Genomic DNA, 57,458 nt, shown 5'->3' on the forward strand with positions numbered 1-57,458 from the left:
GACGCTCGGCTTCGCCTCACTCCCCCTCCCCTTGATTGGAGGCACGTGACTCCAATCAACCCTCCCCGCCGGGGAGGGGAGACAAGTCACAGTGGCGCGTGGCGCTACGGGAATGCCCCCCTAAAGCAGCACCAACTGCGCAACTGGCGCAAAGCTGCGCCGATGCAGCGGGGTCGGCCCATGTGTCCGCAGCGCCGCGAGATGCTGCGCGCTGCCATAGCCCTTGTTGCTGGCCCAGCCATAATGGGGATGCCGCCCTGCCGCCTCCACCATCATCCGGTCCCGCGCTTCCTTGGCGAGGATGGAGGCCGCGGCGATCGACAGGCTCTTGGCATCGCCGCCGACGATCGCGCTCGACGCATACGACCAGTCCGGGCAGCGATTGCCATCGACCAGCACATGCGCACAATCCCGCCCCAACGCCGCGACCGCACGAGTCATCGCCAACATCGTCGCCCACAGGATATTGAGCCGGTCGATCTCCTCGACACTGGCCACCCCCAGCCCCCAGCACAGCGCCCGATCCTTGATCTCCACTTCCAGCGCCGCCCGCCGGGTCGCCGACAATTTCTTGCTATCGTCCAACCCCTGCGGACAATCCTCAACGCGCAGGATCACGGCGGCCGCCACCACCGGCCCCGCCAACGGCCCCCGCCCCGCTTCATCCACCCCGGCGACAAGGCCCGGATGGTGCAGGCTTTCATGCGCAAAATCAGGCATGGAAAGTGAACGGTGCCCCCATCGGCCCATGCCCACCGCCAAAGCCCGGCGCCAGCCTCAACGCCGCCCGCACATAGTCCCGCGCCTGCGTGATCGCGTCAGGCAAAGCCATCCCCTGCCCCAGTCCGGTCGCAATCGCACTGGCCATGGTGCAGCCGGTGCCATGGGTGTGCGGCGTATCGATCCGCGCATCGCTCCAGCTATTGGTAACCCCGTGGGGGCCGATCAGCCGGTCGGTGAGCATCGCCCCCTCACCATGCCCACCCTTGGCGAGGACATGGGTGCCAAATTGCGCGGCAATTGCCTCCCCGCCCAGCGCGACAAGTTCAGGAATATTGGGCGTGACCACAGTGGCGATCGCCATCAGCTTGTGGAAGGCCGCAATCGTATCCGCATCCGCCAGCAGCGACCCACTGGTCGCGACCATCACAGGATCAAAGACGATCGTCACGCCATCCAGCCCCGCGAGCCGCTCCGCCACCGCTATCGCCGTCTGCGCCGAGCCGATCATGCCGATCTTGACCGCATCGACGCCGATATCGCTGATACAGCTTTCCATCTGCGCCAGCACCATGTCGGTCGGGATCGGGTGGACGCCCTGCACCCCCAGCGTATTCTGCGCCGTAATCGCCGTGATCGCGGTCATGGCAAATCCACCCAGCAACGTCACCGTCTTGAGGTCCGCCTGAATCCCCGCGCCCCCGCCGCTGTCGGACCCGGCAATGATCAGGATGCGCGCCGGCGTCATGGCTTATGCCTGCGCACGGTGGCGGCAGGATTGGCGGCCAGCGCCTTGCCCGTTCGCGTCGGCCGGTCCATCAACTCGCCGCCGCAATTGGGGCAACGATCGTCCAGCGCCTCGGCGCAGGTCGCGCAAAAGGTGCATTCGAACGAACAGATGAAAGCGCCCGGCGTATCGGCGGCCAAGTCCGCGCCGCAGCGCTCGCAATCGGGGTGCATGTCCAGCATGGATCAGGCCGCCGCCTTCTCGACGGCCGCGCAGATGCGTTCCACCACGTCCTTGACCTGGTCCGCGCTGTCCCCTTCGGCCATCACCCGGATGACCGGCTCGGTCCCAGATGGGCGGATGACGAGGCGGCCCACACCGACCAACTCCGCCTCCGCCTGCGCGATCACGTGCTGCACATCCGCATGGTCCAGCGGCTTGCCCCCGGCAAAGCGCACATTTTTGAGCAATTGCGGCACCGGATCGAACTGGTGCAACATCTCGCTGGCGGGCCTGTCCGACCGGACCAGCGCGGCCAGCACCTGCAACGCCGCGACCGTGCCGTCGCCGGTGGTGGCATAGTCGGACAGGATCATATGGCCCGACTGTTCTCCGCCCAGGTTGAAGCCACCCTCTCGCATCCGCTCCAGCACATAACGGTCGCCGACCTTGGTGCGCTCCAGCCCGATGCCCTGTCCGGCCAGAAAGCGTTCAAGGCCCAGGTTCGACATCACCGTCGCCACCAGCCCGCCGCCGCGCAACGTGCCTTCGCGCGCGAAATTGGCCGCAATCAGCGCCATGATCTGGTCGCCATCGACGATCTGACCCTTTTCATCGACCACGATCAGCCTGTCCGCATCGCCATCCAGCGCAATGCCGATATCCGCACCCGACGAGACGACCGTTTCCTGACACAGCAAGGGCGATGTCGATCCGCAGCCATCGTTGATGTTCGTGCCGTTGGGGTTGACGCCGACCGCCACGACAGTCGCGCCGAGTTCCCAAAGCGCAGAAGGCGCGACCTGATAAGCGGCCCCATTGGCGCAATCGACCACGATCTTGAGGCCGTCGAGCCGCAGATCGGCCGGGAAGCTGGACTTGACCGCATGGATGTAGCGCCCGCGCGCATCCTCGACCCGGCGGGCACGACCGATATCCTTGGAGGGTGCGAGCGGAATCTCCTGCCCGATCAGCGCCTCGATCTTCAGTTCATCTTCATCCGACAATTTATAGCCGTCCGGCCCGAACAGCTTGATGCCATTGTCGAAATAGGGGTTGTGGCTGGCCGAGATCATGACGCCCAGGTCCGCCCGCATCGAATGGGCGAGCAGGGCGACGGCGGGCGTCGGGATCGGCCCGAACTGCACCACGTCCATGCCGACGGCCGTAAAACCCGCCACCAGCGCATTTTCCACCATATAGCCCGACAGCCGCGTATCCTTGCCGATCACGACGCGATGGCGATGGTCGCCGCGCAGAAAATGCGTTCCTGCCGCCATGCCGACCTTCATCGCCAGGTCAGGGGTCATGGGCCATTGGTTGGTGCGGCCGCGGATGCCATCGGTGCCGAAATATTGCCTGCTCACATATGTCTCTCATGCTTTGGGAATGACCCCAATAATTCCGTTCGTCCTGAGTAACCGCTGAGCGAAGTCGAAGCGGTGTATCGAAGGACATGTGCAGCGCGAGACCCTTCGATACGGGCCTTCGACTTCGCTCAGACCCTACTCAGGGCGAACGGAGGGGGAAAGAGCAATCTTTGATCGACTTTCTCGGTGGCGCGCGCCATCGGCGCAGGATAGAAAATTTCAACGCCATCGTCGATGCCATCTCCGCGGCCGTGTTCTTCAAGCTGCCGATGCTGGGCACGCAGATCGAACTGATCGTGCTCTACCTCGCGCTGCCGATGCTGTTCTTCACGCTATGGCTTGGCTTTCCCAACATCACCCAGGTCGGCCGCGCGATCCGCATCCTGCGCACCCAGCCTGACAAGGGCGAAGCGCAAGGCGATGTCAGCCAATGGGCAGCGCTCAGCACCGCGCTGTCGGGCACGATCGGCCTTGGCAATATTGCGGGTGTCGCCGTCGCGCTGACAATGGGCGGGCCGGGCGCGATCCTGTGGATGTTCGTCATCGGCTGGTTCGCGATGACGGTGAAGATGGCGGAGGTTACGCTCGGCCTCAAATATCGCGTGTTCGACGCCCAGGGCCATGTCCATGGCGGGCCGATGTATGTCCTCAAAGCGGTCGGTGCGGCGCGCGGTTGGCCCAAGGTCGGGCTGGCGCTGGGCGGTGCCTACGCCTTTTTCGCGCTGTTCGGGGCGATCCCGATGGTGCAGGTCAATCAGAGTTTCGCGCAGGTGAAGGTCGTCACAGGCCTGACCAACGGATGGGGTTATGGCATTTTCCTGGCCTGTGCCGTGGCGCTGGTGACGCTTGGCGGCGCGGCCTGGCTGGGCGAGGTGGCCAAACGGCTGACCCCGCTCAAAGTCGCGGTCTATCTGGTCGGGGTGTTCGCCATATTGGCGCTGCATCTGGGGGCAATCCCCGGTGCGCTGGCGCTCATCTGGGACGGGGCATGGACCGGCAATGCGGCGACCGGCGGCGCGGTGGGTGCCTTCGTCGCGGGCATGCGCCGCGCGGTGTTCGCCAGCGAGGCGGGCGTTGGCTCGGCGGTGATGGCGCACAGCCTCGCCCGCGCACGGCATCCCGTATCCGAAGGTCTGGTCGCGCTGCTGGAACCGCTGCTCGGCACGATGATCGTGTGCGGATTGGGCGGGCTCGCGCTGGTCGTGGCGGGCACATGGAATAGCGGGCTGGAGGGGATCGCGATCACCTCGGCCGCCTTCGCGCAGGTTTCGCCCTGGTTTCCCTGGCTGCTCGCAGTGGTGGTGTTCCTGTTCGCTTATTCGACGCTGGTAGCGTGGGGCTTCTATGGATTGCAGGCTTGGGGCTATCTGTTCGGCCATGGCGCGCGCGCGCAATGGACCTACAAGATCCTCTACGTCGTCGCCCTGCCACCTGCCGCCGCGATCGACCTTGGCCGGGTCGTAGGCATTGTGGATTCCAGCTTCTTTCTGATGGCCATTCCCAACGTCATCGCGCTGTATCTATGCGCGGGTGAACTGCGCCGTGACGTCAAAGCCTATCTGGCACAAAAAGAAAGCCCCGCCGGGTAAGGGCGGGGCTTCCTATATCCTTGTAAGCGGTAGCGTTAGCGTCAGACCTTGTCGCCGAACGCACCCTTGACCGAACCGGCTACATCCTGACCGGTGCCCTTGACCTGCTGGGCTTTGCCCTCGGCCTCCAGACGCTCATTGTCGGTCGCCTTGCCAACGGCTTCCTTGACGTTGCCGGCCAGCTTGTTGCCAGCGGCTTTCATCTTGTCGGTTGCTTCACCCATGTTCAGTCTCCTGTTGGTTGGTGTTGCCTATTCAACCAACCATCAGAATAAAGGTTTCCGTCAAATCGATCCCGTAATGAAATCGGGATAGTCGTTGCGATGATCACGCTTGATGCCGAACCGCGCATAGTCCGCGTCGATGCGGGGGTTGAGCCTGCGCGCGATAGCGATGTCCAAGTCGCCCTCCGCACCGCGACCGAGCCGATGCAGCACGATGCCACGCATGAAGCGGCTCTGCTCCTGCCCCGGCCCCTGATCGATCACGGCATTCAAATCCTGCAACGCATCCTGATGGCGCCCCATGCGGAACCACACCATGGCGCGACTATCCAGCGCAGCCACGGTGACCGTGCTAAGTTCGATCGCACGGGTGCAATCCTTGAGCGCGCTATCCAGCATGATGTCGCGCGTGCCCTTGATCCAGCAACGTTCGTTGAGCAGTGCCGTCAGGCCGGGCTTTTCCGCGATGTGCGCGTCGAGCAGTTCGACCGCCTTGGCTGCATCGCCATAAGTGCCCAACAGACTGGTCTTGAGGCGGCGATAGGCGTCGCGGGTTTCGCCGCCAATCGCGATCCGCTGATCCACCATCACCAGCGCCTCGTCCAGTTTGTCGCTTTCGGCAAGATAGGTGGCAACAGCATTGATCGCGCCAAAGGACGAGGGGTCGAGTTGGCGCGCCATCCTTGCATCCGCCAGCGCGCCGGGCACATCCCCCAGCTTGAACCGCCGGTCAGCGCGGCCGAGATAGAGATCGATATCCGGTTCGATGGAAATCGCCTTGTCGAGATCGGCCAACGCCTTCTTCCGGTCACCCACACCCCAACGAAAATTGGCGCGGCTGCTATAGCCCGATACTTCCTCCGGGTTGTCGGTGATCGCCTTGGCGAAAGCCTGCTCACCGGCTTTGACCTGTGGCCACTTTGCCACCACCTCATAAGGTGCATCCCAGTAGAAGGTCGGTTTGGCCGGTGCGATCAAGCGCGGGGCCAACGCCTGCGCCGTGGCAAGCCGATCGCGTTCGTCGGGCACCTGGACGGCCGAAATCTCGACCCCGGTCGAATCCATCCGCTCGTCCAGTTCGAGCAGCCCGTCGCGCAACTGGACGTTCCGCTTGATCGTGAAGCCCGCGATGGACTGGCTGACATTCTGGTCGCCTTCCAGCACATAGCCCTTGCCGCCATCGGGCAAGCGCAGTGTGAGCCGATAGCGCACCCCGGACGGCGGCGGCGTCGCCACCGGAATATCGATCCACGCCGGACGCCCGCGATCGGGCGCGAAGCTGATGTCGTTGACACCCCGACCAATGCCGCGGCGATAGCGATTATCCTCCAAGCGCCAGGGCGTCGTCGTGACGCCATGCGCCTTCAGCGTCGTGGTCGCCGTGGCGGCATCCATCGCCACGCTGACATCGCTGAACTGCGACTGACCCATTTGCCGCACGAAAAACCCACGCACCATATCGGCACGCTGCTTGGCATCGAGTTGCCCCAAGGCGACATTGATCATCGACGCCGCCGGACCGCGCAGCACCGCTACCGCATCGAAGACGCTGGGCAACCGGATGCTCCCGCTCTCGTCGGCCTCGATCGCGATGTCGATGATAGGCCGAGCGTTGGCGTGGGTCTGGATCGGCAACAGATCCGCGCCCGCCGTCCGCACCGGCAGCACCGTGCCGAAAGGCGGCGTATCGCTCAGATCATCGATCCGCGCACCGCTGCCCGTGCCGTCCATCCACAGCGTCTCGCCATCGATCGTCGCGCGCACCAGCACATGGTCGAACGCAGCGACGCTCGGCAAACGTTCCGGCACGAAATCGCCCATGGTGGAACTGGCCAGCACCGGCTCCGCCTCTATCCCGATGCCGCGAAGCAAAGTCAGCAGTAGCAGCGTCTTGGCCTTGCAATCGCCATAGCGCAGCGTCCAGGTCTGCGCCGGGGTCTGCGGCACATAATTGCCACCGTTCATGCCGATCGCCAGATAGCGGATACTATCCTGCACCAGTTGCAGCGCAGCGGCCGCCTTCGCACGCGGCGACCCGCTCAAGGCCTTGAGCTTGTCGAGTTCCGCGGCGAGCGGACTGCCCGCTGCGATCAGCCCTTCGGTCGCATAGAGCGGTGCCATCGTCTTGGAGACATCCGCCCAGGAGGCGAAGGTGGAGAGCTCGAACAAGGGCGGATGCCGATAGCGCAGCGGCGCATCCTCCGGCATCTCCGGCTGCTTGATCAGCGGCAGGGCGACGGTCAGTTCGTTGAACCCGCCCTTCTTCTGCTGCTTGACCACTGCATCCTTGGCCAGCAATTTCCACTTGGCCCCGCTGCGTTCATCCCATTGCACACGCAGCCGCCCCTGCCCCATCCGCAGCGGTGCCGCGAACAACGCCATCGCACCCTGGACGTGCCCCCCAAGCGCGTCATCCTTCATCGACGTCGTATAGCGCAGGCGGACGATATCGCCGACCTGCACCCCTTCGACCGCCAGCGTTGCGGTAAGGACGCCGGTAATCTGGCGCGCCTCCAGATTTTCTTCCCGGCGCAGCACGGCGAAGCGCTTGTCGCCTGCCAGCGCATCGATCACCTGGTCGCCGCGCAGGATCGATACTTCATGGATGATGAGGTCGCCCTTGTCGGGTGCCCATGGCAGGGTGAGCGAGGATAGCTGTGCCAGCGCCTCGGCCGACCCGGCGCGGGTCGCGACGTCCGCATAGCTCCACAGGCGGCCATCCTCGACACGTTGCTGACTGTCGAACAGCAGCATCATCGGCGGTTCGCCCTCGAAGCTCGACAGCGGCGGCACGCTGGCCTTCTCCACCCAAGCGGGTGCCGCCTGATAAAGCGGCGTTTCGCCCGCCAGAGCTGGCACGGCAACCATCATGCGATCGGCATCGCCATTCCCATCATCTGTCTCATAACCCCCCGAACATCCCCCGGCATCAGCCTGTCGATACGCAGGCTATTGCATCGGGGCGGGGCACTCAAGCGATCAGACGAAGCATGCGCACGAAAAAAGGGGCCGGAAAACCGGCCCCTTTCCTGAACTTGCAGTCGGTATCGACTTAGCGCTTCGAGAACTGGAAGCTCTTGCGCGCCTTCGCCTTGCCGTACTTCTTACGCTCGACGACGCGGCTGTCGCGGGTCAAGAAGCCTTCGGCCTTGACCGCGCTGCGCAGCGCAGGCTCGTACTTGGTCAGCGCCTGGGCGATGCCATGCTTGACTGCACCGGCCTGGCCGGACAGACCGCCGCCCTTGACGGTAGCGATCACGTCATACTGACCATTACGGTCGGTGACGCCGAAAGGCTGGTTGATGACCAGACGCAGGGTCGGACGCGCGAAATAGATTTCCTGGTCGCGGCCATTGACCGTGATCTTGCCGGTGCCGGGCTTTACCCAAACGCGGGCAACGGCATCCTTACGACGACCGGTCGCATAGGCGCGGCCCAGATTGTCGATTTCCTGCGCACGCAGCGGCATGGTGGGCGCTGCAGGCTCGACCGGAGCGGCAGGCGCTTCGGCTTCGACGTCAGCGGCCGGAGCAGCAGGCGTAGCGGCCGCTTCGGCAGCGACGGGCGCAGGTGCCGGAACGGCAGCCGCTTCGGCGGCGATCTGCGCGAGGTCGGACAGGGACTGGCGGTTATCGGACATTATGCACCCACCTTGTTCTTGCGGTTGCGCGACGCGAAGTCGAGCACTTCGGGGTTCTGGGCTTCATGGGGATGCTCGGCACCGGCGAAAACGCGCAGGTTGCGCATCTGCTGGCGGCCCAGCGGGCCACGGGGGATCATGCGCTCGATCGCCTTTTCAAGCACGCGCTCAGGAAAACGGCCTTCCAAAATCTTGGCAGGCGTGGTTTCCTTGATGCCGCCGGCATAGCCGGTGTGCTTGTAATAGATCTTGTCGGTCAGCTTCTTGCCAGTGAACTTCACCTTGCCCGCGTTGATGATGATGACATTGTCACCGCAATCGACATGGGGCGTGAAGCTGGTCTTGTGCTTGCCACGCAGGATATTTGCCACGGTCGAAGCGAGACGGCCAACGACGAGGCCTTCCGCGTCGATCAGGACCCACTTCTTATCAACCGTTGCCGGGCTTGCCGACTTGGTCGTCTTCATCAGCGCCTTCATGGTGCCAATACTCCAGAATGAATTAAAGAACCGCAGGCCGTTACCGACCCCCGGAAGTGGGGCGCTAATGACTGGGGAAGCCGTCCAAGTCAAGCGATATGGCGGCTTTCCTGACGGGTAAAATAATACCTGCGTCTAAATCGCGCTCAATCCGGCGTCCGCCAACCCCCGCCACAAGTGCAAGGCCTGCACGCTTTCCTTCACGTCATGGACCCGCACCATCTGCGCGCCGAGTTGCGCCGCACGGAACGCCAAAGCGATGGAACCGCCCAGGCGATCGGCAGCGGGGGCTTCGTTGGACAGCGCGCCGATCAGCCTTTTGCGGCTCCCCGCAAACAGCAACGGAACGCCCAGCGCCTGAAACGTCGCCAGGCCATTTACCAGCGCAAGATTGTCGGCCAGCGACTTACCAAAGCCGAGCCCTGGATCGACCATGATCCGATCGCGCGCGATGCCAGCCTCAAGGCAGGCCGCAATCCGCCCTTCGAGATGATCGAACACGTCCGCCACGACATCGCCATAGCCCGCAGGATTGTCATGGGGATCATCGCCGGCCGACGGCGCATGCATCAGGATAACCGGGCACCCTGCCCCGGCCACGACCGCCAGACTGCGCGGATCATGCGCCAGCGCGCTGACATCATTGACGATCTTCGCGCCCGCCGCCAACGCCGCCTCCATCACCGCCGCCTTGCGCGTGTCCACCGACACCGGCACGCCCGCCGCCGTCAGCCGCTCGATCACCGGAGCGATGCGGGCGATCTCATCGCCTTCCCACACCTTGTCCGCGCGCGGCCGGGTGGATTCGCCGCCCACATCGATCAACGCGGCACCCGACGCCGCCATCGCGAAACCGGCATCGGCCGCCGCCTGCGGATCGCCGACATGCTTGCCGCCGTCGGAAAAACTGTCGGGCGTGACGTTCAGGATCGCCATCACCTGCGGCGCATCGAAACGGATGGTGCGCTCGCCCAGCATCAGCGGCGCGCGCATCGCGGAGATATTGGCGGCCAACCTCTGCGCCCGCTCCGCCAGCCTATCGGGCAGGCTGGCGATCATATCGGCAAAGCCAGCCACCGGCACCATCACCCGCGCCACCCGGCCCCGCCCGCCAAAGGCGCTGACTTCATAGCCCTGGAACCAGATCAGCCCATTACCCATCCGCGCCACCGACCCGTCCGGCAGGCCGATCGGCGACGGCACGAACCATGTCGGCCGCAGGTACAGGCGCGCTTGGGGGGGGATAGTGGGTAGAGTCATCATTTATCCCGTTCGCCCTGAGCGAAGTCGAAGGGCTATGCTGAGCGGAGCGAAGCCGCTTCCCTTCGGTCAGCGGAGGGCTTCGACTTCGCTCAGCCCGAACGGATTTGCAAGGATCACGCTTAAGGCTCGTTCGCCAGCAAATAGGTCTGGCGCAACGTATCGATCGGCTTCAACCCACCCTCGGCCTCATGATGCCAGAAAGTCCAGCCATTGCAGCTCGGCGCATTCTGCAACGTCGCGCCGATCTTGTGGATCGACCCAGTGTCGCTCCCCACCGCCAGCGACCCATCGGCGCGCACCACCGCCTGCCAACGCCGCTTGGCATCGGTCAGGATCGCGCCGGGCTTCAAATAACCCGTTTCGACCAGCGTCCCGAACGCGACCTTGGGCTGCGACTGGGCGCTTTGCATGATGGTAAGCGCGGATTCATCCAATGGCAGCGCCGCCTCGATCCGCTCCAGCGCGACCTCGATATAGGATTCCTCCCGCTCAATGCCGATCCATTTGCGTCCCAGCCGCTTGGCCACCGCGCCAGTGGTGCCGGTCCCAAAGAAAGGATCAAGCACCACATCGCCCGGCTTGGTGCAGGACAGCATCACGCGATAGAGCAGAGACTCCGGCTTCTGCGTCGGATGCGCCTTGGTCCCGTTGCGCTTCAACCGCTCCTGCCCGCCGCAGATCGGCAGCACCCAGTCGGACCGCATCTGCAACTCGTCGTTGAGCGTCTTCATCGCCTTATAGTTGAACGTATATTTGGCGTCCTCACCCTGGCTCGCCCAGATCAGCGTCTCATGCGCGTTGGTAAAGCGCGTGCCCTTGAAATTGGGCATCGGGTTGGCCTTGCGCCAGATGATATCGTTGAGGATCCAGAAGCCTCATCCTGCAACGCCGTGCCGACGCGGAAGATGTTGTGATAGCTGCCGATCACCCAGATGCTGCCATTGGGCTTCAGGATGCGGCGGGCCTGTTTCAACCATGCCTTGGTGAAGCGGTCATAGGCGCCCAGCGTATCGAACTTGTCCCAATCATTATCGACCGCATCGACCCGCCCGCCTTCGGGCCGGAACAGGTCGCCACCCAGTTGCAGATTATAGGGCGGATCAGCAAAGATCATGTCGATGCAATTGTCGGGCAGCGCCGCCATCTGCGCGATGCAGTCACCCCGCAACAGGCAATCGGTCGCAATCTCGGCCGCCGCGACCTCTACCGGTGCGATCATCTTCTTCCGTCGCGCCGGTGCGACCCGCTCCATGACACCCATGCGTAAAAACCCCCGTTCGTCTTGAATGCCAGCGATGAGTCCTCGGGAGTCCGGCGTCAAGCCCGGCACCTTGGCCTGCCCGATGCGGAACGACACAGATGTCGGGGAGAACGAAGCGGGGAACCACAAGATATGGAGTCTGGCGAGTCGCGTGGGACTCAAGATAGGGCGGTGTGACTCAAAAGACTCACGCGCTTGTCCACCCAAAGTTTTTTTGGTTAACGGTCCGCAACTGCTCCCATCAGCGGGAATGGTTGACCGATTAATAACCTTAAGGTTATGGCTGGCCGATGACAGCTGAATTACACGAAGACCAGCGTGGCGCGACGATCGACGCCCAATTCAAGGCCTTGTCGGACGGCACCCGCCGCGCGCTGCTGGAATATCTCGTCCGCGAAGGCGAACAGAGCGTCCATGCGCTGACCGCGGTCGCGGGCGTATCCCAACCGATGGTATCGCGCCACCTGGGTAAGCTCAAACGCGCCAAGCTCGTGACGGCGCGCAAGGCTGGCCGCGAAACCTTCTACAGCGCCCGCGCCAAGGGACTGGCTCCGGTGGTGCAATGGATGGCGGTCTATGGCGCGCTCTGGTCGCAACGTTTCACCGCGCTGGAGGATATGGGGGCTTAGGAGCAGCAACATCTGCTCGAACAGCCCTTCTCTGTTCCCCGGCGCAAGCCGGGGAACAAGGGTCACCGAGACGCTTTGCCTCAAATCATCGCCATGCCGCCATTCACATGCAGCGTCTGGCCGTTGACATAGCCCGCCTCGCGGCTGGCGAGATACACCACGGCCGCGCCGATATCCGCGCCATCGCCCAGATCGCCGACCGGGATCTTCTGCAGGATCGCGCCCTTCTGCGCGTCGTTCAGCGCATCGGTCATCGCCGATCGGATGAAGCCCGGCGCGACGCAATTGACGGTGATGCCCCGGCTGGCCAGTTCCTGGCCCAGCGACTTGGACATGCCGATGACCCCGGCCTTCGACGCGCAATAGTTGGACTGACCGGGATTACCGGTGACCCCCACGACCGAGGTGATCGAAATGATGCGCCCAAAGCGCGCCTTCATCATCGGCTTCGCGACCGCGCGGCACAGGCGGAAGGCGGCTTCCAGATTGACCGAGATCACGGTCGACCATTCCTCATCCTTCATCCGCAGGATCAGATTGTCGCGCGTCACGCCGGCATTGTTGACCAATATGTCGAGCTTGCCGCCCAGCGCCTCGACCGCCTGCGGTACCAGCGCATCGACCGAAGCCGGGTCCGACAGGTTGCACACCAGCGTCTTGTGATCCCCGCCCAGTTCAGCCGCGAACGCCTTGAGCTTGTCTTCATTGCTGCCCGACAGCGCCAGCGTCGCGCCCTGCGCGGCCAGCGACCGGGCAATCTCGGACCCGATCCCGCCCGAAGCGCCCGTCACCAGCGCGGTCATTCCTGTGAGGTCAAACATGAAGATGGCCTTTCATACCATTCGCCCTCCTGTCATCGAAGGGCTGTTGTCATCTCGAAAAGTGGGACGGGTCTTTTGCGGACACCGCCCGGCAAAGAGTGAATCTTGTCAGAGCGCGCCCAGGGCCGCCTCGATATCGTCCATCGTCACGATGCTGCGCACCGTGGCGTCAGGGGCGATGCGCTTGATCATCGGGGTCAGCACCTTGCCGCCCACTTCCACAAACTCGGTAACGCCTGCGTCCCACATCGCCGCAACGGACTCGCGCCAGCGCACCCGGCCGGTCACCTGCTCGACCAGCCGCAACTTGATCTCGTCCGGCGCGGCGATCGGCGCGGCCAGCACATTGGCGTAAACCGGCAGCAGCGGGGCGACCAGCGCAACATCGGCCAAGGCCAGCGCCATGCGTCGGCGGCAGGCTGCATCAATTCGCAATGGAACGGCGCAGACACGGGCAGCAAGATGCCGCGCTTGATGCCATGCTCCTTCACCATCGCCACGGCGCGGTCGATCGCCGCTTTGTGGCCCGAAATCACGACCTGGCTTGGGTCATTGTCGTTGGCGACGGCGCAGACCTCGCCCTGCGCTGCCGCATCGGCCAAGGCCTGCGCCTTTTCGATGTCGGCGCCCAACAGCGCCGCCATGGCCCCTTCGCCCACCGGCACCGCCGCCTGCATCGCCTGCCCGCGCAGGCGCAAAAGCCGCGCGGTGGTGCCAGCGTCCAGCGCTTCGGCCGCGCACAGCGCGCTATATTCGCCCAGGCTGTGGCCCGCAACGAAATCGCCCTTCTGCGCGATCGAAAAGCCGCCCTCGCGCTGCATCACCCGCAGCGTGGCGATGGCATTGGCCATGATCGCCGGCTGCGCATTTTCGGTCAGGGTCAGTTGATCCTCCGGCCCCTGCGTCATCAGGCGGAAGAGATTGAAGGACAGCGCGTCGTCCACCTCCTGAAACAGTTCGCGCGCGACCGGACTGGCGTCGGCCAGTGCCTTGCCCATGCCGACCGACTGGCTGCCCTGACCCGGAAATACAAATGCGCGCATCATCCATCCTCTACCAATCGGCGAAAAAAAGTGCCGATATTCAATGCCGTTACACTTTGAGACATAAATGCCATTGAGACGTACATGACCCTGCGGCAGTCAGGGCGCGCACGCTTTCCCGCCAGATGCTCTGGCGCGTGGCGGCCCCTTTAACGATGACGGAGTGCAAGGAAAAGGTGCGATATCGCTTTGCAGGGATATGCGGGACGGCGCTCAGCCTGTCGGCATGCGCCGTCGGCCCGGACTATCGGCCACCGCAAGCCACCTCGCTGGGGGTGCCCGCCACCTATTATCAGGGTGCCGACCTTCAGGGCGTAGCGCCGACCGTCGGCGATTCCGAACTGGCCCAATGGTGGACCCGCCTCAATGATCCGACGCTATCGGCGCTGATCGATACGGCCGTCGCCAACAATCTGGACATCGTCCAGGCACAAGCCCGGCTGCGCCAAGCGCGCGAGAGCCTGGCGCAAACCAACGCCGCCTTCCTGCCGCAGCTCAATGCTTCGGGCAATGGCGGCAAAAATTACCGCAGCCAGGCAGGCGGCACCCGCGTCGATGACAGCGGCAACGTGATCAGCACGGGCGCAAGCAACTGGTCGAGCAGCTATTCCGCCAACACATCGGCCAGTTGGCAGATCGACCTGTTCGGCGAACTGTCCCGATCGGCCGAGGCCGCGCGGGCGGAACTGTCAGCGTCCGGCTACGACCTGGCGACGGTGCGGATGACGATCATTTCCGAGCTCGTCACCAACTATGTCCAGGCGCGGCTCGCGCAGGAACAATTGCGCATCGCCCGCGAAACGCAGCAGGTGCAGCAGGATAATTTCGACATAGCGGGCTGGCGCTTGCAGGCGGGCCTTGTCTCTTCGCTCGACGAGCAACAGGCTCGCGCGCAATTGGCGCAAACCCGCGCGTCCATTCCCCAGCAGGAGGCGAACCTGCGCGGCAGCCTCAACCGCATCGCGGTGCTGACGGGACAAGCGCCAGGTGAGACGACCCGCGCGCTGGAGACGCCTGCTCCCATCCCCACCGCCACACCGCAGATCGCCATCGGCATCCCGGCCGATACGCTGCGCCAGCGGCCCGACATTCGCAGCGCCGAACGGTCGCTGGCCGCCGCGACCGCGCGGATCGGCGTGGCGGAGGCGCAACTCTATCCCTCGCTTGGGATCAGCGGCAATCTCGGCACCACGTCCAACGCGTTCAGCGACCTGTTCAGCCTGATCACCGGCGGTGTCTTCGCCAACGTGTCGCAAGTCATCTTCGATGGCGGCCGCCTCGCCTCGCAGGTCCGATCGCAACGGGCCGCGACCGACGCCGCTTTCGCCGCCTACAAGCAGAGCGTGCTGACTGCGCTGGAGGATGTCGAGAATGCGATGGCCTCGCTCGCCAGCGCGCGGACGCGGCAGGCCGAATTCACCATCGCCTATGATGCGTCGAACAACGCCGCCCTGCTGGCGCGCAGCCAGTATCAGGCCGGCATCATCGACTTTCAGATTCTGTCGAATACCGAAACCACCCTTTTGAACGCCCGCAACAGCCTCGCTACCGCCCGTTCGGACGAAATTCTCGCCATCGCCCGGCTCTATGATGCGCTGGGCGGCGGTTGGCAGAGCATGGACAACCGCCCCATCGATGAGCAAAAATCATGAGCAATGACGTGACCACCGATCCGGCCCTCGACGAATTTCTGGGCGCCAAGCCCGCCAAGCCGTGGCGCAAATGGGCGATCCGGGGCGGCATCGGCGTCGCGCTGCTGATCGTCATATTGCTCGTGTCGCAATGTTTTTCCGGCGACGACAAACCCAATTACGCGACCCGCGAAGTGCGCAAGGGCGACCTAACCGTGGCGGTCTCCGCGACCGGCAACCTCAAGCCCGTCAATCAGGTCGATGTGGGCTCCGAACAATCGGGCAAGATCACCGCCGTCTATGTCGACGTCAATGACCGCGTCACGCGCGGCCAGCGGCTAGCCGAACTCGACACCCGTCGTCTGGTCGATTCCGTGAACCAGAACCGCTCGCAAGTCTCGGCCTCCCAGGCCAGCGTCGCGCAGGCACAGGCCCAGGTCGCGCTCGCCAAGGCAACGCTCGACCGCCAGCTCAACGTCTATCAATTGTCGGGCGGCAAGGTGCCCGCCAAAACGGAAATCGACACGGCCCGCGCCAATTATGAGGGCGCAGTAGCCAGCCTGCGATCGGCCCAGGCGCAGGTCGATGTGTCCCGCGCCCAGCTCTCGTCCGCCCAAACCAATCTGTCGATCGCGCAGATCGTCTCGCCGGTAACAGGCGTCGTCCTTTCACGCGATATCGAACCGGGCCAGACCGTCGCGGCCTCGTTCAATGCGCCGGTGCTGTTCACCATCGCCGAAGACCTGACCCAGATGGAGGTCGAGGTGTCGGTCGATGAAGCCGATGTCGGCCAGGTCAAGGATGGCCAGAGCGCGACCTTCGCGGTTGATGCTTTCCCCGGCCGCACTTTCCCCGCGACCGTGTCCCGCGTGAATGTCGGTTCGAACGCCAGCAGCACCTCTTCATCCTCTACCACCACGACCAGCACGACCGGCACCGTGGTCGCCTACACCGCCGTTCTTACGGTGAATAACGAAGATGAAACGCTGCGCCCCGGCATGACCGCGACCGCCGATATCGTGACGCAGGAATTGCGCGATGTGCTGCTCATCCCCAACAGCGCCCTGCGCTTCAAGCCCAGCGCCGGCGCGAAGGGCGGCGGCATCACCAGCGTCCTGCCCGGTCCCGGCCGGATGCGGCGCGGCGGCAATGCGCGCCAGGTCAATTTCGGCGCAGGCAGCAGCCAGACCGTCTATGTGCTGGGCGAAGACGGCAATCCCAAGGCGGTGCAAGTCACCATCGGCGCGAGCGACGGATCGCGCACGGCCATCACCGGCGGCGAGATCAAGGAAGGGATGCGCCTCATCACCGGTCAATTGGCTGCGGGCCAGGAAGCCCCGGCCGAAGACCAGCGCCCCGCTGCGACCGACGCCAAGGCCCCCGATCGCCAACGCAATCCAGCAACGGACGGCAGGCCCGCCAGCGTCGGCTCGCTCGGCAATTCAGGCGACAAGGCCCCCGAAACCGCCCCGGTCGCCTCCACCGAAACGCGCGGCACTGGCCGACCGAGCGGGACGTAAAGCGCATGGCGATCGAACCGATCATCTCGCTGCGCGGGGTCACCAAAGTCTATGGCGAAGGCCCGACCGCCTTTCAGGCCTTGAAGGGCATCGACCTCGACATCGAACAGGGGGATTTCGTCGCGGTGATGGGGCCGTCCGGCTCCGGCAAATCGACGACGATGAACATCCTGGGCTGCCTCGACGTGCCATCGGCGGGCACTTTCCTGTTCAAGGGGCACCATGTCGAAACGCTCGACCGCGACCAGCGCGCCTTGCTGCGCCGCCGCTATCTTGGTTTCGTGTTCCAGGGCTTCAACCTCCTGTCCCGCACCACTGCGCTCGAAAATGTGGAACTGCCGCTCATCTATCGCGGCGAGGACAAGAAGACGCGCTATGATCTTGGCATGGCCGCGCTCGACAAGGTCGGCCTCAAGGAATGGTGGGACCATACCCCCGCCGAACTGTCGGGCGGCCAGCAACAACGCGTCGCCATCGCCCGCGCCATCGTCACCAGCCCCGACGTGCTGCTGGCCGACGAGCCGACCGGCAATCTCGATTCGGAACGATCGGTGGAAATCATGGAATTGCTGACCGATCTCAATCAGAACAGCGGCATCACCGTGCTGATGGTCACCCACGAACCCGACATGGCCGCCTTCGCGCGAACCATCGTCCATTTCAAGGACGGCCTGGTCGAACGCATCGACAATGAGGTGACGGCGTGAGCATCAACGCAACTTCCGTTCGCCCTGAGCGAAGTCGAAGGGGTCGTCTGAGCGGAGCGAAGTCGAAGGGGTCGTCTGAGCGGAGCGAAGACACCTCGCTGCGCTCGGTCGAGGGCTTCGACAGGCTCAGCCCGAACGGGTTTTGGATTTTATCTGCCATGTTAGGCACCACCATCACCCTCGCCTTCCGCGCGATCAATCGCCACAAGCTGCGCAGCTTCCTCACCACGCTCGGCATCATCATCGGCGTCGCCGCGGTCGTCACCATGGTCACGCTCGGCAATGGCGCGACCGCCGCCGTGCGTGAGCAGATCAGCTCGCTCGGGGCCAATGTCCTGCAATTGCGGCCGGGCCAGGGCTTTGGTCGCGGCGGCGGCGGCCCGCGCCCGCCCGACTTCAAGCCCGCCGACCTCACCGCCATTCAGAATCAGTTGACCGGCGTGCGCGCCGTCGCGCCGCTGGTGCAATCGAGCGGCACCGCCATCTATGAAGGCAATAACTGGTCCACCACCGTCTATGGTACGACATCGGCCTATTCCGAGGTGCAGCAATGGACCACCGACGTCGGCCGCCTGTTCCTGCCCGAAGAGGAAGAGGCCGGGCGTCCGGTCTGCATCATCGGCAATACCGTGCGCACCAACCTGTTCCAGGGCGCGGACCCGGTGGGCAAGCGGATGCGGATCAAGGGCGTTTCCTGTCAGGTGATCGGCGCGCTCAAGACGCGCGGCCAGGGCGGCTTTGGCGATCAGGACGATGTCGTCGTCATGCCGATCAAATTCGTCCAGCGCCGCTTCACCGGCGATCGCGACATCAGCCAGATCATGGTCGCGGTGGACGACGCCTATGACACCAGCACCGTGCAGACGAGCCTGGAAGAACTGATGCGCGAACGGCGCAAGATCAAAGCCGGGTCCGAAGACAATTTCAACGTCTTCGACACCAAGCAGATCAGCGACACGCTGACCGGCACCACCACCATCCTGACCCAGATCGTCGGCGCGGTGGCCGCCATCTCGCTGCTGGTCGGCGGCATCGGCATCATGAACATCATGCTGGTGTCGGTGACCGAACGCACCCGCGAAATCGGCATCCGCCTCGCCATCGGTGCGGTCGCACGCGAAGTGCTGATGCAATTCCTGGTCGAGGCGATCGTGCTGTCCTGCCTTGGCGGCCTGATCGGGCTGTTGCTGGCGCTGGCCGCAACCGCCGCCATCGCCCCGCTGATGCAGGTGCCCTTCCTCTTCGACATCAAGGTCAACCTGATCGCCTTTGTCTTCTCGGCCGCGATCGGCGTCGTGTTCGGCTATTTCCCGGCCCGGCGCGCAGCAGCCCTCAACCCCATCGACGCCCTCCGGCACGAATAGGAAATCCGATCATCCTCCCCCAGCGGGGGAGGTGGCTGGCGCAGCCAGACGGAGGGGTGTCCGGCTATCCATCTAGCACTCAAACCCCTGAAATCCTGCCCTTCCTGAACGGCCATTCAGCCCAAACACCCCCTTGATACAATTTCCGACACTCTTTGCCCCTTCTCGGCACACCCGCGCGACAAGCGGGGCCTATCTCTGTCTTCGACGCCGCAGAGGCGCCCGAAACACAGGCAAAGGAGCAAGCACATGTTCAAGAAGATCATCATGGCCCTGGCCACCACCACCCTGGTCGCCAGCCCCCTCATCAGCGCGCAGGCCCAGGCACAAAGCTACGGCGCGCAGCACCGCCAGGAACAGACCCGCACGGTCGTGAAGCAAAAGCCCAACGGCCGCACAGTGGTTAAGCAGAAGACCGTCGTGAACAAGCCCGGGGTGCGCAACAATGGCAATGTCGTCTATCGCGGCAACGCCTATCGCCCGAACCGCAACGCGGTGGCCAATCATCGCTGGGCCAAGGGTCAGCGCTTCGACCGTCGCCAGGCGACCAACTATCGGGTGATCAACAACTATAGCGGCTATCGCCTGAACGCCCCGCCGCGTGGCTATCAGTGGGTCCAGTCCGGCAACGACGCGGTGCTGATCGCCCTCACCAGCGGCATCATCAGCGCAGTCATCGGCGGCGCGATCCGCTAACCCAGATGCCGCCCACCAGCCGGAGGGTCGCACGGATGCCCTAGGGATTCTCTCCCCCTGGGGCATCTTCGTGTCTGATCCAGGTTAAACACCGCATATTAAGGGATTTTCCCTTATAACAGGCGCAGGGCCGAACCGGGAACGTCCATGTCACTGCATCAAATCATGTATATCAGCACCGTCGTCGATACGGTTACCCCGCAGGAATGCGCCGCAATCGCGCGGCAATCTGCCGCGAATAACCAGCGGGATGACGTGACGGGCCTCCTCCTGTTCAACTCGCGCCGCTTTCTTCAGGTGCTGGAAGGGCCGAAGGACGCGGTGGAACGTATTTTCACCCGCGTCTATGGCGACCCCCGTCACCGCGCCGTCGTCAAGCTGCGCGAAGGCGCGATCGACACACGCGAATTTGGCCAATGGGCGATGGCTTATGACGACCCTGCCCGCCCATCGCATGCCTTGAAGGACAAGGTCGCCGCGCTGCTCGAACGGGCCGGACCTTCAACCCGCGCGCATTTTATGGGATCAGCGGACCTGCACCGCCCCGTCGCCTGATAGGGGATCACACCAGCCCGGTCAGATAATAGACTGCGATCACGACAAAGACCGTCAGCGTCTTGATGAGCGTCAGTGCGAAAATATCCTTATAGGCCTGTCGATGGGTCAGCCCCGTCACCGCCAGCAAGGTAATGACCGCCCCATTGTGCGGCAGGCTGTCCATGCCCCCCGACGCCATCGACGCGACCCGGTGCAACACCTCGCGCGGAATGCCCGCCGTATCGCCCGCCAGCATGAACTGGTCCGCCATCGCAGCGAGCGCGATCGACAGGCCACCCGATGCCGATCCAGTGATCCCGGCCAGCGATGTCACGGTGATCGCTTCATTGATCAACGGATTGGGGATCGCCTTGAGCGCTTCCTTGACCACCAGGAAACCAGGCAAGGCGGCGATCACCGCGCCGAACCCATATTCGACCGCCGTATTCATCCCCGCCAGCAAAGCGCCACCCACCGCCGCCTTCGACCCTTCGGCAAAGCGCTTGGCCACGGTACGGAAAGCAAACACAAGGATCGTCGCGATGCCAAGCAGCAACGCACCCTCCACTGCCCATAGCGCGGAAACCTGCGCTACTTGCACCTCCACCGGCGCGACCATCCCCACCAGCGACAGGGTGACGACATCGCCGCTCACCCAGCGCGGTATCGCCATCGTCAGCAACAGATTGCCCACCCCCACCACCAACAGCGGCAGTAGCGCGATCAGCGGATGCACCGGGGCTGCGTCCTCCACCGGCTCCGGTTCGTTCACCAGCGTTTCGGGCGCACCATAGCCCTCGCCCGCCGCCTTCAGCGTCCGTCGCCGCCAGCCTAGATAGGCCAACCCCATCGCCGCGATGCAGATCGATCCGATCGTCCCCAGCACCGGCGCAGCCCAGGTGGTCGTGCCAAAGAAGCTCGTCGGAATGATATTCTGGATCTGCGGCGTGCCGGGCAACGCATCCATGGTGAAGGTGATCGCGCCAAGGCCGATGGTCGCGGGCACCAATCGCTTGGGAATGTCGGCCCGGCGAAACATCTCGCGGCGAAAGGATAGACGGCGAACACCGCAACGAACACCGACACGCCGCCATAGGTCAGCAGCGCCGTCACCAGCATAATCGCCGGGATCGCCCGCCCCGCGCCCACCACGCCGATCACCGCCGTCACGATCGCGCGGGAAAAACCCGAAATCTCGACCAGCTTGCCGAACAGCGCGCCGAGCAGGAACACCGGAAAATAGAGTTTCAGGAAACTCGCCACCTTTTCCATGAACAGGCCGGAAAAGGCGGCAGGCACGGCGGCCGGATCAGTCAGGAACACTGCCAGCATCGCCAGCAACGGTGCCATGATGATGACGCTCATCCCCCGATAGGCCGCGATCATCAGCAGGATCAGTGATAGTGCCGCAATGCCGACTGCCATAGGCCAACCCTCTCAACCGTTCGCACTGAGCCTGTCGAAGTGCTGTTCTTCTTTGGATCACGGATAGAAGAAAGGATAGGGCTTCGACAAGCTAGGGGCCGCACGGAACCGCCAAGAACTCCATCCTTGCCTTTCCCCCGCATTTCCGCCATAGGCCCGCCTTCGCGACGGACCGGGGTGACTCGCTCTAGTGCGAAGATACGGAACGAGACGACAGCCGGAGGGGCGCTGCACATGGGGTGCGCGTCAGCAATCGGCCAACAGAAAAGGCATTATCATGGCTCTGTACGAGCATGTGTTCCTTGCGCGCCAGGATCTGGCACAGGCGCAGGTGGACGCGCTGGCGGAAATCGCCACCAAGATCGTCGAAGAGAATGAAGGCAAGGTTACCAAGGTCGAGACCTGGGGCCTGCGTTCGCTCGCCTACAAGATCGCGAAGAACCGCAAGGCGCACTACGTCATGCTGAACATCGACGCGCCCGGCAATGTGATCGCGGAACTGGAGCGCCAGACCCAGATCAACGAAGACATCATCCGCTACATGACCGTCAAGGTCGATGAGCTGGAAGGTGGCCCGTCGGTCATGATGCGCAAGCAGGAGCGTTCGGAACGTGGTGATCGCGGTCCCCGCGGTGATCGTGGCGACCGGGGCGATCGTGGCCCGCGCGAAGACCGTGGTGATCGTGGCCCGCGCCGCGACCGCGACGAAACCGCTGGCGAATAAGGAGACCTGAACCATGGCACGCCCATTTTTCCGCCGCCGCAAGAGCTGCCCCTTCGCCGCCAAGGATGCGCCGAAGATCGATTATAAGGATGTTCGTCTGCTGCAGGGCTTCGTGTCCGAACGCGGCAAGATCGTCCCCAGCCGCATCACGGCCGTTTCGGCCAAGAAGCAGCGCGAACTGTCTCAGGCCATCAAGCGCGCCCGTCATCTGGGCCTGCTGCCCTACATCGTGAAGTAAGGGAGTAAGCCCCATGGAAATCATTCTGCTCGAACGCATCGAGAAGCTCGGCGCCATCGGCGACGTCGTGACCGTCAAGGACGGCTACGCCCGTAACTTCCTGTTGCCGAACAAGAAGGCGCTGCGCTCCAACAACGCCAATAAAAAGGTGTTCGAGGCCAACCGCGCCCGGATCGAAGCCGACAACGCTGCCCGTCGTGCCGACGCGGAAGCCGCGGCCGATGGTGTCAACGGTACCCAGATCGTCCTGATCCGCCAGTCGTCCAACGCTGGTGCGCTCTATGGTTCGGTTGCGGTTCGCGACATCCTCGAAGCACTCAGCGCGCAGGACATCACCAACGTGACCAAGTCGATGATCGTGCTGGAACGCCCGATCAAGACGCTGGGCGTGTTCGACGTCAAGGTTGCGCTGCACCCCGAAGTCGTGACCACCATCCAAGTCAACGTCGCCCGCTCGCCGGAAGAAGCCGATCTCCAGTCGCAAGGCGTGGACGTGATGGCCGATCTGTTCGAAAAGGACGAGAGCGGCTTCACCGAAGACTATGATCCCAATGCTGAGCCAGGCGAAATCGCCATGGACAAGGCTGAAGACGAAGCCCCGGCCGAAGAGGCCTGAGCCTTCGCTTTTGATCGAACGAGAAAGCCGCCCCGCAACGGGCGGCTTTTTTGTTGGCACACACCAACGGGTTGGCCCTTGGCACCCAAGTAAATGCTGCACTGCGGGATCGAACCGGTGCGCGGCCCGTTACCCTGTTCTGGCTTGCATCTAGGTTGGCCTACAGCCCCCCGCCAGCAAGGTATGTCGCATGAGAAATCCGTTCGCGTCGGCAATGAAGGCCGCAAGACTGATGCAGAGGGGCCGTCCGATGTCGGCTGCGCTGGCTATGCATGGCGTGTTGACCACCCCTGCCAAGCCCAAACCCAAGCCCAAGATAAAGGTGCCGACCCGCAAGCCCGCCGCCAAGCGGATCGCCAAGCCAGCCCCGGCCGCTCGCCCCCTGCCCGGCAGCTTCACCGACGGCCTGTTCGAGAGCAAGCATGGCGCGATCCGCTACAAGCTCTACACGCCCACCGGCTCCGCGCGCCGCCGCATGCCGATTGTCGTCATGCTGCATGGCTGCTCGCAATCGGCGGGCGATTTCGCGACCGGCACCGGCATGAATCAGCTTGCCGACGAACGCGGCGTCATCATGCTCTATCCCGAACAATCGCGGTCGGCCAATATGGCGCGTTGCTGGAACTGGCATCGGCCCGGCGACCAGTTGCGCGGCAAGGGCGAACCGGCGCTGATCGCCGGGCTCACCCGCCACGCCATCGCACTGTCCCGCGCCGATCCCACGCGGGTCTACATCGCGGGCATATCGGCGGGCGGCGTCGCTGCCGCGATCATCGGCCAAGCCTATCCCGAACTGTTCGTCGCGGTCGGCATCCATTCCGCGCTGACCCGTGGCGATGTCAGCACCGTCAGCGGCGCTTTGGCAGCGATGCGCGGACGCCCGACGAGCGAAGCGCCGACCGGCCGCACGCCCCGGCCCCGTCCGACCATCGTCTTCCACGGCGACGCCGACACCGTCGTCCACCCCTCAAACGCGGACGGCTTCCGGTCGCTGCTCGAACGGTCGACCCACGGCCCGCTGGTCAGCCGGTCGGAACAGGGCATGTCAGAGGGCGGGCGCGCCTTCACCCGCACCGAACATCGCGATGGGAAGGGCGACGTCATGCTCGAAAACTGGACCATCCACGGCAGCAGCCATGCCTGGTCGGGCGGTGCGCGCGTGGGTTCCTACACCGACCCCGCCGGCCCCGACGCCTCGCGCGCAATGCTGCGCTTCTTCCTGGCCCGCCGTCGTAAGCCGGTGCGCAAGGTCGCGTCCTGACGCCACGGAACGCCGCCCCGCACGGCGCGTTGCGCCATCATGAAAAACCGCGCTTTGATCGAAAAACTCGCCCGCCATCTCGCCATGGATGCGCCTGACAACTGGCAGGCCCGGGTTGAGGACGCGGCTTGCATCCTCGCCCTGATGAAGGAGCCCGACGACGCCATGCGCGACGTGGGCGATACCGCGATCTGGGAAGCGATGGTTGACGCGGCCCTGCGCCAGCGTTGGACTGTCGCGCCTGCCGCCGCGAACGAACACGATTCGGGCGGATCGGACGAGGAAGGGGAAATCCGGCTGACATCCGAAACGATCGGCCATGACCCGGCCGACTGGGTTCACATTCATCACGAGCGGGAGAAGCAATCATGAAGGGGCTGATCAAACTGGCCATCGTCACCGGCCTGGGCGCGATGGCGCTCAAAGGCTGGCGCGAATGGATGGGCGACGGCAAAACGCCCGACGATCGCGGTGCCATAGGGTCTTCGGGAATCGTGCGCGACGCCGGGCCGCAAGAGGGTATTGCGCAAGCGGATTGGGACAAGGTCGACGAACAATCGGACGAGAGCTTTCCCGCCAGCGACCCACCGGGCAATTACTGAACCAAACGCTCCATTGCTCCCCCGCCACGCGCCCTCTAAGAAGCGCGCGCGAGGGGCGGCCGATTACCGCCCAGAACAGGGGAATAACCGTCCATGCCTTCGGGTCTGATTGCGCTGCTCGACGATGTCGCGGGCATTGCCAAACTTGCTGCGACTTCGCTCGACGACGTCGCCGCCGCTGCTGGCAAGGCAGGAACGAAGGCGGCGGGCGTGGTGATCGACGACGCCGCCGTTACCCCCAATTATGTGATGGGGCTGGCGGCCGAGCGGGAATTGCCGATCATCTGGAAAATCGCCAAGGGGTCGGTCCGCAACAAACTGCTCTTCCTGCTGCCCGCTGCGCTGCTCATCGCCGCCTTTGCGCCCTGGTTGCTTCCGCCGCTGCTGATGATGGGCGGCGCGTTCCTCTGTTTCGAAGCCGCCGAGAAACTCCTTGAGGCGCTGCACGGCGGCCATGACCTCGCTGAAGAGGCGCTGGCAACGCTCGATTCCACCGAACTCGAAAACCAGAAAGTATCGAGCGCCATCCGCACCGACTTCATTCTGTCGGGCGAAATCATGGCGATCTCGCTGGGCACGGTGGCGGACAAGCCCATTTGGGAACAGGCGATCGTCCTGTTCGTGGTCGCGATCGCGATCACGGCGGGCGTCTATGGCGTCGTCGGCCTGATCGTGAAGATGGACGATATCGGCCTTAACCTGGCCCAACGCGCTTCCACCATCACGCGCGCGATCGGCCGTGGCCTCGTCAAGGCGATGCCGATCCTGATGAAGATATTGAGCGTCGTCGGCACCGCCGCGATGCTCTGGGTCGGCGGTGGCCTCATCGTCCACGGCCTGCACGAATATCATCTCGACCTGATTCCCGACATGATCCATCATTTGGCGGAGGGCGCGGCGCAGGCTCTCCCCGCCATCGGCCCGGTGGTCGACTGGGTGGTCAATGCGATCGGCGCAGGCATTGTCGGCCTCATAATCGGCGCCATCATCGTCGCCGTGCTGCATCTGTTCAAGAAAAAGCACTAAGCCAACGGTCTGGGCTCCTGCGCAAGCAGGAGCCCCTATCCGATCTTCTGGACCATGCCGTGACCCACCCCTCCCCCTGGCGCATAGAGGCGAGCGCCCTCATTGCCCTCGCGCTGCCGATGATCGCGGGCAATATCGCCTGGTCGGCCATCGCCGCGACGGACCTGCTGCTGCTCGGCCGCCTGGGTGCGGAGGCCGTCGCGGCGGGTGCGCTCGCCATCAACCTGTTCCACGCCTTCCTGCTGTTCGGCATGGGCCTCGTCACCGCCGCGTCGCCCCTGATCGCCAGCGAGCGCGGACGTCGCCGCCATTCGGTGCGCGACGTCCGCCGCACCGTGCAACAGACGCTGCGCGCCGCCCTTTTCTTCGTCCTCCCCGCCTGGGTGATCCTGTGGCAGTGCGAGCCGATATTGCTCGCCATGGGCCAGGATGCCGACCTGTCCCGCGATGCCGGACGATTGATGCACGGCATGCAATGGGCGCTGCTCCCCTTCCTGGGCTTCACCACCCTGCGGACCTTCATTGCCGCGCTCGAACGGCCGATCTGGGGTTTGCTCATCATGCTGGGCGCGCTGCCCTTCAACCTGCTGATCGGTTGGGCGTTGATCTTCGGCCATTTGGGCTTTCCGCCACTTGGCCTGTTCGGTGCCGGGCTGGCCAGCACATTATCCTCCGCCTTCCTCTTCTTCGGCCTGCTCGCCGTCATCCTGATCGACCGGCGTTTCCGCCGCTATCGCATCATGGGTGGCTTCTGGACCCGCGATCGCGAGCGCCAGCGGCAAGTGTGGGCGCTCGGCCTGCCGATCGCGATCACGCTCGGCTTCGAAACCACGGTATTCAACGCCTCGGCCCTGCTCATGGGGTTGATCGACCGCGATTCCCTCGCCGCCCATGCGGTCGCGATTCAGATTGCGGCGCTGGTGTTCATGGTGCCGATGGGCATAGGCCAGGCCGCCACGGTGCGCGTCGGCATTGCCCATGGGCGGCATGATCGCGCGGGGATCGGTCGCGCTGGCTGGCTGGCGCTGATCCTGGGCACCGGCTTTGCCGCCACCGCCGCCGCTGCGCTCATCCTGATGCCCCGCACCCTGGTGTCCGTCTTCCTCGACCTCCAGGATCCGGCCAATGCCCGGACGATCAGCCTCGCCGTCAGCTTTCTCGCCATCGCCGCCCTGTTCCAGCTTGTGGACGCCGCGCAAGCGGTCGGCGCGGGCGTCTTGCGCGGGTTGCAGGACACGACCATCCCCATGATCTTCGCGCTCATCGGCTATTGGGTGGTGGGTATCGGTGTCGGCAGCCTGCTCGCCTTTCCGCTGGGCATGGAGGGCATCGGCATCTGGCTGGGGCTGGCCAGTGGCCTCGGCGTGGTCGCGATAATGCTGGTCGTCCGCTGGAGCCTGCGCGATCGGCTGGGCCTCGTTCCGGCCTGATTGCGTCGCGCGCCCATGGTGCGGCGCACAAAGCAATTGAAAGAATCGGTAAAATCGGTCATGAATCGGACATCATGCAAGCCCCGACCGAGATTTTTGAAGCGATCGCGCTCCAGAAGTGCCTGAAGGTGACCTATAATAAAATGGTCGTCACCCTGGCTCCCCACATCCTCTACACGCGCCATGACGAGCTGTTCATCGACGCGGTAACCGTCGATCGCGACGGTACGCCGCCGCGCGAACTCAAGCTCGGCACGTTCAAGCTGGTCGGCCTGTCCGACCTCAAGGTGCTGGAAGACCCGTTCGAAGCGATGCACGGCCTCTACGACCAGAATGACGACAAATATCGCAACGTCACCCTGTTCGCCGTAGCCCCGGAAAGCGCCGCCGCCTGATCGGCGGCTTTGCCATCTCAACCCCGTTCGCCCTGAGCCTGTCGAAGGGCCAGGCTGAGCGAAGTCGAAGTCCTTCTCTTCGCTCAGTCGGCATCGGCGACCGTTCCGGCCGCCTCACTTCTTCAAACGATACCCCGTCCTGAACATCCAGGCGATGATGGCGATACACAAGGCCAGCATCCCCGCGACGAAGATCAGGCTGAACTCGATCCCGACATCGCCCTTGCCAAAGAAGGTCCAGCGAAAGCCGGAGATCAGATAGACGATCGGGTTGAAGAAGGTGATCGTGCGCCACGGCTCGGCCAGCATCTGGACCGAGTAAAAAGCCCCGCCCAGAAACGTCATCGGCATGATCAGCAGCATCGGGATCACCTGCAACTGCTCGAAACTCTGCGCCCATACGCCCAGAATGAAGCCGAACAGGCAGAAGCTGATCGCGATCAACACCATGAACCCGGCCATCGCAAAGGGATGCGCCACCTGCACATCGACGAACAGATGCGCGGTCAGGAAGATGATGCTGCCCACGATCAGCGACTTGGTCGCCGCCGCGCCGACATAGGCGATGATCGTCTCGGTCGCCGACACCGGGGCCGACAGCAGTTCATAAATGGTGCCGGTGAATTTGGGCATATAGATGCCGAAACTCGCGTTGAAGATGCTCTCGGTGAACATCGACATCATGATGAGGCCAGGCACGATGAAGGCGGCATAGGGAATGCCGTCCACCTCCGTCATCCGCGATCCGATCGCGCCGCCAAACACCACGAAATAGAGCGATGTCGTGATCACCGGCACCAACAGGCCCGTCATCAGCGTGCGCCGGAACCGGTGCAATTCGAACAGATAGATCGCCGCGATGGCACGCAAATTCTGGAGCATCACGCCGCCTTCTCCTGATGAACCAGGCTCACGAAAATATCCTCCAGGCTGCTCTGCCGCGTATTCAGATCCTTATACGCGATGCCGAGGTCGCCCAGCCGCCGCAGCAGCGACGACACGCCGGTCCGCTCCGCCTGCGTATCGAAAATATATTCGATCTCATGGCCATCATCCTTCAGCGTCACGTCCCACTCCGCCAATTCGGCGGGGACAGTCCCCAGCGGCTCGGCCAGCACGACGCTCAGCGTCTTCTTGCCCAGCTTCTTCATCAGCGCGACCTTGTCCTCGACCAGCATCAACTCGCCCCGGTTGATCACCCCCACCCGGTCGGCCATTTCCTCGGCCTCCTCGATATAATGGGTGGTCAGGATGATGGTGACGCCGGTCTCGCGCAATTCGCCGATCAGCGTCCACATGTCGCGGCGCAACTCCACGTCCACGCCAGCGGTCGGCTCGTCCAGGAACAGCACGCGCGGCTCATGGCTCAGCGCCTTGGCGATCATCACCCGGCGCTTCATGCCGCCCGACAATTCCAAGATCTTGCTGTTCCGCTTGTCCCATAGCGACAGCTCGCGCAGCACTTTTTCAATATGGGCGGGATTGCGCGGCTTGCCGAACAGCCCCCGGCTGAACGTCACCGTATCGATCACCCGCTCGAACTGGTCGGTGGACAATTCCTGCGGAACCAGCCCGATCGCCGACCGCGCCCCGCGATAGTCGCGGACAATGTCATGCCCCGCCACTTTGACGCTGCCGCCCGTCGCCCGCGCAATGCCGCAAATGATCGAGATCATCGTCGTCTTGCCCGCGCCATTCGGCCCCAGCAGCGCGAAAATCTCGCCTTCCTCGATGGTCAGGTCAACGCCCTTAAGCGCCTCAAACCCCGACGCATAGCGTTTGGTCAGGCCTTCGATCTCGATGATGGATGCCATGGATGGCTATGCCCCTTATTGCGTTGCGGCAAAGATAGGGGGCCGATTGCCAAACGCAACCTATTCACCCCGTCGCGTGAACCGAAAGACCGTCGCGGGCGGAAAATTCCGCACCGTCTGGCCGACCCGCACGACATCCAGCCCCAGCGCCTCGATCACCTCGCGGTTAACCGGGTGCCGCATCGAATAGGTGAACTGCACGAAGCTGCCCCCCGGCTGCAACATGCGGAAGGATTCGGACAATATGTCGTGATGCATATAGCGGTCCATCGCCAGCAGCGGCAGCCCGCTCACCACCACCTGATAATCGCCCGGCTCGCCCGCCGTCGCGGTCGACACGATCTGCGCCGGGGTTTCCAGCACCGATACCTGCGGAAAATGCCGCCGCAACCCGCGGGCAAAGGCGGGGTTGATCTCCACCACCTCCAGCTTTTCGGGCGGCAGGCCAGTCTTCAGAATGGCGCGCGTGAACACGCCCGTGCCCCCGCCCAGTTCCAGCACCCGGCCATCGGTCGGATCGATCTGCGCCACCATCAACCGCGCGAGATAGCGGCTGGACGGCACGACCGACGCGGTCTGGCGCGGCTTCTGGACCCAGGCGGCCAGGAAATCGAGATATTCGGTGGCGCGGGCGCGAAATTCCCCGCTCGGCAAAGCGATTGCCCGGCTGCGCTTGGGCTTATGCTGCATGGGCGAAATACGACCGCTCTCTATCCATCGCGACTCCCTTAGCGAGCCGGAGCCGTTCCGTCGATTGGCTTTATGAGCGATTTCGAGCCGGGTGGCATCACCCGGCGGCTCGGAAGTCGCGGTAACCAGAAAGCGTATCGATGCGTTCTTGCAGCCAATCGGCCACCGCCGCGATCCGCGCCAGCTTGCGCAGGTCGCCATGCATCACCAGCCAGAAGCTGCGTATAATCTCCACCCGCTCGGCCATCAATGGCACCAACCCCGCGTCACGCCGCCCGATAAAGTCCGGCAACACGCCGATCCCCGCCCCTTCCGCGATCATCCGCTGCTGCATGATGATGCTGGTCGACCGCAGATGCGCTTCCAGCCCCGCCTCCACCTCGTCCAGATAATCCAGCTCCGGCGAAAAGATGAACTCGGGCACATAGCCGATCAGCGTATGCCCGCGCAGGTCAGCGGGCGTCTCCGGCCGCCCCGCCCGCGCCAGATAGTCGGGCGCGGCATAAAGATGCAGCCGATAATCCCCCAGCCGCCGCACCATCAACCGCCCTCGCTGCGGCCGCGCCAGCATCACCGCCATATCCGCCTCGCGCTTGGACGGATTGAGGAAACCCGATGCCGTGATCAGGTCCAGCCTGATGCCCGGATGCCGCCGGTTGAAATCGCCCATCCCCGGTGCCAAAACCCAGGTGCCGAACCCTTCCGCCACCGATAGCCGCACTTGCCCGGCCAGCTTGCGCTCCTGCCCGCGCATCTCCTCGACCGCCGCCAGCGCCGCGCTCTCGGCCGCCTCGGCATGGCCCAGCAACTCCTGCCCCCGCGCCGTCAGGCTGCGCTCGCCCGCACCCATTTCGAACAGTTCGGCATCCAGCGCCTTCTCCAACCGCGCCAGCCGCCGCGCGATCGTCGTCGCGTCGATCCCCAGCGCGCGCGCCGCCGGGGCCACCTTGCGCGCCCGCGCCACCGCCAGAAATACCCGCAGGTCATCCCAATCGAACATGCCGCCCCAACCCTGCAAAATTGCAGGCTACCCATGCATAACTTCCCCATTGCTTGCAATAACGCAAGAAGCCTAGAAGGCGGCAACAATTTGAGAGGATGCCTTCCATGCGTGAGATTTCGCACAAGCTCGCCTTCACCCATGACGCGCCAGCGACACGCTATAGCGACGTGTTCGATCCCAATAATGGCGGCGTCCAGGCCCGCGTGGCGCTGGGCGATGCCGCCCTGCTCGACCTCGCTGTCGCCGCCGCCAAGAAGGCGCAGCCCGCCTGGGCCGCCGTCAACCCGCAACGCCGCGCCCGCGTCATGTTCAATTTCAAGGCGCTGGTCGAAGCGAACATGACAGAGCTGGCCCACCTGCTCAGCTCCGAACATGGCAAGGTGATCGCCGACTCCAAGGGCGATATTCAGCGCGGCCTCGAAGTCATCGAATTTTGCTGCGGCATCCCCCACGTCCTCAAGGGCGAATATACGCAAGGGGCGGGCCCCGGCATCGATGTGTACAGCTTCCGCCAGCCGATCGGCATTGGCGCTGGCATCACGCCCTTCAACTTCCCCGGCATGATCCCGCTGTGGATGTCGGGCGTCGCCATCGCGACCGGCAACGCCTTCATCCTCAAGCCCTCCGAGCGTGACCCCTCGGTGCCTGTACGCCTAGCCGAACTGTTCAGCGAAGCGGGCCTGCCCGACGGCATCCTCCAGGTCGTTCAGGGCGACAAGGAAATGGTCGACGCCATCCTCGACCACCCGGACATTAAGGGCGTCAGCTTCGTCGGCTCGTCCGACATCGCCCATTATGTCTATAATCGCGGGGTCGCCGCCGGAAAGCGCGTCCAGGCGATGGGCGGCGCGAAGAATCACGGCATCGTCATGCCCGACGCCGATCTCGACCAGGTGGTGAACGACCTGTCCGGCGCGGCCTTCGGTTCGGCCGGCGAGCGCTGCATGGCCCTCCCCGTCGTCGTGCCGGTAGGCGAAAAGACGCCATTGCGCTCCGTGAAAAACTCATCCCCGCGATCGAAGCCCTGCGCGTCGGCGTCTCCACCGATGCCGAAGCCCATTATGGCCCGGTCGTCACCGCCGCGCACAAGCAGAAGATCGAAAACTGGATCCAGACCGGCGTCGACGAAGGCGCCGAGCTGGTGGTCGACGGCCGCGGCTTCACGCTGCAAGGCCATGAGGAAGGCTTCTTCGTCGGCCCCACCTTGTTCGACCATGTCACCACCGGCATGAGCGCCTATAAGGAAGAGATTTTCGGCCCCGTCCTCCAGATGGTCCGCGCCGACAGTTTCGAAGAAGCCGTCGCCCTCCCCAGCCAGCATCAATATGGCAATGGCGTCGCCATCTTCACCCGCAACGGCCACGCCGCCCGCGAATTCGCCGCCCGCGTCGATGTCGGCATGGTCGGCATCAACGTGCCAATCCCGGTCCCCGTCGCCTATCACACATTCGGCGGCTGGAAACGCTCGGCCTTCGGCGACACCAACCAGCACGGCATGGAAGGCGTAAAATTCTGGACCAAGGTCAAGACGATCACCCAACGCTGGCCCGACGGCGGAGTAGGCGACGCCGCCAACGCCTTCGTCATCCCGACCATGGGGTGATGGGTTGGGGGAGAGGCACCACCTCTCCCTCGTCATCCTGACGAAAGTCAGGATCCATTGGCGCTACGTCAAAGGCGGAAAGCCCAGTATGACAGCCCGATCTTCCCAGAACGGATTATCCCTCTCGATGAGCGCGACCTTCCACTCCCTCTTCCATGCCTTCAATTGCTTTTCGCGCAGGATCGCCGCCTCCATCGTCTCGGCCATTTCATAATGAACCAGCCGCTTCACATTATAGCGCGATGTGAAGCCGGGCACCGCGCCGGTGCGATGTTGGTGCAACCTACCCATCAAATCAGATGTGACGCCGATATAGATTGTGGCATGCCGACCGCTGCTCAACAGATAGACGCAAGGTTGACGTTCCATTCCGAGGCCGCGCTAATGGATGCTGACTTTCGTCAGCATGACGGAAAATACAGTATGGACAAGCCATCATGACCCAATTCGACCTCACCGACGACCAACGCGAAATCCAGGAACTCGCGCGCCGCTTCACCGCCGACGCGATCACCCCGCACGCGGCCGAGTGGGACGAACACCATATCTTCCCCCGCGACACGATCCGCGCCGCGGCGGAACTGGGTTTCGGCGGCATCTACGTCTCTGAAAGCTCGGGCGGCATCGGCCTTGGCCGCCTCGAAGCCGCGCTCATCATGGAAGCCATGGCCTATGGCTGCCCCTCCACCAGCGCCTTCATCTCGATCCACAATATGGCCGCCTGGATGATCGACAGCTATGGCAGCGACGCGCTGAAGGCCGCCTATCTCCCCGACCTCCTCCCCATGGCCCGCATCGCCAGCTATTGCCTGACCGAAGCGGGCGCAGGATCGGACGCCGCCAGCCTCAAGACCAAGGCAGTGAAGGATGGCGACCATTATGTCGTCACCGGCTCCAAGCAATTCATCTCCGGCGGCGGCGAGAATGAAGTCTATCTCGTCATGGTCCGCACGGGCCAGGAAGGGCCAAAGGGCATTAGCTGCCTCGTCATCGACAAGGACATGCCCGGCGTCAGCTTCGGCGCGCAGGAACGCAAGCTCGGCTGGCACAGCCAACCCACCGCGCAGGTCAATTTCGACGCCGTCCGCGTCCCCGTCGCCAATCTCGTGGGTAGCGAGGGTCAGGCTTCGCCATCGCCATGGCGGGCCTCGACGGCGGCCGCCTCAATATCGGTGCCTGTTCGCTCGGCGGCGCGCAGCGCTGCATCGACGAAGCGGTGCAATATACCAAGGACCGCAAGCAATTCGGCCAATCCATCGCCGACTTCCAGAATACCCAGTTCATGCTGGCCGACATGGAAACCGAGCTGCAAGCCGCCCGCACGCTCCTATATGCCGCCGCCGTCAAAGTGACCGACAATGCGCCGGACAAGACCCGCTTCGCCGCCATGGCCAAACGCTTCGCCACCGACACCGGCTCCTCCGTCGTGGACCGCGCGCTGCAACTCCATGGCGGCTACGGCTATCTGATGGACTATCCCGTCGAACGCTTCTGGCGCGACCTGCGTGTCCATTCCATCCTCGAAGGCACCAACCAGGTCATGCGCATGATCATCGCGCGGGACATGCTGCGGGATTAGTCCAGAGCAAGAAGGATAAAACACCGTCATTCCCGCGAAGGCGGGAACCCATCTCCCAGCCTGGCACCCGTCGATAAGGCCGGAGATGGATCCCCGCCTTCGCGGGGATGACGAACGGATTTTGAGGAAAAGACATGACCGACCAAGTCCTGACCTTCATCGAAAACACTATCGGCCGCATCCGCCTCAACCGCCCCAAGGCAATCCACGCCCTGACACCGGCCATGTGCGACGCGATCAACACCGCCCTGCTCGCCTGGCGCAGCGACGACAGCGTGACCGCCGTGATGATCGACCACGCGGAAGGCCGTGGCTTCTGCGCGGGCGGCGACATCGCGCTCATCGCCAACAGCGCCAAATCCGACTGCGTCGAGGCCGAACATTTCTTCCACCTCGAATATCGCATGAACCATCTGCTGTTCGTCTATGACAAGCCGATCGTCGCCTTCATCGACGGCATCGTCATGGGCGGGGGCGTCGGCATCTCGCTCCCCGCGCGCTATCGCGTCGCAACCGAACGCACGACCTTCGCCATGCCCGAAACCGGCATCGGCCTCTTCCCCGATGTCGGCGGCGGCTGGTATCTCCCCCGCCTGCCCGGCCGGGTCGGCGCATGGCTCGCCGCCACCGGCGCGCGGATCGACGGCGCGGATTGCGCCGCCATCGGCATCGCCACCCACTATATGCCATCCGAAACAGTGGACGAGGTCAAGGCCCGCATACTCGCCGACCCCGCCAATCTCGCAACCATCCTCGACGCCGCCACACAAACGCCCCCACCATCGAAGCTCGAAGCCGCCCGCCCCGACATCGACCGCCTGTTCGCCTCGGACAAGGCGGAGGAGATCGTCGCCGCGCTCGACGCCGACAGCAGCGAATGGGCCGCCAAGCAGCGCGCCACTCTCGCCACCAAATCGCCGCAAACGATCAAGGTCGCCCTGCGCCAACTGATCGAGGGCGCGGCCCAGCCCGATTTCGCGTCCAACATGGCGATGGAATATGGCCTTGCCTGCGCGATCATCCGCCGCCCGGATTTCGTCGAGGGCGTGCGCGCGCTGATCTTCGACAAGGACAACAACCCGCAATGGACCCCGGCCACGCTGGAAGAGGTCAGCGACGCGATGATCGACGCGATCTTCGTAGCCCTCCCCGCCGACCAGCAATGGACGCCGCTCCCGGCCCTCGCCACCTGATCTGTCCTACACCGCAGGCACCTGCTATGGTCCCCATGCACCTTGCCTGCCCCACCCCGCCCGCTTTCCGATAGGATCAGGGCCGCGCACGAATATGTCCGTTTTTACGGGAAATATGCGAAGTTAAGCAGGAGAGAAGAGCATCATGACCCAGACCATCGCCTTCATCGGACTCGGCAATATGGGCGGCGGCATGGCCGCCAACCTGCTCAAGCACGGCTATGCCGTCCGCGCCTTCGACCTGTCGGAAGACGCACTGGCCAAGGCGGAATCCTTGGGCACCATCCGCGCCAGCAGCGCCGCCGACGCCGCGACCGATGCCGACGCCGTCGTCACCATGCTGCCCGCCGGCAAGCATGTCGAAAGCGTGTATTCGGGCGAAGTTTATGGCGCGGCCAGCCCCGGCGCGCTGTTCCTCGACTGCTCGACCATCGACGTCGCCACCGCCCGCCGCGTGATCGACGCCGCCACCACACGCGGCTTCGACATGGTCGACGCCCCCGTTTCCGGCGGCATCGCGGCGGCTAATGGCGGGACGCTCACTTTCATGGTCGGCGGCGCGGATGCCGCCTTCGAACGGGCCAAGCCGATCCTGTCGGCCATGGGCAAGGCGGTCATCCACGCGGGCGGCGCGGGCAATGGCCAGGCCGCCAAAATCTGCAACAACATGCTGCTCGGAGCGACCATGGTCGCCACCTGCGAGAGCTTCGCCATGGCCAAGAAGCTCGGCCTCGATCCGCAAACCTTCTATGACATCTCCAGCGTCTCGTCGGGCCAAAGCTGGTCGATGACCAGCTATTGCCCCGTCCCCGGCGTCGGCCCGCAATCGCCATCGGACAATGGCTATCAGGGCGGCTTCGCCGTCGGCCTGATGCTCAAGGATTTGAAACTCGCCACCGAAGCCGCTGCTCTGGTCAGTGCATCCGTACCCATGGGCAATGTGGCGGAATCGCTCTACCAACTCCTCGCCAATCAGGGCGAAGCGGGGCGCGACTTCTCGCTCATGATCGAAATGCTGGAGGGCAAGTAACCCAAACCCGTCATGCCAGCGAACGCTGGCATCTCACTTCCTTTGGCGGCGCAAGGAAGTGAGATCCCGGCTTTCGCCGGGATGACGGCCTTGGGGAATTACATCACGTCCCCTTCCCCGCCTCAGCCGCCGCCAGCACGCGCAACACATTGCCCGCCCAGATCTTCTGCACATCCGTCTCGCTATAGCCCGCCTTCAACAGCGCGTCGGTGATCCTGGGCAGGTCCAGCACATCCTCCATGCCCACGACCCCGCCGCCACCATCCCAGTCCGCGCCAATGCCGACATGGTCCGGCCCAACGACCTTGAGCGCATGCAGCATATGCGCCATGAAATCATCGAAGGTCGCCCGGTCGGTCTCAGGATAAAGCCGGTCGATCTCCTGCCGCTTGCTCAACAGTTCCGCCCGCTTCTCTGCCGTCAGCTTGCCGCCATCCCGCATCGACGCGAACAGCGCGCCCATCGCCTTCTGCCTTTCGGGGTTCGGCTTGGCCGCTTTCAGATAGGCCCCATAGGCGTTCATCTGAATGACGCCACCCTTGGCCGCCAGCGCCTTCAACCGATCGTCATCGATGTTGCGCGGATGGTCATAGACCGCCTTGCACCCCGAATGGGTCAGCAGCACCGGCGTCGTGGACAGTGCCAGCAGATCGTCCAGCACCTGGTCCGAACTATGCGACGCATCCGGCACTATGCCCAGCCGGTTCATATCCTTGAGCAATTGCTTACCGAGCGGACTAAGGCCGCCATAACGCGGCTTCTTCGACGGATCGGTCGAGCTGTCGCCAAACTGATTATGCGCGAAATGGGCAAAGCCCACCACCCGCACGCCCATGTCGTAGAAGGTCTGGAGCAAGCCGATATCCTCGCCCAGCGGATAGGCATTTTCGATCGACAGATAGACGACCCGCTTGCCCGCAGCCGCGATCGGCGCTGCGTCCTTGGCCTCCAATGCCAGCGCAAAATTGGCCGGGTCCGCCGCCACCATCTCGCGGATCGAAACGCCCCGCATCAGCGCGAAATCGCGCGCCTTGGCAAACCCCTCGACCGTCAACGGCCCCTGCCCCGTATAGATGGCCCAGAAACCGCCATCCAGCCCGCCCTTCTTCATGCGCGGCAAATCAACCTGGGTATAGTCGCTATGCACCCCATGTTCCTCGTCGATCGACCAGTCCGGCAGGTCGAGCGAGGCAGGCGTATCGAGATGGCTGTCGAGCGTCAGCAGCTTCTGATGCAGCTGCTGCACCTTCTTGGGCACAGCCTGCGCCGATACCGCGACCGGGAGCAGCGCGATCAGCGCTGCCCCCATCATATGTCCAACCCGCATCAGATTTCGCCCGAAATGGTGAACTGGAAGGTGCGCGGCGACAGCGGCCGGAAGAAGCCATCGCCCGTCACGGTCGAAGAAATATAGGACAGCACATCCTTGTCGAACAGATTGTCGACATTGAACCGCGCCTTCACGCTCTTGACCGGCCCCAGGCTGAAACCATCGCCGATATCGACATAGGCGCTGAATACGGTGAAGCCCGGCACGCTCGACCCCGGCGAATTGACGAAGGTGGACCAGCGGCGGCTGGTATATTTGCCGGAGATATTGCCCACCAGCCAGCTCGCCGGTTCGATCGTCACGCCGCCATTGACGATCCATTTGGCGCTGTCGGGAATGAACTTGCCATCGGTCGCATAGGTCAGCGTGGGCGTGACGATATCGTCCTTGAACTTGGCGATATTATAGGTGGCGCTCAGGTTGAAATAGGCAAGGCCATTGAGCGCGGACGGTTTGAACGTGCCGCTAAATTCCGCGCCATAGGCCGTCACCCGGCCGACATTCTGAAAGAAGGTTTCGGTGACGTTGGTCGTGCCCGGCAATATCGCGGTGATCGACTGGATGCGGTTCTTGAACTTGGTGTAATAGCCCGCCAGCGACGCATAAAATTGCCCCTGATTGGTGCGGATGCCCGCCTCGAAATTCTGCGACCGTTCCGGCGCTGGCGCGGGCACGACGCCGCGCTGCTGTTCAACGCGACCGAGAAGATGTCGTCCATCCCCTTGGGCAAGGCCATATTTTCAGCATAAGAGGCGAAAATCTGGGTCTGGTTGTCGATCTTGTAGAGGACGCCCGCCATCGGCAGGAACCCGTCGCCATAGCTGGCTCGGTTGGTCTGCGGTCCCCATCCGGCGACCCAGACAGGCGCAGCGGCGGTGCCCGCATTGCGATAATAGTCGTTGAAGTCGCGATAGCCGCTTTGACGATAGTCGATATGCAACGCCTTGATCCCCAGGTCGAAGATCAGGCTGTCATCCATCAGGGAAATGCGGTCCTTGACGAACGCCTGCGTCGTATGTCGTTCCGACTGATAATCGCGCCGCGCATAGACGAGTTCGTCCAGGTTGGGCGCGCTGGCAGGCGATCCGTCGGTCGTGTTGAAGCGCGCTGGGTGCGATTATAGCTGTCGACCTCGACCCACAGGCCCGCCTCCACACTATGCGCGCCCATATCCCAATGGAGTTTGGTGGTCAGGCCATAGCGGTCGCCACCCACCGTCGACAGGCCATATTGCGTGCCGCGCGGCGCCGTCAGCGCCAGGCCTGCCGCCGTTTGCCGCGTATATTGCAGCAGGCTGTTGGCATAGCTGTCGGGCGACACGCCATAGCCGCCCTTATCCTCATAATAGCCCGTCGCTTCGGCCCATACGCCATCGGCAATGCCCAAATGCACGGTGCCGCCATACAGCTTATCCTTCCGCACGTTGAGCGCGAGATTATAGGTGTAGGTATAGTTGCTGTTGGAAAAGGCGGGGCCGCCCGCCACCGGCGCAAAACCGGGCGTGCTGTTGGGCACCACGGCGATATAACCCCGGTCGCGGCCGGTGTTGCCGCCCACATCCGGCGTCGCGGAATTATAGAGTGTGCGGCTCAGCGTCGGCGAATCGTAATCAAAGAAATCGTTGGACACGAATTTGAACCGCGCCCAGCTGTCGCCACCCAGGTCGGCGTGGAGTTGCGCCTCCCAATGCTCGCGATCGACCGTGCCGACGCCGCGCCACAGGTCGCTGTCCAGCTTGGTGCGGCTGACATAGGCGCGGAACGGTCCGACCTGGCCGGTGCTGGCGCGAATGAAAGTTCGCTTGAGGCCGAAATCGCCAAAGCTCTGCGACACGAACAGGCCCATATCCTCCTGCGGCGCGATGCTGTTATATTGCACCACTGGCCCCAGCGTCGAATAGCTGGGCAGGCTTACATCGCCTGCGCCGACGGCCGCTTCGACCACGCCCAGATTTTCATTGTCGACATAGCGGAACACCGGACTGCCGCCGAACGCATCGCTGCGGCCCGTCGGGATACCATCGACGATGAAGCCGATCTGATCCAGGTTGAACGCGCGGGTCTGGACGCTGTTGCCGAATTCGTAGAGGCCCAGCGCCCCATCGGTCTGGACGTTGAAGCCCGGCAGTTGCTCCAGCATTTTGAGGCCCGAAATGCCCGATGGCGCAGACAGCAACGCTTCGCGCGTCACCGCCACGACATTGCTCACCTTGTCCTCGCCGATCGCCTCGGACGATTGGGAAATGCGGCGGCCAGTGACGGTGATGCTCGCCTCATCATCGCCGACCGGCTCTTGCGCATGGGCGACGGGGACCAAGGCTGCGGCGGCACAGGCCAGCAGCAGGGCGCGAGTGGACGGACGAACGATAGAATGGACGGACATGAAGAGGCTCCCTGGGTGTCATGAGCCGATCAGGGTGACGCGCAAAGCGTCGCACCTCTCCATATTTCGTTATTCAGTTTCCTTCTGAAACGAGGGTGCCGGGAAAAGCCGCCATCAATCCGTCACAAAACTAATGCCTGTTGCCGAACTGCCACAGAGGCTCAGCGCCCCTTCCAGACGCCGGGCCGCTTCTCAACGAACGCCGTCATGCCTTCCTTCTTGTCCTCGGTCGCCGTCAGAATCTGGAACATGCGCCGCTCGGTCAGCAATCCTTGGGCCAGGCCCGTCTCGAAAGCGATATTGACCATTTCCTTGTTCACCATCGCGGCCATCGGCGGCATCGCGGCAATGGTCGCCGCGGTCTTGAGCGCATCGTCGAGCAATTCGGCGGCGGGCACGATCCGGCTTACCAGCCCCGACCGCTCGGCCTCTTCCGCGCCCATCATCCGGCCGGTCAGACACATGTCCATCGCCTTGGCCTTGCCCACCGCGCGGGTCAGCCGTTGCGATCCGCCCATGCCCGGCGCGACGCCCAGCTTGATTTCGGGCTGGCCGAATTTCGCGCTATCCGCCGCAATGATGAAATCCGCCATCATCGCCAGCTCGCATCCGCCGCCCAGCGCGAAGCCGGCGACCGCCGCGATCCACGGCTTGCGGGTGGCGACCACACCCGTCTGCCAACCCGAAAAGAAATCCTGCAGGAAGAAATCAGCGCCGTCCTTGTCGACCATCTCCTTGATGTCCGCGCCCGCCGCAAACGCCTTTTCGCTGCCGGTCAGGACCGCGCATTGCTGGGTCGGGTCGGCATCATAGGCGGCGAAAGCGGCGCTCAGGTCGGTCAGCACCTGGCCATTGAGCGCATTCAGCGCCTGCGGCCGGTTGAGCGTGATCAGCGTCACTGCGTCGCGCTGTTCGACCAGGATCGTTTCATAGGTCATTGCCATCTCCCATTATTGCGTGGCGTCCGTTTTATGGGCGATGGCGACGGATCGCCACCCCCCGCTGCCTAGCATTTCCGCCAAGCCTATCGGCACAGATGCATGAAGTCCCGGTCATAGCTTTTCAGGTGCGCGCCGCCATCGACATAGAGCGTCTGCCCCGTCACCGCGGTCGCATCGGCCAGATAGAGGACAGCCTGCGCGATCTGCTCGGCCTGCGGCAACCGGCCAAGCGGCATCATTGCTTCCAATCGGGCCATCTGATCGGGATCATAATCAGGCGTTGCGATGGTCAGCCCCGGCGCGACCGCATTGACCCGCACCCTGGGCGCAAGAGCATGGGCGCTGGCCTGCGTCAGCCCCGCCAGCGCCATCTTGGACAATGTATAGGCCAGTTGGTCGCCATGCGGATGGTCGATCCGCTGGTCGAGAATATTGATGATGCAACGGTCGCCGGTGCCCGCCGGAACCGTCGCGAACGCCTTGGTCAGCATCGCAGGCGCGGCGCAATTGACCGCATAATGGCGCATCAGCTCGTCGGCCGTCACCGTGTCGATCCGATCCTGCCCGAACATCGCGGCGCTGTTCACCAATATGTCGGGCGGACGGCCGAAACGCGCGGCCACCTGCGCGATCAGTTCCTCGGCATTTTCCGGGTCGGCGAAATCGACGACGAAGCCGTCCCACTCCGTTGCCTGCGCTTCCAGCGTCAGCGCCAAATGGGAATCGAGCCGCGTGTCATGACTGCCATGGATGGCGAGCGAATGACCGGCCTTGGCCAAGCCCCGGCGATGATGCCGCCCAGCCGCCGATGTCCGCCGGTAACCAACGCCAGCCGCTTGGTCGCCAGCGGCAACGCGCCACCCGGCTCCACCAAAGGCCGCGCGCTGCCCAGCGGGCGATAGGGACGCTCTTCCTCGCTCATGCACCGATGAGCTTCAGCACTTCCTCGCGCGACTTTTCATCGTCGCGGAAAACGCCCAGCATCCGGCTGGTCTTCATGATCACGCCCGGCGTGCGAACACCGCGCCCGGTCATGCAGCCATGGGTCGCCTCGATCACGACGGCCACGCCCTGCGGTTTCAAATGCTCCCAGATGCAGTTGGCGACCTCGGACGTCAGCCGCTCCTGCACCTGCAACCGGTTGGCATAGGCATGTAGCACGCGCGCCAGCTTGGAAATGCCGACCACATAATCGCCCGGCAGATAGGCGATATGCGCCTTGCCGACGATCGGTGCCATATGATGTTCGCAATGCGACTGGAACGGAATGTCCTTCAACAGCACGACATCGTCATAGCCGCCGACTTCATGGAAGATGCGCGAGAGGTGATAGGCCGGGTCATCGCCATAGCCCCGGCAATATTCACGCCACGCCCGCGCGACCCGCTCCGGCGTCTCGACCAGGCCTTCGCGTTCCGGCATGTCGCCCGACCATCGGATCAGGGTACGGATCGCGTCCGACACTTCGGCCGGAACCGGCTCCTTGCCTTCGCCAACGGTTTCCGCATCGGGATCAAATGCCATGAACAGTGCCACTCCTTGTCAATTGCCCCGCATATGAGGATTTGATCCTGCAATGACTAGTCCTTTCGGGATGACTGGACACAGTATCGCACGGGTGGCAAATCGGCACCGAACGGGATCGCGATCGAACAATAATGGCCTTGATACAGATTTTATATGCGTACTGAACGGATCGCCGCCGTGCTTCTGGCCGCCGGCATGTCATCCCGCTTCGGCGAAGAGGACAAGTTGATGGCCAATCTGCGCGGCAAACCTTTGGCGGCGCACACGCTGGAAACCGTCGCGTCGATGGCCTTTGCCGAACTGGTCGCCGTCGTCCGGCCAATAAACGTCGCCCCGGTGCTCCACCGCAAGCTGGACCGGCGCGGCTACGCCATCATCGTCAATGATCGGCCCGAAGACGGAATTTCGGGCAGCATCATCCGCGCGGTCGAACATGTCATGCCCATCAAACATGTGCGCGGCATCCTCATCTGCCTCGCCGACATGCCGGACGTGCCGCAAAGTCACTATAACCGTATCTGCATGGCTGCCGAGGATATCCGCTCGGTCGTTGCCAGCACCGACGGCTTCTCCTCCTCGCCGCCCGCCTTCATCGGCCGCAAGCATTTCCCCGAACTGCTCCGCCTGCGCGGCGATCAGGGTGCCCGCGCGCTGTTGAGCCATGGTCTTCAAATCGAAACCGGCGATGGCATCCTGCACGATATCGACACGCCGGAGGATCTGATCGGCAGCGTACCCCCGGCGGTCGATGGGTCAGCTTGATCGGGTCGGATCGGTCATCGCATCGGCCATCTCGCGCGGATCGGGCGCGCGGCTAAGCGGCAGCGATCCGGTCTGCCGTTCCAGCATCCGATGCACCACCGGCGGCACCGGCCCGGTATGCAATGCCCAGATGGCATCGCTATTGGCGATGTCGGCGACGGTCCGCCGCTGATTATGCCGCACATAATCGAGCCAGGTCGACACATGATAGCGCTCGATCCACAGTTCCGGGTCGCTCAGATCCCGCATCAATGACCAGCCATGCGCCCCATCGCGCCGCCGGATGCGCCGTCGCTCGCTCATCGCAGTCAGGAAGGGCACGACTGATCCCGCCGGAATACGATATTCGATGGTCACGACCACCGGCCCGCTGCGCGGCTCGACCGGCACCGCCGTGTCGGGCTCCCGCCACCGGTTCTGCAGGTCGAGATTATCATCGCCGATCTGCGGCAGCGGCCGCATGATCCCGATCAACGCTGCCACGAACTGCACCACCGCCGACGCATAGAGCGCCTCGACCACCCCCTGGCTTTCCGCCAGCCAGCCGAACAGCCAGGCACCGATCGCCATCCCGCCAAAAGCGCTCATCTGGTACAGCGAGACCGACCGTGCCACCACCCATCGCGGCGCGGACATCTGCACCGACACGTTGAAGATGGACAGCGCCGTCACCCAACCGAACCCGGCTAGCAGATAGCCAAGCAGCGCCAGCCCCAGCCAGCTACTCGCCCCGGTGATCGCCGTGCCCAGCGCCAGCATCACCGCCGCATAGCGCACGATATGCTCGACCGACACGCGCGCGCGCAGATAGCGGGTCGACAGCGCGCCCGTCACTGCCCCCACCCCGAACGCACCGCTGGTCAGGCCGAAGGTCAGCGCTCCGCCGCCCAATATGTCGCGCGCGACCAGCGGCATCAGTGCCGACACCGCGCTTGCCCCAATGCCGAACACGGCTGCCCGCAACAGCACCATCTGGATATTGGGCGACATCGCGACATAGCGGACCCCCGCCCGCATCGCCAACGCCAGCCGTTCGCGCGGCAATATCTTGGGCGGCAGTTCAGGCTCCCAGCGAAACAGCACCACCAGCAGCCCGACATAGCTGACCGCGTTGGTCAGGAACGCCGCCGCCGCCCCCGCCGTCGCCACGATGACCCCGCCCAGCGCCGGGCCGACGCTGCGTGCCAGGTTGAACCCCATGGAATTCATCGCCACCGCGCTCGGCAATATCGCGCGCGGCACCATGTCGCCGACAGACGCCTGCCAGGCCGGGCCGTTGATGGCCGTCGCGCAGCCCAGCGCAAAGGTAAACGCCAGTAGCAACCAGGGCGTCATCCACCCGGCCCAGGCCGTCACCGCCAGCAATGCCGACACGATCAGCATCCAGCTCTGGCAGGCGATCATCACCTTGCGCCGGTCCAGATTGTCGGCGACCGCCCCCGCCCACAGCGACAGCAGCATGATCGGCAATGTCGTGGCTGCGGGCACCAGGGCTATCAGCATCGGCGATGCCGATAGCGAAATCATCATCCACGCCGCGCCGACCGACTGGATCAGCCCACCGAAATTGGACGCCAGGCTCGCCATCCAGATCGCGCGAAAAGTGGGGACGGAAAAGGGCGACGGCGCGGGGGGAGACTCGGCGGAGGACACAGTCCCCATGAAGCGGAATTGGACCGCAGCGTCAAACCCGCAACGGGCGCAAAGTGCCGCTACGTCAGGCCAGTAGGGGCAGAAAAACATATTTCCTGCTTGCACTTTACGTAAACGTAAATACATTCGGTATCGGTATCCGATGCGCCCGGCAGGGGCGACCCACGGAGAGGAAAACCACATGGAAGCTTATATTTACGACGCCGTCAGGACACCCCGTGGCCGGGGCAAGCCGGATGGTTCGCTGCACGAAATCACCCCCATTCAACTCGCGACGCAAGTGCTGGAAGCGATCCGCGATCGCACCGCGATCGACACGACCGACGTCGATGACGTCATTCTGGGCTGCGTGACGCCGGTCGGTGAGCAAGGCGCGGACATTGCCCGCACCGCCGTTCTCAACGCCGACTATGCTTTGACCACGCCGGGCGTTCAGATCAACCGCTTCTGCGCCTCCGGCCTCGAAGCCGTGAACATCGCCGCCGCCAAGGTGCTGTCGGGCGAAGCCATGTTCGCTATCGGCGGCGGCGTCGAATCGATGAGCCGCGTGCCGATGGCATCGGACGGCGGCGCGCTCGCGATGGACCCGGCGGTCGCCTATAAAACCTATTTCGCGCCTCAAGGCATCGGCGCAGACGTCATCGCCACCAAATTCGGCATCAGCCGCGACGACGCCGACGCCTATGCCGTCGAAAGCCAGAAGCGCGCCAAGATGGCCTGGGACGAAGGCCGGTTCGCCAAATCGATCGTCCCCGTCCGCGACGTGATCGGTCAGGTCGTCCTCGACCATGACGAACATATGCGCCCCGAAGCCACGATGCAGTCGTTGGGCGCGCTCAAGCCCGCCTTCACCGCGATGGGCGAGGACATGCCCGGCTTCGATACCGTCGCCCTGCTCCGCTACCCGGAACTGGAGAAGGTCAACCATATCCACCATGCCGGCAACAGCAGCGGCATCGTCGATGGCGCGGCGGCCGTGCTGGTCGGCGGCAAGGATATTGGCGACAAATATGGCCTCAAGCCTCGCGCCCGCATCCGGGCCATGGCCTCGATCGGTTCTGAACCGCTGATCATGCTGACCGGCCCGGAATTCGTGGCGGGCAAGCTGCTCGCCCGCGCGGGCATGACCACGGCCGACATCGACCTATGGGAACTCAACGAAGCCTTCGCCAGCGTCGTGCTGCGCTATATGCAGGCGATGAAGCTCGACCACAGCCAGATCAACGTCAACGGCGGCGCGATCGCCATGGGCCATCCGCTGGGCGCAACCGGCGCAATGGTGCTGGGCACCGCGCTCGACGAACTGGAGCGATCGGGCAAGGGCACCGCGCTCATCAACCTGTGCGTTGGCGCAGGCATGGGCACCGGCATCATCATCGAGCGTATCTAACCCCCTTCTCCGTTCGCCCTGAACCTGTCGAAGGGCCTTTCTTCTTGAAGAAAAGTGCAAGGCTTCGACAAGCTCAGCCCGAACGGAATTTTAGAGGCAGCATCATCATGCAGACCATCGCATTCACCATCGACACTGACGGCATCGCCACGCTGACGATCGACGTCCCCGACCAGTCGATGAACGTCATCGGGCCGGACTTCCTGGCCGATCTCGACGCCGCCATCACCCGCATCGCTTCGGAAGATTCGATCACGGGCGCAGTCATCGCATCGGGCAAGGACAGCGGTTTCATGGCCGGCATGGACCTCAAATATTTCGGCTCCATGCTTGCGACCAAGGATGGCAGCCGCCCGGCCCCCGCCGCCATCTTCGAACAGGTTTTCGTCCTCAACCAGCTGTTTCGTCGCCTTGAAACCTGCGGAAAGCCGGTGGCCTGCGCGATCGAAGGCACCTGCGTTGGCGGCGGTTTTGAACTCGCGCTCGCCTGCCATCGCCGCTTTGTCGGCGACAGCAGCAAGACGCAGCTTGGCCTGCCCGAAATCCTCATCGGCCTCTTCCCCGGCGGCGGCGGTTCGCAGCGTCTGCCGCGCCTGATGGGTGTGCAGGCCGCGCTCATGTACATGCTGCAGGGCAAGCTGTTCCGCCCCGCCGAGGCCGCCATGCTCAAGGTGGTGGATCAGGTCGTGCCGCAGGGCACGGCATTGGAAGCCGCGCAGGCCTGGGTAAAGGCCAACCCCACTGCCAACACCCAGCCCTGGGACGTCAAGGGCTTCAAATTCCCCGGTGGCGCAGGGGCGTTCAACCCTGGCTTCGTCCAGACAATGGTCGGCGCGCTGCCGATGACGCTCAAACAGACCCAGCGCAATATGAACGCGCCGATCGCCCTGCTCTCGGCCGTCTATGAAGGGGCCTTGCTGCCCTTCGACCGGGCGATCCGGGTGGAAAGCAAATATTTCGCTAGAGTAGCTGCCGATCCGCAGGCCGCTAACATGATCCGCAGCCTGTTCGTCAACAAGCAGGCCGCCGAACGCGGCGCGCGTCGTCCCAAGGCTGAACCCAAGGCTCCTACCATGAAGCTCGCCATGCTCGGCGCGGGCATGATGGGCGCTGGCATCGCCACCGTCGCCGCGCAGGCGGGGATGGAGGTCGTCCTGTTCGACCGTGACATCGCCTATGCGGAAAAAGGCAAGGCCCATGTCGAAACGGTGCTCAAGAAGCGTCTGGGCAAGGGCATGACGCCCGAAAAGATGGCGGCAACGCTCGCCCGCGTGACGCCCACCGCCAGCTATGCCGACCTGGCAGGCGCGGACTTCGTGATCGAAGCGGTGTTCGAGGATGTCGCGATCAAGGCCGAGGTCACCAAGCAGGTCGAAGCCGTGCTGGGGCCGGACGTGATCTACGGCTCCAACACCTCCACCCTGCCGATCACCAAGCTGGCGACCGCCTGGTCTAAGCCCGCCAACTTCATCGGCGTCCATTTCTTCTCGCCGGTCGAAAAAATGCCACTGGTGGAGATCATCCTGGGCAAGGAAACCGGCCCGGCCGCCATTGCCAAGGCGCTCGATTTCGTCGCCCAGATCAAGAAGACCCCGATCGTCGTCAATGACAGCCGCGGCTTCTACACTTCACGCTGCTTCGGCACCTATGTGCAGGAAGGCGCGGAACTGGTCGCCGAAGGGATTAACCCGGCGCTCATCGAAAATGCGGGCAAGCAGCTTGGCATGCCGGTTGGCCCGCTCGCTGTCAGCGACGAAGTCTCGATCGAGCTTGGCTATAAAGTCATGACGGCCGCAAAGAAAGAATTGGGCGACGCCTATGTCGTTCAGCGTTCCGACGATGTCATGACGCAGATGGTCGAACGCGACCGCCTCGGCCGGAAAAACGGCAAGGGCTGGTACGACTATCCCGAAGGCGGCAAGAAGATGCTGTGGTCGGGCATTGCCGACCTCTTCCCCAGCGCCGACGATCAGCCCGATGTCGAAGCGGTAAAGGAACGGCTCCTCTATCGCCAGCTCATCGAATGCGCCCGCTGCTATGAGGAAGGCGTGCTGGAGACGCCGGAAGATGGCGACATCGGCGCGATCTTCGGCTGGGGCTTTGCGCCTTATACCGGCGGTCCCTTCGCGCATATGGATACGGTGGGCATCGCCCATGTCGTTGCCGTGCTGGATCGGTTGCGGGCTGCCCATGGCGATCGGTTCGCCGCGACGGAACAGCTGCGCGCGATGGCCGCCACCGGCGCAACTTTCTACAATCCCGTTTCGGACCGCGCAGCGGCATGATGCCACTGTAAATCTCCCTGTCACTCGGCTAGGTCTCCCTGGAACATCTGGGGAGACCTTTTTTATGCGCGAAAAGCCAACGGTTCTGGTCACGGGTGGCGCGGGTTATATCGGCAGCCATGCCGTCCTCGCGCTCAAGGATGCGGGCTATGGGGTGGTCGTCATCGACAATCTTGTCACTGGCTTCCGCTGGGCCGTGCCCGACGATGTGCCCTTTGTTCAGGGCGATATAGCGGACCAGCCGCTGGTCGAAGCGACGCTCCGCGATCATGGCATCAGTGCGATCATGCATTTCGCCGGTTCCGTCGTGGTGCCGGAATCGGTCGAAAATCCGCTCAAATATTATCATAACAACAGCGCCAAGACCCGCGACCTGATCGACAGCGCCGTGCGCGTCGGGGTGCCCCATTTCATCTTTTCGTCCACCGCTGCCACCTATGGCATCCCGGACGTGGAGGCGGTGCGGGAAGATACGCCGCAACAGCCGATCAATCCCTATGGCATGTCCAAGTTGATGACCGAATATATGCTGCGCGACGTGGCCGCAGCGCATCCGATGAACTTCTGCGCGCTGCGCTATTTCAACGTCGCCGGTGCCGATCCGCAGGGACGGACAGGCCAATCGACCGCCGGTGCGACTCATTTGATCAAGGTCGCCGTCGAAGCCGCATTGGGCAAGCGGGAGAGCGTTGCCATCTTCGGCAATGATTTCGCTACCCCCGACGGCACGGGCGTGCGCGACTATATCCATGTCAGCGATCTCGCCGCAGCGCATGTGCTGGCGCTCGAAGCCTGATGGCGGAACCAGAGCGCAACCATTTGCTCAATTGCGGCTATGGCCGGGGCTTTTCGGTGCTTGATGTCCTCAACGCTGTTGACCGGGTCACCAATACGCCGGTCCGGCGCGTCATGTCGCCACGCCGGGCAGGCGATCCGCCCGCATTGATTTCGGACAATCGCGCCATCCTCGCCACCTTCCCCTGGCAACCACGCTATGCCGATCTCGATGTGATCGTCGCCCATGCGCTCGCCTGGGAACGCGCCTTGGCGGAGCGCGCATGAGCGAGGCGTCGGTTCGCGCCTTCTTCGCGGCCCACGCGCCCGACATCACCGTTATCGATCAAGGTATCAGTACCGCAACCGTGCTGGAGGCTGCCGCCGCGCTCGGCGTCGAACCCGCGCGCATCGCCAAGACGCTGTCGCTGCGCGTCGGCGAAACCGTGGTGCTGGTCTGTACGCGCGGCGACGCCCGGCTCAGCAATGGCAAGGCCAGGGCCGCACTCGGCGCGAAACCTCGCATGCTCGGCGCGGACGAGGTCGAGGCGATCACTGGCCATCCGGTCGGCGGCGTCTGCCCCTTCGGCCTGACCGCTCCGCTTGCGATATATTGTGACATATCCTTGCAGGCCTTCACGACCGTCTTTCCTGCCGCTGGATCACGCACCGCATCCGTCGAACTGACGCCCGACCGGCTCGCCAGCTTAACCGGCGCGATATGGATCGACGTCTGCACCCTCCCGGAAACAGGGGATTAATTTTATGCCGACCGAACATCTCTGCACTGACAGCGCACAAGCCGCCGCCGATATCGCCGCCCGCATCGCCGCCATATTGGAACAAGCCATCGCCGCGCGCGGCGTCGCCACCATCGCCCTGTCCGGGGGGCGCTCCCCCCGCCCCATTCTCGAATCATTGTCCGCTTCGCTGTCCGATTGGAGCAAGGTCATCGTCACGCTGGTCGACGAACGCTGGGTCGATCCCACCGAAGCCGACAGCAATGAAAAGCTGGTCCGCGACACATTATTGCAAGGGGCCGCAGCCGCCGCGCGCTTCGTGCCGATGAAGAATGCCGCCGCCGACGCCTATCTCGGCCAGCCAGAGGCGGAAGCAGACTTCGCCGCCCTCCCCTGGCCGCTCGACATCGTCCTGCTCGGCATGGGCGATGACGGCCATACCGCCTCGCTCTTCCCGAACGCAGAGGAATTGGCCGAAGGCCTGTCCAGCACCGCGCGGACCATCGCGGTCACACCGCCTGCCGCCCCGCATCAGCGTCTCTCGCTGACTGCCCACGCCATCCTGTCGAGCCGCCACATCTTCCTTCAGATCAGCGGCCCAGCGAAAAAGGCCGTCTATGATCGCGCCATGGCGGGCGGCCCTGTCAAGGAACTGCCGATCCGCGTCGCCCTATGCCAGGATGCCGTGCCGGTCGAGGTGTGGATCAGCCAGTAATCCCCGCCAATTCCACCGCCCGCGCGAACACCGCCTCGAACATCTCCGCCGTCAGCCGCCCGGTATTCTGATTGTAGCGCGAACAATGATAGCTATCGATCAGCGTGCGCCCATCGGGCATGCGATGCTCGGCCAGATGCGCAAAGCGCGCCTTGGGCAGCCTGCCGCCCAGCACCTTGACCGCTGACTGATGCGCGATCTGGCCCAGCGCCACGAACACCCGCGCCTTGGGGAGCGCCGCAACGCCCTGCGCCAGAAACGGGCGACACCGATGCACTTCGTCGGGAACCGGCTTGTTTTGCGGCGGCAGGCACCGCACCGAATTGATGATGATCGCATCCTTCAACACCAGCCCATTATCGACCCGCGCATCATAGACGCCCTCGGTCAGCCCGAATTTCGCCAGCGTCTCGAAGAAAAGAACACCCGAATCATCGCCGGTAAAAGGCCGCCCCGTTCGGTTCGCGCCCTGTTTGCCCGGTGCCAGCCCGATGATGCCGATCCGCGCCTGCACGTCGCCAAAAGCTGGCACCGGCGCATTCCACCAGTCGGGATGCTCGGCCCGGCATTCCTCGCGCAACGCGACGAGGCGCGGGCAGAGTGGACAGTCGTGGGGCGGTTCGGTTGGTTCAAGGGGGCTTTGCAGGATCATGGCGAGCAGATAGGCGCTGATCCATGGCGGACACAAGCACGCACATCTATGCCCTGGCGCTGGGATCGAACCGGCCGCTGTCCGCACGTCGCACCCCGGCGCGCCTGCTGGACGAAGCGGTCGCACTGATTGGCCTGCACATGTGCGTAATCGCCGTCGCCCCTAGCATCGCTACACCGCCGATGGGACCATCCGCGCGCCTCTATGCCAACAGTGCGCTGCTGGTCGAAAGCCCGCTGTCCCCGCCCGCTTTGCTAGCCCTGCTGCAGTCGATCGAACATCGGCTCGGCCGCCGCCGCTATCGCCGCTGGGGCGCGCGGAGCGTCGATATCGACATCATCCTGTGGTCGGGCGGCACCTGGCGCAACCGCCTGCTCACCATCCCTCATATCGCCTTTCGCCAGCGCGCCTTCGTCCTGACCCCGCTTGTGGCGATTGCACCGCGCTGGCGCGATCCGCTTTCGGGCCTGAATATCTGCCATCTGCACGCCCGCCTACAAAAGCACGCGCGAAGAGGTTGACCATCGCCATTACCCCCATTAGGGCGTCCTCCACCGCTACACGGGTCCATAGCTCAGTCGGTAGAGCAACTGACTTTTAATCAGTAGGTCGCTGGTTCGAACCCAGCTGGACTCACCACCGGAACCCTTGTTATCATTGGGTTTTCTGCCGTGGTGTTTTGCCGTCCTTAAGACATACGCCGTGTGTATATGACACTGCGCGTCATGCAGTCATCGCAGATTCGGGACGCATTTCATGGCAACCACCCCGATTTGATCCAGCGTCAGCTGGCGGCCCAGCTCATGATGACGATGCCGGGCGTGCTAAACCTTGAGAGGTTTGACAAAGTGGGGGTGCTCCGTTCGAGGCTGACCGGTCGAACGGCGGAACTCAACCGTTAACGCCTGTCTTGTACGCACGCCCATCCGTGCCTCAGCCATAGCGGCCCGGCTCCACCTCGCGTAGTGTGATGGGTTGTTCAGTCGTGCGCACGAATGGCTCTTGGATCACGGCTAGGGGATCGACAGCCCGGCTGAACAGCAGGCCACACCGATCTTCACCCTGCCAGATAACCGTGCCGCATACTTCCAGATGATCGCCGATCAACGTGACACGAACGCCCACGGGCGGAACATAAGCACTGTCAAGCAGCGCACCGAAAACGGAAATGTTGAGGATGGTCACAGGTTCGCTGACCCCGTCCCATAGCAGGGTAGCGGGCGCGTTGGCGACGAAGCGGCTTTCGCCGCGCCGGTCTGTTTGTGGATGATAAGAGTTGCAGGTCATGGCCTTCTCCCGGTTTCCCCCCAGGATGCGGCATGAGTGTGCGCCCGTTTCGTTACCGAAACCATGCGCAATTTAGTCAATCCTATATTAGCCATCGGCGGACGGGCTATCCGTCCGCCGAAGCGCGATCAGGCCAGCGCGCCATGGCAGTGCTTATATTTCTGGCCCGAACCACAGGGACAGGGCGCATTGCGGCTGATGTCGAGATTGGCGAACTCACTATCGGACGCAGTATCAAATGGCCGGCTGGGAATCGTCGTGGTGATCCCGCCCCACTGCCCGGCGTCGATGTCAGCGCTGTTATCCTCGCCCGACAAGGGATCGATATGGGTGGTGATGAAGTCGGGCAGCACCGGCAGGTCGAATTGCGGCAACGGCGCTTCGTCCATGCGGAACTGCACCCGCGCGATCGATCCGGTCACATCCTCGCGGATATTTTCCAGCATGCGCTCGAACAGGGCGAAGGCTTCCTGCTTATATTCGTTGATCGGCGTTTTTTTGCGCATAGGCACGCAGATGGACGACCTGGCGCAGCGCGTCGAGAGTCGCCAGATGCTCTTTCCAATGATGATCCAGGCTCTGCAGCAGGATCGATTTTTCGATCATGTGCCAGTCGGACGCATCGACATTACTGACCTTTTCGGCGACGGCCTCGTTGGCCATGGCAGTCAGTCGTTCCTCGATCATTTCAGGATCGATCGAATCCTCGGCCATCCAGGCGTCGAAATCGACCTCCAGCCCCAATATCTCGGACGTCCGCGTCTTGAGCTTCACCATGTCCCATTGTTCGGGATAGGTGCCGGGCGGGCAGGATGCACCGACAATGTCGTTCACGGTTTCATGGCGCATGTCGGTGACGACATCGTCCACCGTGTCGGCGTCCATGATGTCGGACCGTTGTTCGTAGATCACCTTGCGCTGGTCGTTCATGACGTCATCATATTCGACGACCTGCTTGCGGATATCGTAGTTGCGCGCCTCGACCTTCTTCTGCGCGGTCTCGATCGCCTTGCTCAGCCATTTGGACGGCGGCAACGCCTCCCCATCTTCCAGGTTGGAGCGGATCATCTTGGCGAACATCGTGTCCGGGCCGAAGATACGCATCAGGTCATCGTCAAGGCTGAGATAGAAGCGCGAGAGGCCGGGGTCGCCCTGACGGCCCGAACGGCCACGCAACTGATTGTCGATGCGGCGGCTTTCATGCCGCTCGGTCGCCAGCACGAAGAGGCCACCAGCCGCCAGCACTTCGGCCTTCTCCGCGGCGATCTCCGCCTTCATCCGTTCGATCGCGGCGTCCCGCTCCGGGCCTTCGGGCACGTCGCGCAGTTCATCCTCGACGCGCAATTCCAGATTGCCGCCCAGCTGAATATCGGTGCCACGCCCGGCCATATTGGTGGCGATCGTCACCACGCCCTTGCGCCCCGCCTGCGCCACGATATGCGCCTCGCTCTCATGGAAGCGCGCGTTCAAAACGGCGTGGGGTACGCCTTCCTGATTGAGGAATTCGGACAGCATTTCAGACTTTTCGATCGACACCGTGCCGACAAGCACCGGCTGGCCCTGTTCGGCATGCTCCTTGATCGTCCGGGCAATGCCGCGGAACTTGTCCTCGATATTCTTGTAGAAACTATCCTGCTCGTCGATCCGCTGCACCGGCTTGTTGGTCGGGATCGTGACGACATTCATCTTGTAGATTTCGTAGAATTCGGTCGCTTCGGTCGAAGCGGTGCCGGTCATCCCCGAAATCTTGGGATACATGCGGAAATAATTCTGAAAAGTGACGGAGGCGAGCGTCTGGTTTTCCGGCTCGATCTGGACGCCTTCCTTGGCTTCCACCGCCTGATGCAGGCCGTCCGACCAGCGGCGGCCATCCATCATGCGGCCGGTAAATTCATCGATGATGATGACCTTGCCGTCCTTGACGATATAATCGATATCGCGGCGGAACATGACGTTGGCGCGTAGTGCCTGGTTCACATGATGCACCACCTGGGTATTTTCGAAATCATAGAGGTTGTTGCCCTGGAGCAGTCCGGCATCCTCCAGCAATCGCTCGATCCGCTCCGTGCCATCCTCGGTTAGGGTGACGGAACGCTGCTTCTCGTCCTTTTCATAATCGGCGTCGGTGACCTGCTTCACGATCGCATCGACCGAGACATAGAGTTCGGACTTGTCGTCGGTCGGGCCGGAGATGATGAGCGGCGTGCGCGCTTCATCGATCAGGATCGAGTCCACCTCATCGACGATCGCATAGTTGAAGGGCCGCTGGACCATCGACGCGCGGTCATATTTCATATTGTCGCGCAGATAGTCGAAACCGAGTTCGTTGTTGGTCGCGTAGGTGATGTCGGCGGCATAGGCGGCGCGGCGCTGATCCTCGCTGATGTTGGGCACGATGACGCCGGTGGTCAGCCCCAGGAACCGATAGACCTGCCCCATCCAGTCGCAATCGCGGCTGGCGAGATAGTCGTTGACGGTGACGACATGGACACCCTTGCCCTCCAACGCATTGAGGTAGGTGGCAAGCGTCGCCACCAGCGTCTTGCCCTCACCCGTGCGCATTTCGGCGATCTCGCCGCGATGCAGGACGATGCCGCCCACCATCTGCACGTCGAAATGGCGCATGCCCAGCACCCGGACGGACGCTTCGCGTACCGTGGCAAAGGCTTCGGGCAGCAGGTCGTCCAGAGTCTCGCCAGCGGCCAGCCGCTCACGAAACCGAGCCGTCTGTGCCACCAGGTCCGCGTCACTCAGCGCCTGGACCGATGGTTCGAACGAGGCGATCCGATCGACGATCTTGCCCAGCGACTTCACATAGCGTTCGTTGGACGAACCAAAGATGGACTTGGCGAGTGCGCCGAACATGGACATTCCTGACTCAAAAGGGAGGCGCAGCCCGGTAACGGGCAGGCGCGCAGACATGCGCGGCGATTTAGGGATCGCTCAGCGGTTAGTCAATCAACGTGCGCCTGATGCGCGCTGTCGCACGGGCGTCATCATGGGTGTTCATGCGGCTATTGCGTCGGTGTGACGTCATGCCATGCATCGGCAGATAGAAAATAGGGTCGTTCATGAGTGCCTCTTTCGTAGCGAAGACCATCTCGCCATCGGGCGGGCGGCTTGGCTTTTTGCTCGCAATGCTGGTCATATCTTGGTTCGCCGGCCTCGCGCTGGCGTCACCCTTCGACCATGATGAAAGCCAATATGTGGCGGGCGCCCTGTTCAGCACGAAAATGCTGATCTTTCGCGATTTTCTCTATCTGCAACCGCCGCTTCACGCCTGGGCCTATGCGCCGGTCGCCTGGGCCTTCCCAACGACGATGGTCATCGCGATGCGGCTGGTGACCGCCATGACCGCGCTTGGTACGCTTGCGGCGCTATGGGCGGCCCAGCGGCGGGCGGGCGTTTCGCGAAACAGCGCAACCATCGCCACGCTGCTGATCGCCGCGACAGCCGCCTTTCAGTTCACCGCCAGCGTCGTGCGCAACGACATGCTGCCGACCCTATTGTCCTCGCTCGCGCTGTTGCTGGTCATGGCCGCCTTGCGACGCGACAGGCTGCTGTATTGGCTGGGCGCTGGCCTGTTGTTCGGGCTGGCTATTGCGACCAAGCTCAACTTCGCGCCACTGGGGCTGGCGGTGGGGCTGTTCGCGATTGCCAACCGAGGTCGGTGCGGACTGCGCGCTGCCATGATGCTGGCGGCGGGCGCGCTGATTGGTACGTTGCCCATGCTGGCGATCGGGGCAGCTGCGCCAGAGGCGTTCGTCTATGGGGTGCTGCAATATGGCGCGGTGGCACCCCATGCCTGGTATGCCGCGAACGGCGCGGGCGATGAATTGTCGTTGCTGGAAAAACTCGCCGACCTGCTCAAATATCTGGTGCGGGGACCGGCGCTGATGGCGCTGCTGCTGGTTGCGCTTTATGGCTTTGCAAACCGTCGACGCCCCCCAT

General features: G+C 63.5%; 48 protein-coding genes, 1 tRNA gene and 9 pseudogenes (1 of these 58 running past the window's edge). 30 read left to right on the forward strand and 28 right to left on the reverse strand.

Annotation, left to right across the window (positions count from 1 at the left end; genetic code table 11):
• Window positions 1–120: 120 nt before the first annotated feature.
• Genes BF95_RS01275 through glmM form a run of 4 tightly spaced genes read right to left on the reverse strand, consistent with a single transcriptional unit; the run spans window position 121 to window position 3,033 of the window.
• Entirely contained in the window at window positions 121–720 is a 600-nt protein-coding gene (locus tag BF95_RS01275; protein WP_043148834.1) for a ribonuclease HII, read from the reverse strand.
• Entirely contained in the window at window positions 713–1,468 is a 756-nt protein-coding gene (gene thiD, locus BF95_RS01280; protein WP_043148836.1) for a bifunctional hydroxymethylpyrimidine kinase/phosphomethylpyrimidine kinase, read from the reverse strand. Before thiD ends, BF95_RS01275 begins: the two co-directional genes overlap by 8 nt.
• A complete protein-coding gene (locus BF95_RS01285) occupies window positions 1,465–1,689 on the reverse strand; it encodes a DUF1272 domain-containing protein (protein WP_043148837.1) in 225 nt (74 codons plus the stop codon). The genes thiD and BF95_RS01285 overlap by 4 nt, the downstream gene beginning before the upstream one ends.
• Before the next feature lie 3 nt (window positions 1,690–1,692).
• Window positions 1,693–3,033 (reverse strand): phosphoglucosamine mutase, encoded by a 1,341-nt coding sequence (gene glmM / locus BF95_RS01290; RefSeq protein WP_043148839.1) that lies wholly within the window; start codon window positions 3,031–3,033, stop codon window positions 1,693–1,695.
• A gap of 212 nt (window positions 3,034–3,245) precedes the next feature.
• On the opposite strand from glmM, the gene BF95_RS01295 reads away from it, so the two are divergent.
• Window positions 3,246–4,625 carry an alanine/glycine:cation symporter family protein gene (locus tag BF95_RS01295; RefSeq protein ID WP_043149038.1) on the forward strand — a complete coding sequence of 460 codons (1,380 nt, stop codon included), beginning with the start codon at window positions 3,246–3,248 and terminating at the stop codon, window positions 4,623–4,625.
• A gap of 41 nt (window positions 4,626–4,666) precedes the next feature.
• On the opposite strand, the gene BF95_RS01300 is transcribed toward BF95_RS01295, so the two are convergent.
• The 6 genes and pseudogenes from BF95_RS01300 to BF95_RS01325 all read right to left on the reverse strand — a co-directional run bounded on the left by BF95_RS01300 (window position 4,667) and on the right by BF95_RS01325 (window position 11,492).
• Window positions 4,667–4,849, reverse strand: coding sequence for a CsbD family protein (locus BF95_RS01300; protein ID WP_043148840.1), 183 nt, complete (start codon window positions 4,847–4,849; stop codon window positions 4,667–4,669).
• Window positions 4,850–4,909: 60 nt separating this feature from the next.
• Entirely contained in the window at window positions 4,910–7,720 is a 2,811-nt protein-coding gene (locus BF95_RS01305; protein WP_051519812.1) for a DUF3857 domain-containing protein, read from the reverse strand.
• 181 nt (window positions 7,721–7,901) lie between these two features.
• Window positions 7,902–8,489 (reverse strand): 30S ribosomal protein S9, encoded by a 588-nt coding sequence (rpsI, locus tag BF95_RS01310; RefSeq protein WP_043148841.1) that lies wholly within the window; start codon window positions 8,487–8,489, stop codon window positions 7,902–7,904.
• A complete protein-coding gene (gene rplM, locus BF95_RS01315; protein ID WP_037473167.1) occupies window positions 8,489–8,968 on the reverse strand; it encodes a 50S ribosomal protein L13 in 480 nt (159 codons plus the stop codon). Before rplM ends, rpsI begins: the two co-directional genes overlap by 1 nt.
• Window positions 8,969–9,103: 135 nt before the next feature.
• The gene (gene folP, locus BF95_RS01320; protein WP_043149041.1) at window positions 9,104–10,228 is read right to left on the reverse strand and encodes a dihydropteroate synthase; all 1,125 of its coding nucleotides are present in this window, start codon (window positions 10,226–10,228) and stop codon (window positions 9,104–9,106) included.
• A gap of 122 nt (window positions 10,229–10,350) precedes the next feature.
• Window positions 10,351–11,492: pseudogene (locus BF95_RS01325) on the reverse strand (site-specific DNA-methyltransferase).
• A 290-nt stretch (window positions 11,493–11,782) separates the two neighbouring features.
• Between BF95_RS01325 and BF95_RS01330 the strand changes: the two are divergent.
• Window positions 11,783–12,121 (forward strand): ArsR/SmtB family transcription factor, encoded by a 339-nt coding sequence (locus BF95_RS01330; protein WP_043148843.1) that lies wholly within the window; start codon window positions 11,783–11,785, stop codon window positions 12,119–12,121.
• Window positions 12,122–12,201: 80 nt separating this feature from the next.
• Here the strand turns inward: BF95_RS01330 and fabG are convergent, their stop codons facing one another.
• The gene (fabG, locus tag BF95_RS01335) at window positions 12,202–12,942 is read right to left on the reverse strand and encodes a 3-oxoacyl-[acyl-carrier-protein] reductase (RefSeq protein ID WP_043148844.1); all 741 of its coding nucleotides are present in this window, start codon (window positions 12,940–12,942) and stop codon (window positions 12,202–12,204) included.
• Between the two features lie 108 nt (window positions 12,943–13,050).
• Window positions 13,051–13,985, reverse strand: a pseudogene (gene fabD, locus BF95_RS01340) (ACP S-malonyltransferase).
• Between the two features lie 155 nt (window positions 13,986–14,140).
• Here fabD and BF95_RS01345 point away from each other — a divergent pair.
• The 6 genes from BF95_RS01345 to BF95_RS01370 all read left to right on the forward strand — a co-directional run bounded on the left by BF95_RS01345 (window position 14,141) and on the right by BF95_RS01370 (window position 20,458).
• A complete protein-coding gene (locus BF95_RS01345) occupies window positions 14,141–15,637 on the forward strand; it encodes an efflux transporter outer membrane subunit (RefSeq protein ID WP_200866865.1) in 1,497 nt (498 codons plus the stop codon).
• Window positions 15,634–17,136 carry an efflux RND transporter periplasmic adaptor subunit gene (locus BF95_RS01350; RefSeq protein WP_043148846.1) on the forward strand — a complete coding sequence of 501 codons (1,503 nt, stop codon included), beginning with the start codon at window positions 15,634–15,636 and terminating at the stop codon, window positions 17,134–17,136. Before BF95_RS01345 ends, BF95_RS01350 begins: the two co-directional genes overlap by 4 nt.
• Window positions 17,137–17,141: 5 nt before the next feature.
• On the forward strand, window positions 17,142–17,843 hold the full coding sequence (locus tag BF95_RS01355; protein ID WP_043148847.1) for an ABC transporter ATP-binding protein: 702 nt from the start codon (window positions 17,142–17,144) through the stop codon (window positions 17,841–17,843).
• Window positions 17,844–18,001: 158 nt separating this feature from the next.
• Window positions 18,002–19,207 (forward strand): ABC transporter permease, encoded by a 1,206-nt coding sequence (locus BF95_RS01360; RefSeq protein WP_043148848.1) that lies wholly within the window; start codon window positions 18,002–18,004, stop codon window positions 19,205–19,207.
• Window positions 19,208–19,456: 249 nt separating this feature from the next.
• Window positions 19,457–19,903, forward strand: coding sequence for an RcnB family protein (locus tag BF95_RS01365; RefSeq protein ID WP_043148849.1), 447 nt, complete (start codon window positions 19,457–19,459; stop codon window positions 19,901–19,903).
• A gap of 147 nt (window positions 19,904–20,050) precedes the next feature.
• A complete protein-coding gene (locus BF95_RS01370; protein WP_235209513.1) occupies window positions 20,051–20,458 on the forward strand; it encodes a BLUF domain-containing protein in 408 nt (135 codons plus the stop codon).
• 7 nt (window positions 20,459–20,465) lie between these two features.
• Here the strand turns inward: BF95_RS01370 and BF95_RS01375 are convergent.
• Window positions 20,466–21,865: pseudogene (locus BF95_RS01375) on the reverse strand (GntP family permease).
• Between the two features lie 277 nt (window positions 21,866–22,142).
• Between BF95_RS01375 and rpsF the strand changes: the two are divergent.
• The 9 genes from rpsF to BF95_RS01420 all read left to right on the forward strand — a co-directional run bounded on the left by rpsF (window position 22,143) and on the right by BF95_RS01420 (window position 28,157).
• On the forward strand, window positions 22,143–22,589 hold the full coding sequence (rpsF, locus tag BF95_RS01380) for a 30S ribosomal protein S6 (protein ID WP_043148851.1): 447 nt from the start codon (window positions 22,143–22,145) through the stop codon (window positions 22,587–22,589).
• A 13-nt stretch (window positions 22,590–22,602) separates the two neighbouring features.
• Complete coding sequence (gene rpsR, locus BF95_RS01385) at window positions 22,603–22,827, forward strand: 30S ribosomal protein S18 (protein WP_006950194.1); 225 nt, start codon at window positions 22,603–22,605, stop codon at window positions 22,825–22,827.
• Between the two features lie 13 nt (window positions 22,828–22,840).
• The gene (gene rplI / locus BF95_RS01390) at window positions 22,841–23,443 is read left to right on the forward strand and encodes a 50S ribosomal protein L9 (RefSeq protein ID WP_043148852.1); all 603 of its coding nucleotides are present in this window, start codon (window positions 22,841–22,843) and stop codon (window positions 23,441–23,443) included.
• Window positions 23,444–23,693: 250 nt separating this feature from the next.
• Window positions 23,694–24,704, forward strand: coding sequence for an extracellular catalytic domain type 1 short-chain-length polyhydroxyalkanoate depolymerase (locus BF95_RS01395; RefSeq protein WP_235209515.1), 1,011 nt, complete (start codon window positions 23,694–23,696; stop codon window positions 24,702–24,704).
• Between the two features lie 39 nt (window positions 24,705–24,743).
• Window positions 24,744–25,076, forward strand: a complete 333-nt coding sequence (locus BF95_RS01400; RefSeq protein WP_043148854.1) for a hypothetical protein — start codon at window positions 24,744–24,746, stop codon at window positions 25,074–25,076.
• Window positions 25,073–25,306 carry a hypothetical protein gene (locus tag BF95_RS01405; RefSeq protein WP_043148856.1) on the forward strand — a complete coding sequence of 78 codons (234 nt, stop codon included), beginning with the start codon at window positions 25,073–25,075 and terminating at the stop codon, window positions 25,304–25,306. Before BF95_RS01400 ends, BF95_RS01405 begins: the two co-directional genes overlap by 4 nt.
• Before the next feature lie 93 nt (window positions 25,307–25,399).
• Entirely contained in the window at window positions 25,400–26,332 is a 933-nt protein-coding gene (locus tag BF95_RS01410; RefSeq protein ID WP_043148858.1) for a DUF808 domain-containing protein, read from the forward strand.
• Window positions 26,333–26,451: 119 nt separating this feature from the next.
• Complete coding sequence (locus tag BF95_RS01415) at window positions 26,452–27,762, forward strand: MATE family efflux transporter (RefSeq protein WP_081763999.1); 1,311 nt, start codon at window positions 26,452–26,454, stop codon at window positions 27,760–27,762.
• Between the two features lie 74 nt (window positions 27,763–27,836).
• The gene (locus BF95_RS01420; protein ID WP_043148864.1) at window positions 27,837–28,157 is read left to right on the forward strand and encodes a hypothetical protein; all 321 of its coding nucleotides are present in this window, start codon (window positions 27,837–27,839) and stop codon (window positions 28,155–28,157) included.
• Window positions 28,158–28,271: 114 nt separating this feature from the next.
• Here the strand turns inward: BF95_RS01420 and BF95_RS01425 are convergent, their stop codons facing one another.
• From BF95_RS01425 to BF95_RS01440, 4 genes are all read right to left on the reverse strand, one after another.
• On the reverse strand, window positions 28,272–29,039 hold the full coding sequence (locus BF95_RS01425) for an ABC transporter permease (protein ID WP_043149045.1): 768 nt from the start codon (window positions 29,037–29,039) through the stop codon (window positions 28,272–28,274).
• Window positions 29,039–29,971, reverse strand: coding sequence for an ABC transporter ATP-binding protein (locus tag BF95_RS01430; RefSeq protein ID WP_043148866.1), 933 nt, complete (start codon window positions 29,969–29,971; stop codon window positions 29,039–29,041). Before BF95_RS01430 ends, BF95_RS01425 begins: the two co-directional genes overlap by 1 nt.
• 60 nt (window positions 29,972–30,031) lie before the next feature.
• Window positions 30,032–30,661, reverse strand: a complete 630-nt coding sequence (locus tag BF95_RS01435; RefSeq protein WP_043148868.1) for a class I SAM-dependent methyltransferase — start codon at window positions 30,659–30,661, stop codon at window positions 30,032–30,034.
• 97 nt (window positions 30,662–30,758) lie between these two features.
• Window positions 30,759–31,661 carry a LysR family transcriptional regulator gene (locus BF95_RS01440; protein ID WP_043148869.1) on the reverse strand — a complete coding sequence of 301 codons (903 nt, stop codon included), beginning with the start codon at window positions 31,659–31,661 and terminating at the stop codon, window positions 30,759–30,761.
• 107 nt (window positions 31,662–31,768) lie between these two features.
• On the opposite strand from BF95_RS01440, the pseudogene BF95_RS01445 reads away from it, so the two are divergent.
• Window positions 31,769–33,267 (forward strand): annotated as a pseudogene (locus BF95_RS01445) (CoA-acylating methylmalonate-semialdehyde dehydrogenase).
• 63 nt (window positions 33,268–33,330) lie between these two features.
• Here BF95_RS01445 and BF95_RS01450 read toward each other — a convergent pair.
• Window positions 33,331–33,636 (reverse strand): GIY-YIG nuclease family protein, encoded by a 306-nt coding sequence (locus BF95_RS01450; protein ID WP_043148870.1) that lies wholly within the window; start codon window positions 33,634–33,636, stop codon window positions 33,331–33,333.
• A 68-nt stretch (window positions 33,637–33,704) separates the two neighbouring features.
• Here BF95_RS01450 and BF95_RS01455 point away from each other — a divergent pair.
• From BF95_RS01455 to mmsB, 3 genes and pseudogenes are all read left to right on the forward strand, one after another.
• Window positions 33,705–34,846 (forward strand): annotated as a pseudogene (locus BF95_RS01455) (acyl-CoA dehydrogenase family protein).
• Window positions 34,847–34,980: 134 nt separating this feature from the next.
• Window positions 34,981–36,039: an enoyl-CoA hydratase/isomerase family protein gene (locus BF95_RS01460; RefSeq protein WP_043148871.1), complete on the forward strand. Its 1,059-nt coding sequence runs from the start codon at window positions 34,981–34,983 to the stop codon at window positions 36,037–36,039.
• Window positions 36,040–36,184: 145 nt separating this feature from the next.
• Window positions 36,185–37,069: a 3-hydroxyisobutyrate dehydrogenase gene (gene mmsB / locus BF95_RS01465; protein ID WP_043148872.1), complete on the forward strand. Its 885-nt coding sequence runs from the start codon at window positions 36,185–36,187 to the stop codon at window positions 37,067–37,069.
• Between the two features lie 103 nt (window positions 37,070–37,172).
• Here the strand turns inward: mmsB and BF95_RS01470 are convergent, their stop codons facing one another.
• The 5 genes and pseudogenes from BF95_RS01470 to folE all read right to left on the reverse strand — a co-directional run bounded on the left by BF95_RS01470 (window position 37,173) and on the right by folE (window position 43,246).
• On the reverse strand, window positions 37,173–38,396 hold the full coding sequence (locus BF95_RS01470) for a dipeptidase (RefSeq protein ID WP_043148873.1): 1,224 nt from the start codon (window positions 38,394–38,396) through the stop codon (window positions 37,173–37,175).
• Window positions 38,396–40,781: pseudogene (locus BF95_RS30565) on the reverse strand (TonB-dependent receptor). The gene BF95_RS01470 and the pseudogene BF95_RS30565 overlap by 1 nt, the downstream one beginning before the upstream one ends.
• Before the next feature lie 161 nt (window positions 40,782–40,942).
• On the reverse strand, window positions 40,943–41,719 hold the full coding sequence (locus BF95_RS01480; RefSeq protein ID WP_043149046.1) for an enoyl-CoA hydratase-related protein: 777 nt from the start codon (window positions 41,717–41,719) through the stop codon (window positions 40,943–40,945).
• Window positions 41,720–41,805: 86 nt separating this feature from the next.
• Window positions 41,806–42,644: pseudogene (locus BF95_RS01485) on the reverse strand (SDR family oxidoreductase).
• Window positions 42,641–43,246, reverse strand: coding sequence for a GTP cyclohydrolase I FolE (gene folE / locus BF95_RS01490; RefSeq protein WP_043148874.1), 606 nt, complete (start codon window positions 43,244–43,246; stop codon window positions 42,641–42,643). Before folE ends, BF95_RS01485 begins: the two are co-directional and overlap by 4 nt.
• A gap of 156 nt (window positions 43,247–43,402) precedes the next feature.
• Between folE and BF95_RS01495 the strand changes: the two genes are divergently transcribed.
• Complete coding sequence (locus BF95_RS01495; RefSeq protein WP_043148875.1) at window positions 43,403–44,011, forward strand: nucleotidyltransferase family protein; 609 nt, start codon at window positions 43,403–43,405, stop codon at window positions 44,009–44,011.
• Here the strand turns inward: BF95_RS01495 and BF95_RS01500 are convergent.
• A complete protein-coding gene (locus tag BF95_RS01500; protein WP_043148876.1) occupies window positions 44,003–45,673 on the reverse strand; it encodes an MFS transporter in 1,671 nt (556 codons plus the stop codon). The two genes, BF95_RS01495 and BF95_RS01500, sit on opposite strands and share 9 nt — an antisense overlap.
• Before the next feature lie 172 nt (window positions 45,674–45,845).
• On the opposite strand from BF95_RS01500, the gene BF95_RS01505 reads away from it, so the two are divergent.
• The 5 genes and pseudogenes from BF95_RS01505 to pgl all read left to right on the forward strand — a co-directional run bounded on the left by BF95_RS01505 (window position 45,846) and on the right by pgl (window position 51,568).
• A complete protein-coding gene (locus BF95_RS01505) occupies window positions 45,846–47,054 on the forward strand; it encodes an acetyl-CoA C-acetyltransferase (RefSeq protein ID WP_043149048.1) in 1,209 nt (402 codons plus the stop codon).
• Window positions 47,055–47,161: 107 nt separating this feature from the next.
• Complete coding sequence (locus BF95_RS01510) at window positions 47,162–49,339, forward strand: 3-hydroxyacyl-CoA dehydrogenase NAD-binding domain-containing protein (RefSeq protein ID WP_043148878.1); 2,178 nt, start codon at window positions 47,162–47,164, stop codon at window positions 49,337–49,339.
• A gap of 64 nt (window positions 49,340–49,403) precedes the next feature.
• Window positions 49,404–50,401: pseudogene (gene galE, locus BF95_RS01515) on the forward strand (UDP-glucose 4-epimerase GalE).
• On the forward strand, window positions 50,398–50,874 hold the full coding sequence (locus BF95_RS01520) for a YbaK/EbsC family protein (protein ID WP_043148880.1): 477 nt from the start codon (window positions 50,398–50,400) through the stop codon (window positions 50,872–50,874). The pseudogene galE and the gene BF95_RS01520 overlap by 4 nt, the downstream one beginning before the upstream one ends.
• A 4-nt stretch (window positions 50,875–50,878) precedes the next feature.
• Window positions 50,879–51,568: a 6-phosphogluconolactonase gene (pgl, locus tag BF95_RS01525; protein ID WP_043148881.1), complete on the forward strand. Its 690-nt coding sequence runs from the start codon at window positions 50,879–50,881 to the stop codon at window positions 51,566–51,568.
• Here pgl and BF95_RS01530 read toward each other — a convergent pair.
• Window positions 51,558–52,220, reverse strand: a complete 663-nt coding sequence (locus tag BF95_RS01530) for a uracil-DNA glycosylase (protein WP_043149050.1) — start codon at window positions 52,218–52,220, stop codon at window positions 51,558–51,560. The two genes, pgl and BF95_RS01530, sit on opposite strands and share 11 nt — an antisense overlap.
• Before the next feature lie 23 nt (window positions 52,221–52,243).
• Between BF95_RS01530 and folK the strand changes: the two genes are divergently transcribed.
• Both folK and BF95_RS01540 read left to right on the forward strand, forming a co-directional pair.
• Entirely contained in the window at window positions 52,244–52,741 is a 498-nt protein-coding gene (gene folK, locus BF95_RS01535; RefSeq protein ID WP_043148882.1) for a 2-amino-4-hydroxy-6-hydroxymethyldihydropteridine diphosphokinase, read from the forward strand.
• Window positions 52,742–52,783: 42 nt separating this feature from the next.
• Window positions 52,784–52,859: transfer RNA gene (locus BF95_RS01540), tRNA-Lys, on the forward strand.
• A 294-nt stretch (window positions 52,860–53,153) separates the two neighbouring features.
• Here BF95_RS01540 and BF95_RS01550 read toward each other — a convergent pair.
• From BF95_RS01550 to BF95_RS30245, 3 genes and pseudogenes are all read right to left on the reverse strand, one after another.
• On the reverse strand, window positions 53,154–53,507 hold the full coding sequence (locus tag BF95_RS01550) for a PilZ domain-containing protein (RefSeq protein WP_043148885.1): 354 nt from the start codon (window positions 53,505–53,507) through the stop codon (window positions 53,154–53,156).
• Between the two features lie 128 nt (window positions 53,508–53,635).
• A pseudogene (secA, locus tag BF95_RS01555) lies at window positions 53,636–56,372 on the reverse strand (preprotein translocase subunit SecA).
• Window positions 56,373–56,457: 85 nt separating this feature from the next.
• Complete coding sequence (locus BF95_RS30245) at window positions 56,458–56,580, reverse strand: hypothetical protein (RefSeq protein ID WP_268747131.1); 123 nt, start codon at window positions 56,578–56,580, stop codon at window positions 56,458–56,460.
• On the opposite strand from BF95_RS30245, the gene BF95_RS01560 reads away from it, so the two are divergent.
• Window positions 56,579–57,458, forward strand: the 5' portion of a protein-coding gene (locus tag BF95_RS01560; protein WP_235209517.1) for an ArnT family glycosyltransferase. 695 nt of this gene lie beyond the right edge of the window; the window shows 880 of its 1,575 coding nt (coding positions 1–880); it begins with the start codon at window positions 56,579–56,581; the stop codon falls past the right edge of the window. The genes BF95_RS30245 and BF95_RS01560 overlap by 2 nt on opposite strands.

The organism is Sphingobium sp. Ant17 (assembly GCF_000588875.1).
Classification (GTDB): Bacteria; Pseudomonadota; Alphaproteobacteria; order Sphingomonadales; family Sphingomonadaceae; genus Sphingobium.

Coding starts and splice junctions, on each gene's coding strand:
- BF95_RS01345 (WP_200866865.1), top strand. CDS start 14,141: ATGACGGAGTGCAAGGAAAAGGTGCGATATCGCTTTGCAGGGATATGC.
- BF95_RS01450 (WP_043148870.1), bottom strand. CDS start 33,636: ATGGAACGTCAACCTTGCGTCTATCTGTTGAGCAGCGGTCGGCATGCC.
- BF95_RS01405 (WP_043148856.1), top strand. CDS start 25,073: ATGAAGGGGCTGATCAAACTGGCCATCGTCACCGGCCTGGGCGCGATG.
- BF95_RS01435 (WP_043148868.1), bottom strand. CDS start 30,661: ATGCAGCATAAGCCCAAGCGCAGCCGGGCAATCGCTTTGCCGAGCGGG.
- fabG (WP_043148844.1), bottom strand. CDS start 12,942: ATGTTTGACCTCACAGGAATGACCGCGCTGGTGACGGGCGCTTCGGGC.
- BF95_RS01330 (WP_043148843.1), top strand. CDS start 11,783: ATGACAGCTGAATTACACGAAGACCAGCGTGGCGCGACGATCGACGCC.
- BF95_RS01480 (WP_043149046.1), bottom strand. CDS start 41,719: ATGACCTATGAAACGATCCTGGTCGAACAGCGCGACGCAGTGACGCTG.
- pgl (WP_043148881.1), top strand. CDS start 50,879: ATGCCGACCGAACATCTCTGCACTGACAGCGCACAAGCCGCCGCCGAT.
- BF95_RS01285 (WP_043148837.1), bottom strand. CDS start 1,689: ATGCTGGACATGCACCCCGATTGCGAGCGCTGCGGCGCGGACTTGGCC.
- BF95_RS01500 (WP_043148876.1), bottom strand. CDS start 45,673: ATGGGGACTGTGTCCTCCGCCGAGTCTCCCCCCGCGCCGTCGCCCTTT.
- BF95_RS01395 (WP_235209515.1), top strand. CDS start 23,694: ATGTCGGCTGCGCTGGCTATGCATGGCGTGTTGACCACCCCTGCCAAG.
- folE (WP_043148874.1), bottom strand. CDS start 43,246: ATGGCATTTGATCCCGATGCGGAAACCGTTGGCGAAGGCAAGGAGCCG.
- rplI (WP_043148852.1), top strand. CDS start 22,841: ATGGAAATCATTCTGCTCGAACGCATCGAGAAGCTCGGCGCCATCGGC.
- BF95_RS01360 (WP_043148848.1), top strand. CDS start 18,002: ATGTTAGGCACCACCATCACCCTCGCCTTCCGCGCGATCAATCGCCAC.
- BF95_RS01365 (WP_043148849.1), top strand. CDS start 19,457: ATGTTCAAGAAGATCATCATGGCCCTGGCCACCACCACCCTGGTCGCC.
- thiD (WP_043148836.1), bottom strand. CDS start 1,468: ATGACGCCGGCGCGCATCCTGATCATTGCCGGGTCCGACAGCGGCGGG.
- BF95_RS01275 (WP_043148834.1), bottom strand. CDS start 720: ATGCCTGATTTTGCGCATGAAAGCCTGCACCATCCGGGCCTTGTCGCC.
- BF95_RS01350 (WP_043148846.1), top strand. CDS start 15,634: ATGAGCAATGACGTGACCACCGATCCGGCCCTCGACGAATTTCTGGGC.
- BF95_RS01415 (WP_081763999.1), top strand. CDS start 26,452: ATGATCGCGGGCAATATCGCCTGGTCGGCCATCGCCGCGACGGACCTG.
- BF95_RS01440 (WP_043148869.1), bottom strand. CDS start 31,661: ATGTTCGATTGGGATGACCTGCGGGTATTTCTGGCGGTGGCGCGGGCG.
- mmsB (WP_043148872.1), top strand. CDS start 36,185: ATGACCCAGACCATCGCCTTCATCGGACTCGGCAATATGGGCGGCGGC.
- BF95_RS01430 (WP_043148866.1), bottom strand. CDS start 29,971: ATGGCATCCATCATCGAGATCGAAGGCCTGACCAAACGCTATGCGTCG.
- BF95_RS01370 (WP_235209513.1), top strand. CDS start 20,051: ATGTCACTGCATCAAATCATGTATATCAGCACCGTCGTCGATACGGTT.
- rpsR (WP_006950194.1), top strand. CDS start 22,603: ATGGCACGCCCATTTTTCCGCCGCCGCAAGAGCTGCCCCTTCGCCGCC.
- folK (WP_043148882.1), top strand. CDS start 52,244: ATGGCGGACACAAGCACGCACATCTATGCCCTGGCGCTGGGATCGAAC.
- BF95_RS01410 (WP_043148858.1), top strand. CDS start 25,400: ATGCCTTCGGGTCTGATTGCGCTGCTCGACGATGTCGCGGGCATTGCC.
- BF95_RS01470 (WP_043148873.1), bottom strand. CDS start 38,396: ATGCGGGTTGGACATATGATGGGGGCAGCGCTGATCGCGCTGCTCCCG.
- rplM (WP_037473167.1), bottom strand. CDS start 8,968: ATGAAGGCGCTGATGAAGACGACCAAGTCGGCAAGCCCGGCAACGGTT.
- BF95_RS01460 (WP_043148871.1), top strand. CDS start 34,981: ATGACCGACCAAGTCCTGACCTTCATCGAAAACACTATCGGCCGCATC.
- BF95_RS01520 (WP_043148880.1), top strand. CDS start 50,398: ATGAGCGAGGCGTCGGTTCGCGCCTTCTTCGCGGCCCACGCGCCCGAC.
- BF95_RS01550 (WP_043148885.1), bottom strand. CDS start 53,507: ATGACCTGCAACTCTTATCATCCACAAACAGACCGGCGCGGCGAAAGC.
- rpsI (WP_043148841.1), bottom strand. CDS start 8,489: ATGTCCGATAACCGCCAGTCCCTGTCCGACCTCGCGCAGATCGCCGCC.
- BF95_RS01530 (WP_043149050.1), bottom strand. CDS start 52,220: ATGATCCTGCAAAGCCCCCTTGAACCAACCGAACCGCCCCACGACTGT.
- BF95_RS01355 (WP_043148847.1), top strand. CDS start 17,142: ATGGCGATCGAACCGATCATCTCGCTGCGCGGGGTCACCAAAGTCTAT.
- BF95_RS01300 (WP_043148840.1), bottom strand. CDS start 4,849: ATGGGTGAAGCAACCGACAAGATGAAAGCCGCTGGCAACAAGCTGGCC.
- BF95_RS01510 (WP_043148878.1), top strand. CDS start 47,162: ATGCAGACCATCGCATTCACCATCGACACTGACGGCATCGCCACGCTG.
- BF95_RS01305 (WP_051519812.1), bottom strand. CDS start 7,720: ATGATGGTTGCCGTGCCAGCTCTGGCGGGCGAAACGCCGCTTTATCAG.
- BF95_RS01425 (WP_043149045.1), bottom strand. CDS start 29,039: ATGCTCCAGAATTTGCGTGCCATCGCGGCGATCTATCTGTTCGAATTG.
- BF95_RS01495 (WP_043148875.1), top strand. CDS start 43,403: ATGCGTACTGAACGGATCGCCGCCGTGCTTCTGGCCGCCGGCATGTCA.
- BF95_RS01400 (WP_043148854.1), top strand. CDS start 24,744: ATGAAAAACCGCGCTTTGATCGAAAAACTCGCCCGCCATCTCGCCATG.
- BF95_RS01420 (WP_043148864.1), top strand. CDS start 27,837: ATGCAAGCCCCGACCGAGATTTTTGAAGCGATCGCGCTCCAGAAGTGC.
- BF95_RS30245 (WP_268747131.1), bottom strand. CDS start 56,580: ATGAACGACCCTATTTTCTATCTGCCGATGCATGGCATGACGTCACAC.
- BF95_RS01505 (WP_043149048.1), top strand. CDS start 45,846: ATGGAAGCTTATATTTACGACGCCGTCAGGACACCCCGTGGCCGGGGC.
- rpsF (WP_043148851.1), top strand. CDS start 22,143: ATGGCTCTGTACGAGCATGTGTTCCTTGCGCGCCAGGATCTGGCACAG.
- folP (WP_043149041.1), bottom strand. CDS start 10,228: ATGACTCTACCCACTATCCCCCCCCAAGCGCGCCTGTACCTGCGGCCG.